At 60.6% G+C, this 57,671-nt stretch carries 42 protein-coding genes (2 of these 42 cut by a window edge); 18 read left to right on the top strand and 24 right to left on the bottom strand.

Annotation, left to right across the window (positions count from 1 at the left end; all coding sequences use genetic code 11):
• The 4 genes in view from H1B37_RS00190 to H1B37_RS00205 are tightly spaced (at most 55 nt apart) and all read right to left on the bottom strand, a layout consistent with a single transcriptional unit that may run on beyond the window.
• Positions 1–3,833, bottom strand: partial view of a type I polyketide synthase gene (locus H1B37_RS00190; RefSeq protein ID WP_182864591.1) — the 5' end (the start) only. 4,192 nt of this gene lie to the left of the window's left edge; only the first 3,833 of its 8,025 coding nucleotides appear in the window; its start codon is at positions 3,831–3,833; its stop codon lies off the left edge, out of view.
• Positions 3,834–3,888: 55 nt separating this feature from the next.
• A complete protein-coding gene (locus H1B37_RS00195; RefSeq protein WP_182864592.1) occupies positions 3,889–4,653 on the bottom strand; it encodes an SDR family oxidoreductase in 765 nt (254 codons plus the stop codon).
• A 48-nt stretch (positions 4,654–4,701) separates the two neighbouring features.
• The gene (locus tag H1B37_RS00200; protein WP_182864593.1) at positions 4,702–5,610 is read right to left on the bottom strand and encodes a 4'-phosphopantetheinyl transferase family protein; all 909 of its coding nucleotides are present in this window, start codon (positions 5,608–5,610) and stop codon (positions 4,702–4,704) included.
• The gene (locus tag H1B37_RS00205; protein WP_182864594.1) at positions 5,607–10,874 is read right to left on the bottom strand and encodes an aminotransferase class I/II-fold pyridoxal phosphate-dependent enzyme; all 5,268 of its coding nucleotides are present in this window, start codon (positions 10,872–10,874) and stop codon (positions 5,607–5,609) included. The genes H1B37_RS00200 and H1B37_RS00205 overlap by 4 nt, the downstream gene beginning before the upstream one ends.
• 254 nt (positions 10,875–11,128) lie before the next feature.
• Between H1B37_RS00205 and H1B37_RS00210 the strand changes: the two genes are divergently transcribed.
• Positions 11,129–13,351, top strand: coding sequence for an efflux RND transporter permease subunit (locus H1B37_RS00210; protein ID WP_182864595.1), 2,223 nt, complete (start codon positions 11,129–11,131; stop codon positions 13,349–13,351).
• A gap of 109 nt (positions 13,352–13,460) precedes the next feature.
• Here the strand turns inward: H1B37_RS00210 and H1B37_RS00215 are convergent, their stop codons facing one another.
• Together H1B37_RS00215 and H1B37_RS00220 are read right to left on the bottom strand one after the other, a co-directional pair.
• Entirely contained in the window at positions 13,461–14,528 is a 1,068-nt protein-coding gene (locus tag H1B37_RS00215) for a 3-deoxy-7-phosphoheptulonate synthase (RefSeq protein WP_182864596.1), read from the bottom strand.
• Positions 14,529–14,900: 372 nt separating this feature from the next.
• Positions 14,901–15,395: a hypothetical protein gene (locus tag H1B37_RS00220; protein ID WP_182864597.1), complete on the bottom strand. Its 495-nt coding sequence runs from the start codon at positions 15,393–15,395 to the stop codon at positions 14,901–14,903.
• Between the two features lie 294 nt (positions 15,396–15,689).
• Between H1B37_RS00220 and H1B37_RS00225 the strand changes: the two genes are divergently transcribed.
• The 4 genes from H1B37_RS00225 to H1B37_RS00240 all read left to right on the top strand — a co-directional run bounded on the left by H1B37_RS00225 (position 15,690) and on the right by H1B37_RS00240 (position 19,882).
• Positions 15,690–16,754 (top strand): potassium channel family protein, encoded by a 1,065-nt coding sequence (locus tag H1B37_RS00225; protein WP_182864598.1) that lies wholly within the window; start codon positions 15,690–15,692, stop codon positions 16,752–16,754.
• A gap of 157 nt (positions 16,755–16,911) precedes the next feature.
• The gene (locus tag H1B37_RS00230) at positions 16,912–18,174 is read left to right on the top strand and encodes a Gfo/Idh/MocA family protein (protein ID WP_182864599.1); all 1,263 of its coding nucleotides are present in this window, start codon (positions 16,912–16,914) and stop codon (positions 18,172–18,174) included.
• A 726-nt stretch (positions 18,175–18,900) separates the two neighbouring features.
• Positions 18,901–19,647 carry an Hsp70 family protein gene (locus H1B37_RS00235; RefSeq protein WP_286177240.1) on the top strand — a complete coding sequence of 249 codons (747 nt, stop codon included), beginning with the start codon at positions 18,901–18,903 and terminating at the stop codon, positions 19,645–19,647.
• Complete coding sequence (locus H1B37_RS00240; RefSeq protein WP_182864600.1) at positions 19,634–19,882, top strand: hypothetical protein; 249 nt, start codon at positions 19,634–19,636, stop codon at positions 19,880–19,882. Before H1B37_RS00235 ends, H1B37_RS00240 begins: the two co-directional genes overlap by 14 nt.
• A gap of 34 nt (positions 19,883–19,916) precedes the next feature.
• On the opposite strand, the gene H1B37_RS00245 is transcribed toward H1B37_RS00240, so the two are convergent.
• Positions 19,917–21,173, bottom strand: coding sequence for an RNase H family protein (locus H1B37_RS00245; protein WP_220497970.1), 1,257 nt, complete (start codon positions 21,171–21,173; stop codon positions 19,917–19,919).
• Between the two features lie 257 nt (positions 21,174–21,430).
• Between H1B37_RS00245 and H1B37_RS00250 the strand changes: the two genes are divergently transcribed.
• Complete coding sequence (locus H1B37_RS00250; protein WP_182864601.1) at positions 21,431–22,663, top strand: glycosyltransferase; 1,233 nt, start codon at positions 21,431–21,433, stop codon at positions 22,661–22,663.
• Entirely contained in the window at positions 22,660–23,532 is an 873-nt protein-coding gene (locus H1B37_RS00255) for an SDR family oxidoreductase (RefSeq protein ID WP_182864602.1), read from the top strand. Before H1B37_RS00250 ends, H1B37_RS00255 begins: the two co-directional genes overlap by 4 nt.
• Before the next feature lie 176 nt (positions 23,533–23,708).
• Here the strand turns inward: H1B37_RS00255 and H1B37_RS00260 are convergent, their stop codons facing one another.
• From H1B37_RS00260 to H1B37_RS00295, 8 genes are all read right to left on the bottom strand, one after another.
• Positions 23,709–24,413, bottom strand: a complete 705-nt coding sequence (locus H1B37_RS00260; protein WP_182864603.1) for a BON domain-containing protein — start codon at positions 24,411–24,413, stop codon at positions 23,709–23,711.
• Positions 24,414–24,461: 48 nt separating this feature from the next.
• A complete protein-coding gene (locus H1B37_RS00265) occupies positions 24,462–26,987 on the bottom strand; it encodes a glycosyltransferase (protein WP_182864604.1) in 2,526 nt (841 codons plus the stop codon).
• Positions 26,988–27,056: 69 nt separating this feature from the next.
• Positions 27,057–28,007 (bottom strand): metallophosphoesterase, encoded by a 951-nt coding sequence (locus tag H1B37_RS00270; RefSeq protein WP_182864605.1) that lies wholly within the window; start codon positions 28,005–28,007, stop codon positions 27,057–27,059.
• A gap of 147 nt (positions 28,008–28,154) precedes the next feature.
• Positions 28,155–29,261 carry a M56 family metallopeptidase gene (locus H1B37_RS00275; RefSeq protein ID WP_182864606.1) on the bottom strand — a complete coding sequence of 369 codons (1,107 nt, stop codon included), beginning with the start codon at positions 29,259–29,261 and terminating at the stop codon, positions 28,155–28,157.
• Positions 29,258–29,632: a BlaI/MecI/CopY family transcriptional regulator gene (locus H1B37_RS00280; protein WP_182864607.1), complete on the bottom strand. Its 375-nt coding sequence runs from the start codon at positions 29,630–29,632 to the stop codon at positions 29,258–29,260. The genes H1B37_RS00275 and H1B37_RS00280 overlap by 4 nt, the downstream gene beginning before the upstream one ends.
• 57 nt (positions 29,633–29,689) lie before the next feature.
• A complete protein-coding gene (locus tag H1B37_RS00285) occupies positions 29,690–30,619 on the bottom strand; it encodes a DUF1559 domain-containing protein (protein ID WP_182864608.1) in 930 nt (309 codons plus the stop codon).
• Positions 30,620–30,712: 93 nt separating this feature from the next.
• Complete coding sequence (locus H1B37_RS00290; protein ID WP_182864609.1) at positions 30,713–31,372, bottom strand: tRNA (adenine(22)-N(1))-methyltransferase; 660 nt, start codon at positions 31,370–31,372, stop codon at positions 30,713–30,715.
• 4 nt (positions 31,373–31,376) lie between these two features.
• Entirely contained in the window at positions 31,377–32,435 is a 1,059-nt protein-coding gene (locus tag H1B37_RS00295) for an alpha/beta hydrolase family protein (protein WP_182864610.1), read from the bottom strand.
• 274 nt (positions 32,436–32,709) lie between these two features.
• Between H1B37_RS00295 and H1B37_RS00300 the strand changes: the two genes are divergently transcribed.
• A complete protein-coding gene (locus H1B37_RS00300) occupies positions 32,710–33,093 on the top strand; it encodes a 3-keto-alpha-glucoside-1,2-lyase-like domain-containing protein (RefSeq protein WP_182864611.1) in 384 nt (127 codons plus the stop codon).
• Positions 33,094–33,131: 38 nt separating this feature from the next.
• Here the strand turns inward: H1B37_RS00300 and H1B37_RS00305 are convergent, their stop codons facing one another.
• The 4 genes from H1B37_RS00305 to H1B37_RS00320 form a co-directional block, all read right to left on the bottom strand.
• Complete coding sequence (locus H1B37_RS00305) at positions 33,132–34,382, bottom strand: Glu/Leu/Phe/Val family dehydrogenase (RefSeq protein ID WP_182864612.1); 1,251 nt, start codon at positions 34,380–34,382, stop codon at positions 33,132–33,134.
• 303 nt (positions 34,383–34,685) lie between these two features.
• Positions 34,686–36,608, bottom strand: a complete 1,923-nt coding sequence (locus H1B37_RS00310; protein WP_182864613.1) for a glucosamine-6-phosphate deaminase — start codon at positions 36,606–36,608, stop codon at positions 34,686–34,688.
• Positions 36,595–37,641, bottom strand: a complete 1,047-nt coding sequence (locus H1B37_RS00315) for an ROK family protein (protein ID WP_182864614.1) — start codon at positions 37,639–37,641, stop codon at positions 36,595–36,597. The genes H1B37_RS00310 and H1B37_RS00315 overlap by 14 nt, the downstream gene beginning before the upstream one ends.
• Before the next feature lie 59 nt (positions 37,642–37,700).
• On the bottom strand, positions 37,701–39,029 hold the full coding sequence (locus H1B37_RS00320; RefSeq protein ID WP_182864615.1) for an outer membrane protein assembly factor BamB family protein: 1,329 nt from the start codon (positions 39,027–39,029) through the stop codon (positions 37,701–37,703).
• Positions 39,030–39,287: 258 nt separating this feature from the next.
• Here H1B37_RS00320 and H1B37_RS00325 point away from each other — a divergent pair, with 258 nt between their 5' ends.
• The 3 genes from H1B37_RS00325 to H1B37_RS00335 all read left to right on the top strand — a co-directional run bounded on the left by H1B37_RS00325 (position 39,288) and on the right by H1B37_RS00335 (position 42,127).
• The gene (locus H1B37_RS00325; protein ID WP_182864616.1) at positions 39,288–39,785 is read left to right on the top strand and encodes a Crp/Fnr family transcriptional regulator; all 498 of its coding nucleotides are present in this window, start codon (positions 39,288–39,290) and stop codon (positions 39,783–39,785) included.
• A 185-nt stretch (positions 39,786–39,970) separates the two neighbouring features.
• Positions 39,971–40,585: a Uma2 family endonuclease gene (locus H1B37_RS00330; RefSeq protein WP_182864617.1), complete on the top strand. Its 615-nt coding sequence runs from the start codon at positions 39,971–39,973 to the stop codon at positions 40,583–40,585.
• Between the two features lie 69 nt (positions 40,586–40,654).
• Positions 40,655–42,127, top strand: a complete 1,473-nt coding sequence (locus H1B37_RS00335) for a sulfatase family protein (RefSeq protein ID WP_182864618.1) — start codon at positions 40,655–40,657, stop codon at positions 42,125–42,127.
• A 103-nt stretch (positions 42,128–42,230) separates the two neighbouring features.
• Here the strand turns inward: H1B37_RS00335 and H1B37_RS00340 are convergent, their stop codons facing one another.
• From H1B37_RS00340 to H1B37_RS00350, 3 genes are all read right to left on the bottom strand, one after another.
• Positions 42,231–43,697 (bottom strand): DUF1501 domain-containing protein, encoded by a 1,467-nt coding sequence (locus H1B37_RS00340; protein WP_182864619.1) that lies wholly within the window; start codon positions 43,695–43,697, stop codon positions 42,231–42,233.
• Entirely contained in the window at positions 43,697–45,289 is a 1,593-nt protein-coding gene (locus tag H1B37_RS00345) for a sialate O-acetylesterase (protein ID WP_182864620.1), read from the bottom strand. The genes H1B37_RS00340 and H1B37_RS00345 overlap by 1 nt, the downstream gene beginning before the upstream one ends.
• A 92-nt stretch (positions 45,290–45,381) precedes the next feature.
• Positions 45,382–48,621 carry a PSD1 and planctomycete cytochrome C domain-containing protein gene (locus H1B37_RS00350; protein WP_182864621.1) on the bottom strand — a complete coding sequence of 1,080 codons (3,240 nt, stop codon included), beginning with the start codon at positions 48,619–48,621 and terminating at the stop codon, positions 45,382–45,384.
• Positions 48,622–49,321: 700 nt separating this feature from the next.
• Between H1B37_RS00350 and H1B37_RS00355 the strand changes: the two genes are divergently transcribed.
• Both H1B37_RS00355 and H1B37_RS00360 read left to right on the top strand, forming a co-directional pair.
• Positions 49,322–50,752, top strand: a complete 1,431-nt coding sequence (locus tag H1B37_RS00355; protein WP_182864622.1) for a DUF1501 domain-containing protein — start codon at positions 49,322–49,324, stop codon at positions 50,750–50,752.
• Positions 50,749–52,626: a DUF1549 and DUF1553 domain-containing protein gene (locus tag H1B37_RS00360; RefSeq protein ID WP_286177246.1), complete on the top strand. Its 1,878-nt coding sequence runs from the start codon at positions 50,749–50,751 to the stop codon at positions 52,624–52,626. The genes H1B37_RS00355 and H1B37_RS00360 overlap by 4 nt, the downstream gene beginning before the upstream one ends.
• A 51-nt stretch (positions 52,627–52,677) precedes the next feature.
• Here the strand turns inward: H1B37_RS00360 and H1B37_RS00365 are convergent, their stop codons facing one another.
• Positions 52,678–53,325, bottom strand: a complete 648-nt coding sequence (locus tag H1B37_RS00365) for an MIP/aquaporin family protein (RefSeq protein ID WP_182864623.1) — start codon at positions 53,323–53,325, stop codon at positions 52,678–52,680.
• 280 nt (positions 53,326–53,605) lie between these two features.
• Between H1B37_RS00365 and H1B37_RS00370 the strand changes: the two genes are divergently transcribed.
• From H1B37_RS00370 to H1B37_RS00380, 3 genes are all read left to right on the top strand, one after another.
• Positions 53,606–54,028, top strand: a complete 423-nt coding sequence (locus H1B37_RS00370) for a TadE/TadG family type IV pilus assembly protein (protein ID WP_353620743.1) — start codon at positions 53,606–53,608, stop codon at positions 54,026–54,028.
• Between the two features lie 96 nt (positions 54,029–54,124).
• Positions 54,125–55,159 carry a vWA domain-containing protein gene (locus tag H1B37_RS00375; protein ID WP_182864624.1) on the top strand — a complete coding sequence of 345 codons (1,035 nt, stop codon included), beginning with the start codon at positions 54,125–54,127 and terminating at the stop codon, positions 55,157–55,159.
• A gap of 11 nt (positions 55,160–55,170) precedes the next feature.
• On the top strand, positions 55,171–55,686 hold the full coding sequence (locus H1B37_RS00380; protein WP_182864625.1) for a TadE/TadG family type IV pilus assembly protein: 516 nt from the start codon (positions 55,171–55,173) through the stop codon (positions 55,684–55,686).
• Between the two features lie 150 nt (positions 55,687–55,836).
• Here the strand turns inward: H1B37_RS00380 and H1B37_RS00385 are convergent, their stop codons facing one another.
• Positions 55,837–56,631 carry a GxxExxY protein gene (locus H1B37_RS00385; protein ID WP_182864626.1) on the bottom strand — a complete coding sequence of 265 codons (795 nt, stop codon included), beginning with the start codon at positions 56,629–56,631 and terminating at the stop codon, positions 55,837–55,839.
• A 176-nt stretch (positions 56,632–56,807) separates the two neighbouring features.
• Here H1B37_RS00385 and H1B37_RS00390 point away from each other — a divergent pair, with 176 nt between their 5' ends.
• Together H1B37_RS00390 and H1B37_RS00395 are read left to right on the top strand one after the other, a co-directional pair.
• Positions 56,808–57,425 carry an HD domain-containing protein gene (locus H1B37_RS00390; protein ID WP_182864627.1) on the top strand — a complete coding sequence of 206 codons (618 nt, stop codon included), beginning with the start codon at positions 56,808–56,810 and terminating at the stop codon, positions 57,423–57,425.
• 98 nt (positions 57,426–57,523) lie between these two features.
• Positions 57,524–57,671: the 5' portion of a class II aldolase/adducin family protein gene (locus H1B37_RS00395; protein WP_182864628.1), read on the top strand. 1,142 nt of this gene lie beyond the right edge of the window; only the first 148 of its 1,290 coding nucleotides appear in the window; it begins with the start codon at positions 57,524–57,526; its stop codon lies off the right edge, out of view.

Consider the following 57,671-nt stretch of genomic DNA (forward strand, 5'->3'; position numbering starts at 1 on the left):
GGGGCGATTCCTAAACGGTCGAGTTGTTGTCGAAACGCCGTTTGGATCGGTGCCATCAGCGGCGTGTGATAGGGGCGGGGCACGTTCAGGATTCTGGCGTAGACCCCGGCGTCGACCATCCGCGATTTCAGATTCTCGATCACGGCACGACTGCCGGCGATGACGGTTTGTCGGTCGCTGTTGCAGTTGGCGACAAAGGCGTCGCCCGGAGCATCGTTGCAGTAGTCTTGCGCGCCGCGGCGATCCAGGTCGACCGCCAGCATCGCGCCGTCGATCTCCTTGGACTCGGTGATCAATCGACAACGGTGATACGTCGCCACAGCCGCGGTGGCGAAGTCCCACGCGCCGGCTGCGACCAATGCCGGGAACTCGCCATAGCTGTGTGATGAAATCCGGTCCGGACGGATGCCCATCGCATCGACCACTTCCATCAAGATCGTATCGGCGACCAGCAAGGAGAGTTGCGTGCGCCAAACGTCGTGACCCAGCAGATCCGCCTGGTCGACGACCAGATTTCGGTAGCTCGGAAAATCCAGCGATTTCAGGATCGCATCGATTCGCTCCGCGGCCGCGGCGGCAACGGGATGTGTTTGGACCAGTTCGGTCAGCATGGACGGGTACTGTGACCCTTGGCCGGGAAACAAGAACGCGACCTTCGACCGTCCCGATCGCTCGACACAATAGACGCCTTGGTTCTGCAGCAGCGCGTTACGTTTGGGATGCGCGTGTGACGAAACAAATAGCTCCGCCTTTTTCCGAAGCTCGTCGTCGCTGCGGTAGACGATTGCGAGTCCGTGCCGTGCAGTGCCGCGCGATGCAGTGCCGCGAGAAGCCGGGGCCCGGTCAATTGATTCGCCCGCGGCAACTTCTTTCGCGGCATCGACAAGATCGGACAGCGAGTCGGCTTGGCAGATCCAGCTTCGATAGCTGAGATCGCGGTCGGTCGTGGGGCGAATCGTTTGGCCGCGGTCGGGTTGCACCGTCGGATTTGGGACCGGTTGCCCACGCTGGATGACGACATGGCATGCCATGCCCCTGGCACAGGAATGGAGCGTGGAGAAGACGTGGCCGGAGGGATCCAGAAGCGGCAGATCCCGGTTTGCATTGGGCAACTCACACCAGGATTGATTCGACAAGCAATCGATCGGTTGTTCCGGTGGCAGACCGACGGGCGATTGAAGGTGTGAAAGTGACAAGGACGATTTGACCAGCCCGATCATTCCCGCCGCGCTGCCGGCGTGCCCGAATTGTCCCGCCAGCGAACGCAGGTGCAACGGTTGCTCCCGCTTTGCCGCGTACGCCTGGGCGATCGCTTGGAATTCGTCTCGGTCTTCGCCGACAACTCCACCGGCCGACAACTCGACGGCCGAAATTTGATCGGCAGCCACGCCGGCTCCGGACAGGGCGCGGCCGATGGCGATTCGTTGTGCGGTCTGTGGATCGTCGTGGCGTGCGACGCCGATTTCGCGGATCACCGACAGGATTTCATCGCCATCGGCCTTCGCGTCACGAAGCTTTTTCAGCAGCACCACCGCGACGCCTTCGGCCGGTGACATGCCGTCGGAATTTTGATCCAGCGACCGGACATGACCCGACGGGCTCAGTCGGTCCGCCAGACGGAGACATTCAAACGCATGGGGGCCGAGGTCGCGTTGGGCTCCGGCGGCGATCACCATCTTGCAATCACCACGCAACAGGAATCCACGCGCGGCGTCGATCGCCATGATGGACGAGTTGTCGCTGCTGTCCAGCGCGAACGCACCGCCCATCAGGTCATAGGTCTTGGTGATCCGCGAGGCCAGTGAGCTGTTGCTGAAGCCGCCCGTTTCGTCCAACAAGGCCGGCATCCGTTCTAGCAGCACCTCGGCGAATCGCTCTGACGTCCGGGCGATCTGTTCTGCCGGGACGCCTTTGTCCTTTAAGACCGTTTCGATGACTTCGCGCAGCACCGGCAATCGCAACCCGACCAGGAGCTGGGAACTGGCTTCGCCGCCGACAAGATTGCCGACGATGACCGCGGTGTGCTCGCGATCCAGCTTGGATTCGTATCCGGATGCCTGGAACGCTTCGGCGACCGTGTCCAGAATCATGAACTGCAGCGGATCGGCGTTGGCAATTTGTTTCGGCGGGATGCGGTGCCGTCGCCAATCGTACTTGTAATCGCGGATGAACCCGCCGACCCAATGTTTGGCGTCGTCCCCGTGATCCAGCGTGACATCCCAGCGATCGTCCGGGACGGGGATTTTGGGGTCTCGGCCTGATGACAGCAGGTCCCAAAACTGGTCGATCGTCCGTGCTCCGGGGGCCAGCAAGGCGGTGCCGACCACGGCAATCGATCGGTCCTGCGGAGTTGTGTCGCGAAGCGATTGAGAACGGATGGAGGTGTCGGCGGTACATTCCTCCAGCACGACATGCACATTCAATCCGCCGATTCCGAACGCGTTGACGCCGGCCCGCCGTGGTCCGCCCGGCGGCGGATCCGGCCAAGGGATGGCGCTGGTCGGCAATTGAAACGGAGCGGCCGCCCAATCCACTTTGGGGCTGGGCCGGCGCAGATTGATCAGCGGCGGGATCATCCGGTGCTGCATCGCCAGAACCGTTTTGACCAGTCCGGCAAGTCCGGCGGCCTCCAGCGTGTGACCGATGTTGGCTTTCACGCTGCCGAGGGGGATTTTCTGATCCGGCGGTCGCCCGAAGGATTCGTTGAACGCCTCGGCCAAGCTGTTGATCTCCGTCGAATCACCGACCGGCGTCGATGTCGCGTGGGCCTCGACATACTGAACCGAACTGGGCGTCACGTCGGCCGAATAGGCGCGGCGGACGGCGGCGATTTGACCTTCGCGCCGCGGCGCCCACAGACTCTTTCCTTTGCCGTCGGAAGAGACGCCGATGCCGCGGATCACCGCCCGGATCGGGTCCTTGTCCGCCAAGGCACGCTGGAGTGTTTTGACCAGCACGACGACGTAGCCTTCGGCGGCGACCAGCCCGTCGGCGTCGGCATCGAAGGGGCGCGACCCGGTGGCGCTGACGGTTTGCGCCTGCGAAAACAAGATCAACGCGTCCAGCTTGCAATAGGACAGGCCGCCGATCACGGCTAAGTCGATGTCACCCATTTGCAGCGCGTGGGCGCCGGCGGCCAACGCGACCAGCGACGAACTGCACGCGGCGTTGATCGACAAACAAGGGCCGTCCAGTCCGAAGGCTTTGGAGATCAGCCGCGCCGCTTCGGAGCTTTCCAACAACGGGCCACCGCCGGCATGTCGCTGCGGAAGATCACGCCGCACCCGAGCGGTCATTTCATCGACCAAAGCGGCTTGATCGCGGGACGGCAGGCTGGAAACGTAGTCCGTTTGGCGAAGACCATCCATCGCCTGGGCGGCCATCACGCCGAGTGTCAAATCACCGATCAGGTTGGACCCGCGTTGGTGGCCGACGAACACGCCGCCCCGTGTCGATTCGGTGGCGTGCGGATCCAGTCCGGCGTCGCGCATCGCTTGGCCGGCGACCTGGCACAAATCCACATGCGAGTGGTCGGCGTTTTCGAGGTCCTGATCGGTCAGACGAAACGGCTCGATGGGCGTGGTGCGACCGCTGACGATCCCGCCGATTTTGGAATAGGTCTTTCCGAATTGTCCCGGTTGGGGATCGTAATAGCGCCGTTGGTCCAAACGTTCGGCGGGAAGTTCCGCGATCGCGCTGCGGCCTTCGATCATTAACGACCAGTATTCATCCAAGTCATTCGCGCCGGGCAAACGACAGCCCATGCCGATCACGGCCAAGGGAGTGTCGGCGGATCGGTCTTGCGCGGATCGATGGTTCGGGGCGGAAGTCATGGTTCGGTTCGGCAGCCATGGGCGCGGCAGTGCGTGTGCGGCTAGACGTGTGCGGCTAAACGTGTGCGGCGGCTCCCCCGTCAACGGTGATGGTTGTCGCCTGGATCAGATCACTGATCGGGCTGGACAAAAACGCGACGGCGTTGGCCACGTCGGACGGTTCCAATTGCCGTTGTCCCATCATTGTTTTGGCCGTTCGGGCGGCAAACATCTTTTCCGCACCCGGAATGCGACGCGTCGAATCGGTTTCGACCAGTCCCGATTTGACCACGTTGACGTTGATGCGACGATCCCCCAGTTCCAACGCCAAGTGTCGCGTGATGCTTTCCAAGGCGGCTTTCGAACCGCCGATCAATCCGTACATCGGCAGGGCCATGTGGGACCCGTGACTGGAGATCGCGATCACCTTGCCGCGGTCGCGCGCGTTTTCCAGCAGCGGCACGGCGGCTTTGACCAGATGGATCAGCGCGAGCACGTTGGTGTTCATCGCCGCGGCGAAGTTTTTCGGGGTGGACGCCAGCAGCGGGCGGAATCCCCCCGTCGCGGCGTTGCTGACCAGGATGTCCAGTTGTCCGATTTCTTGCTGGATGAATTCGAACATCGACTGCACGTCGTCTTCTTCGCTGACGTCGGCGCGGACGATCCAGCAGCGTCGTCCCAGCGACTGAATCTCCTTGGCGGTCGCCAACGCTTCATTCTGGGACGTGACATAGTTGACGACCACATCGCACCCTGCTTCGGCCAACGTGATCGCCACCGAGCGACCGATCCCCCGCGAGCTTCCGGTGACTAAGGCGACTTTTTCTTTCAGATCGATCATGATGTGGGAGTTGTGAAATGGGAGTGGCGAGTGGAGGAATTTGCCGACTCAAACTTTTCTCGTGAATTGAACGCCGTTGGATTGACCCTCCCTGGCAGGGAGGGTCGCGGAGGAGTGAGCGACGACGCGGGGAGGGTTGATCCGCGATTCGATGTGACCAAGGGACGAACGTTTGATCGGCAATTCACCGTTCGACTTCCCCTCGCTACGCTCGACCCTCCTGCCAGGAGGGTGATTTCCAAAAAAACGCTCGTCCTCACCAGGCGAGCTCGTTCGTGCGACCGCGATGATCGCGTCATTGCGCACGTCGAATCGCACGTCCGCCGTGCGTCGGGTTTCGTATTCGATGGTGCAACCCTGGGCGGTGACGCGGGCAATCTGGGCGTGACCGGGGCGAAACGGTTCGCCATCATTGCATGCTTTGAACGCCGCCTCCTTCGCCGCCCAGCCCGCGGCGATCGGCCAACCGTGATCTTCCAATCGGCGACGCTCCGCCGCCGAGAACCAGGCTTGCGCGAAACTGTTTGGCAAGTCGGTCCGATCGACCACATCGACGCCGATTCGAGAGCTAATGGGGTGACCGCGGTCATGCGGTTCCAGACATACTGCGGCAACCGTGATCAACGCAGTGTGCGCGAGCGAAAGATCGATCGGTTGTTGGATCTGATGTCGAAAGACGGCGGGACGGCAACCGCGACGTACCGAAGCACGCGACAGGATCTGCCACTCCAGCGGCGAGTCGTCCGCTGCGGACAACAGCTCACCGAGCATTTGTTTCGCGCACCACCGTCCGCTGATCCAATCGCGTCGTCGATTCGGCGCACGAAAGCAATCCAATTCGTTGATCTCGGGTGGTGTCAGCCACGATCGGAGCGCCATCGGCCACGGCGGAGTGGACTCGCGTCCGTCCAGTCGCAAGGTCGCCGTCGTCCAGGATTCGTTGCCGCGGATCATCATGCGCCGATTCCTATTGCATCGGCGATGTAATCGAAGACGTCTTGCAAGGTCGGGAAATCGTCCAGCGTCAGGTTTTCATCCGGCGTGATTTCAAAGTGCTGACCGAGTTCGCCGAACAGTTGTGCCTTCTTGATCGAATCGATCCCTAAGTCGGCTTCCATGTCGGCGTCCATCTCGACAAACTCCGGCGGGTACCCGGTCTGTTCGACGATGAAATTGACCAGGTAATCCTGCAAGTCCGACTTCGTCCAATCCTGTTGCCCGTTCGACGATGGGGACGATGTTACTTCCGCCTGCCCGGTCGTTGGCAGAGCCTGCGCGGTCGTTGACATAGCCTGCCCGGTTGCCGCAACCGTTGCATCGGTGCTTGCCCCGGACGGCTGAGATTTGATCGGCATCACCCGGTTCGTCCCGGAATCCGCGGCGCTCGATGAAATTGGATCCGATGGCATCGGGCTCTTGCCGGACAGGACGGATTGCCACCGGGCGATCGGCACGCTTTCGCTTTGAACGGCATGCAAGTCTTTGGCCAAGGCATCGATCGTCGTGCGAATCTGCTCTTCACTGTGCCTTGCGGTGATCATGAACCGCAACCGAGCGGCGTCGTTTTCTACCGCCGGATAAACAATCGGTTGGATGTCGATGCCGCGCTCCAGCAGTCGCCGTGACAGCAGCAGCGCGGTGTGCGAGTTGCCAACCATGATCGGAACGACCGGTGTGTCGCGTGCCGGACCGGTGTCCAGTCCGCGCTGTCGGGCCAAGTCCAGCAACAGCTGCGCATTGCGTTGCAGTTTGGCAACCCGCTCGGGTTGTTGCTGCAGCAAGCGCAGCGACGCCAGGGCGGCGCCGGCACTACCGGGTGACAGGGCGACGGTGTAGATAAATCCCGGCGTGCTGAATTTCAGGTATTCGATCAGCTCGCGGTTACCGGCAACGAATCCCCCGCCGCTGCCGAATGCTTTGCTAAGTGTTCCGACCCACAAGTCGATTTCACTCGGATGGAGATCAAAGAATTCGGGGCTGCCGCGTCCGGTGGTTCCCATCGTGCCGATGGCGTGGGCGTCATCGACTAACAGGAATGCGTCGTGTCGCCGTTTGATGTCCAGAAACGCCGGCAGGTCCGGATGATCGCCGTCCATGCTGTAGGCACCTTCGATCGCGATCAACGTACGATCGTACTTGTGCCGAATTTGCTGCAACTGGCGATCCAGAGCCGCGCTGTCGTTGTGCGGAAAACTCAGCCGCTGGGCCCCCGACAGCTCCGCGCCTTGGATGATGCAGTTGTGGGCCAGCGAGTCGTGAATGATCAGATCGCCGGGGCCGAACAGATGTCCGATGATCGATTCGTTGGCGGCGTAGCCCGACGAGAAAACCAACGTCGCTTCGACGCCCAAGAACCTCGCCAATTCGTCTTCGAGTTCGCGGTGCAGCGGTTTGCCCGCGATCAGACGGCTGGCCGAAACGCTGGTGCCGTAGCGATCGATCGCGTCTTTGGCGGCGGCCGAGACGATCGGGTCACCGGACATGCCCAGGTAGTTCGAACTACAGAACGTGACGACCTGTTTTCCGTCGACCCGCGTGGTGTCTTGGGTCACGCTTTCGTGTTCGGCGAAATACGGAATCGAAAGCCCCGCCAGGTCCAGTAAGTCTTTTGTGCGGCTGATCCGTTTGGCATCGGGGATCAGGTCCAGGTTTCGATTCGGTTGGTCCGCGGTCGTCGTGATCGATTCGCCGGTGCGGGGGGAGGGAGTGTTGTGATGGAGCGGTTGGTCGGGTTCCGGGACGTCGGGTAACCGCAGACAAGCGTCATGCGGCGGATCGGGTGCGTGTCGGACGGTGTCGGTCGGTTCGGTCGGAGCAGGCGATGATCCGTCGGATGACGCCAGGTAGTCGAAAATATGTTGCAACGTGGGGAAATCGTCCAACGTGAGCGTTTCGTCGGGGGTGATCGAGAAGTGTTCGCCGAGTTCGCCGAACATTTGCGCTTTCTTGATCGAATCGATTCCCAAATCCGCTTCCAAGTCGGCATCCATCTCGACGAATTCCGGCGGATAACCGGTTTGTTCGACGACAAAGCGGGTCAGGAATTCTTTCAGTTCGTCGTCGGACAAACCGGTCGTTGCGGCCGGGGGGGCGTTGCGATCCGTCGCCGTCGGAGTGATGTCCGGAGTGATCGTCGGGGCGTCCGGGTTGGGACGGACGTCGGCGGCCGGGCGTGACTGACGCATCGCTTTGTCACGCATCGCTTCCTTTCGGCGTCGCGTGGCGTCGACGACCACGATGCCGTCGACCACGCTGGAGTCGTAGGTGGCGTTGGTGGTCACGGGAGCGGTCACTTGGGCCTGTGGTTTGATGGGAGCATGCACTTTCGCATCTCGTTGGAGAAGAATGTGGTAGGCGGTTTGACGTTCGCAATTGTGAACGGCGGTGACGAGGCGTCCGCTGCGGTCGGCCGCTTGCAGCGGTTGGGGCCGGGGGGCGACATCGAACAACGGATTGGATTCGATCAACGGCAACGGGCGGGTCAGTCCGAACGTGGCGGTTGTTTTTAGGTGCTCGAGCTCGAGAGTCGACTTGATCAGCGCGGCGATCGCCGAGGCGGCTCCGAGGTGACCAGTTTGGGTCATCAAGCAATCGAGGGAAATGGGACGTTGCCGAGCGCGCTGGGCGTAGGCGTGGTAGATTCCCTCGAGTTCTTCGGCGGTCCGCTGTTGGCAGGCGACCGAGGTGGTTTCGATCCGCGCGACCTCGCCTGCGGCGAGCGGCTGGTCCTGGCGGGTGGTCCGCCCGAGTGCGTCGTTGACGGCGTTTTCCGACGCTTCGGACTGGCTGTCGGCGGCGGCGACTCCCACGCCTTGGATGATACCTAGAATTTTGCGTTTTTGTTGTTTTGCGTCGGCCAGCCGCATCAACAGCATCGCCCCACAGCCTTCCGCCGGGACCATCCCGCCGGCCGCGACGTCCAGCGGCGATCTCGGCGTCCCGGGGGTGAGCAGACCGGCCAACCCCATCCGTTCCAGAAAGGTCGCACTGAGGTCTTCCTGGCCGCCGACACAGACCATCATGTCGCAGGCACCGGTGACCAGTTGGTCGACGCAGCACATCAGGGCCGCCGACGAAGAACAGCTGCCGGCGTCCACCGCGACGCCTCCGCCCATCAGGTCGAACGACTTGGTGATCCGCGACGCCAAACTGCTGCTGGTGAAGCTGCCGGTTTCATCCAACAGCGCGGGCATCGCTCGGATCAGCGTTTCGGCGTACCGGCGGCTGACCTCGTCGCACTCGCGGGGATCGCACCCGAGCTGACCGAGCAACCCAACAAGACGCCGTTGAAATTCGGGCAATCGCAATCCCATCAACAACTCGGTGGCGAACTCGCCGCCGAACGGCGAACCGACCACCACCCCGACTCGGTCCGTCGACGCACGTTCCACTTCGGCTTCGCGGAACGCCTGATCGACCGCATCGAGGATCATGAACTGCAACGGGTTGGCGTTGGCAATCTGCTTGGGCGGAATCTTGTGCGTCCGCCAGTCGTATTGAAAACCACGGACGACGCCGGCCAGATTGTTGATGCAGTGCCAATGCCTCGGTCGCGAGCGGTCCAGATAGACGTCGGGATTGGTGCGATGTCGGGGGATCGGCCCCTTCGGATCGTCTCCGCTAATTAACAACTGCGCCAGCGCGCCGACGTTCAATGCGCCCGGCAACACCACGCCGCGTCCGACGACCGCGACGGCATCGCCGGTTGATCGGCCGGCGGCAGGAATGCTGTCGGCAAGGACGTGGCCGACCCTTGTCGGGCGCTCGCGCGTTGGCACCCCATCGGCACCGGCGCGGGCGGCTGTTGGTGCGGCGCCGTCCGGGAACTCTTCCAGCACCACGTGGACATTCAATCCGCCGATGCCGAACGCATTGACCGCTGAGCGGCGCGGCGATCCGTCGACCGGCGCGGGCCAGCGCTCGGCTTGCATGGGGACGTAGAACGGCAAGGAGTCCCAGTCGATCGACGTGTTCAACCGATGGACATTGACGGCCGGTGCGATGGTCTGGTGACGCATGCAGAGCACGGTTTTGACCAACCCCGCCAGCCCCGCGGTCTCCAGCGTGTGGCCGATATTCGCTTTGACGCTGCCGATCGGAACCCGACGGCCGCGGGGAATCCGCAATGCTTCGGCCAGCGCGGTGATTTCGGTGGCGTCACCGAGTTGAGTCGACGTGGCGTGCGCTTCGATGTATTGCAACTGCTCCGTCTTGAGATCTTCATCATAGGCTCGGCCGATGGCGGTGATCTGGCCTTCCTTGCGTGGCGCCCACAGACTCTTGCCCTTGCCGTCGGAGGAGACGCCGATGCCGCGGATCACCCCGTGAATCCGATCGCCGTCGCGAATCGCTTGCTCGAGCGTTTTCAGAATCACGACGACGAATCCTTCACCGACGACCAAGCCGTCGGCATCGTCGTCGAAGGGACGCGACATCACGCTGCTGAGCGATTGGGCCTGGGAGAACATCACCAGCGTTTCGAAGTGGCACACCGACGCGCCGGCGACCATCGCCACGTCGATGCGGCCCTGCTGCAATGCCAATACCGCTTGGTGCAGGGCGCTCAGCGACGACGCGCAGGCGGAATTGAACGTCATCGCCGGACCGCCCATGGCAAAGGTATCGGCCAGCATCGCGGAGGCCATGTGCGGCCCGAGGGCGGGACGGCCCTGGTGGTCTCGATGCGGCATTTCCGATCGCACCTGGGAGATGAGTTCGTTGATCACCCCTTGATGATCAACGTTCAACGCTCCAAAGCCTTGCACATCACCCAGCAGCTGCGCGGATTGTGCGATGCAGGTTCCGTAGGCGAGGTCACCGGCCAATCCGCTGCTGCGGGAGTGCCCCAGGTAGACGCCGCCGGATCGCCGTCTGGATGGATAAAGTTCGACTGCGGCATCATCCAACGCCTCCGCGGCCACATCACACAACGTGCGGTAGGCCACTTCGGGACATTCATGCACCGCGGCGGGAAGTGAATCGAAGTGTCGTCCGCGGGCGTCTTGATTGACCAGGCAACCGATGTCGCAATAGGAACGGTTGGGGATCCCCCGTCGCGGGTCGAAGTACAATGACCGGTCGAAGCGAGATTCCGGCAGCGGCGCGGCCGTCGCAACGCCATCGCGAACGAGCCTCCAATAGCCCTCCAGATCGTCGGCCCCGGGCAGCCGACAGGCCATGCCGACCAGCGCGATCTGCTTGTTTGGCGACGAGGTCTGCATGGGCTCTCGATTTGGCTGCGAGCGAATTAGACCTCCATAGTAATGGGGGGGCAGGTCGCGTCAATGAAAAACTCAGGAGGCGTGCCCGCTGGTCACATCTCGCTCCCAGACGAATCTGTGACGTTAGAATCACGGGCGCAAGTGTTGGTGTCCAGGCTTTAGCTGCCCTCGGTCGCTGCTTTGCAGCGAGGGGAATCGCCTCAAGGCTAGACTCCAGCGTGGAACCGTCTCGTCGAACCCCCTTTTACCCCGCAATGCGTTTGACCCTTTTTCATCGCAGTCTGATCGTGCTGGGGTGCATCCTGGTCGCCGCACCGTTGGTCGTCGTGACCGCCGGCCGCAGTTTGGAATCGATGTACAACTCGCCGGTCATGTGGATCCCGCCGCAGAGCGAGCAGCGACGTCGGTTTTTCGAGTTCGTCGACGACTTCCGCGCGGCCGATGTGATTTTGGTTTCCTGGCAGGGCTGTACGGTCGATGACGAGCGGTTGGATCGGTTCGCCGCGGCGCTCGCTCGTGCCGACGGCGGGCACTCCGGTGTTCACTCCGGCACGTTGTTTGACCGGGTGTTGTCGGGCCGATCGTCTCTTTTGGCGCTCCAGTCACCGCCGCTGGAACTGAGTCGCCGGCAAGCGATGCGGCGTCTCCGTGGATCGCTGATCGGCCCCGACGATGTCAGTTGCGCGATCGCGGTGCTGACGCCCAACGGGGCGGTCCGCCGTGACACCGCGATAGCGATGGTCCGATCCGTGTTGCAGGACGAATTGGAGCTGTCCGCCCAGCAGACCCGCGTCGGCGGAACCCCGGTGATCGGAAAAGCGATCGATGATGCCAGCGTGCATTCGATGCTTTGGCTGTCGCTTCCGTCGACCGCGGTGATCGTTTTGCTGTGCGGTCTGTTCCTGCGGTCGTGGCGGATGATCTTGCTGGTTTTGGGGGTGGGGTTCTTTGGAGAACAATTGGCGATCTCGCTGGTCGAGTTGACCGGCCACACCATGAACGCGGTGTTCGTGGTGATGTCGCCGCTGGTGTTCGTCTTGTCCGCGTCGACGGGCATTCATCTGTGCAATTATTACCGCGACGAAGTCGACGCGCGCGGGCGCTCGGGTGCGGCCGAGCGGATGTTGCGGATCGGATGGAAACCGTGCCTGTTGTCGGCGACGACGACGGCTGCCGGGCTGCTTTCGTTGTTGGTCAGCGAGATCACGGCGGTGCGGCAATTCGCGATGATCTCAGCAGGGTGTGTGTTGCTGACCACCTTGTTGATGTTGCTGACGCTTCCCGGGGTGCTGCAACGATGGCCGCCGGCGACGCGTGTCCGGTCCGGATGGACGGTAAGGTGGCTTTCCCGATTGGCGTCGGTCGTGGCCGGCCGCCGAACGCTGGTTGCCGTTGCCGGTCTGTCGGTCATGGCCGCCGCGGCGCTCGGGCTGGGCCGATTGAGGACGACGGTCCAAGTGTTCGATTTGCTGACCGACGACCATCCGGTCATCCAAGACCATCGCTGGTTGGAATCGCAGGTGTTGCCATTGGTTCCGGTAGAAACGGTCGCGCGATTTGACGCCGCGTCGCCGTTGACGCTGTTCGATCGACTGCGATTGGTCCGCCAACTCCATGCCTCCGCGGCCAGCGGGCCGCCGGCCCGCGGCGCGACGTCGGCGCTGACGTTTCTGCCATCGTTGCCGACCTCCAACAGCGTGCGCGCGTCGGTGCAGCGGACCGTGATCGCTGAACGGTTTTCACGGGATCGCGTTTCCTTGGCGGAGCTGGGGTACTTGCGTGAAACGCCCGAGGCGCAATCGTGGCGGATCACCACACGCGTGCCTGCCTTTGAACAGGTCGACGCTTCGGCCTACCTGTCCGACTTGGCCGCCGCCCACGCCGCAGTCCTCGATCGGGCCGCCGCCAGCCGGGACGACGTCTCGGTGACGGTGACGGGCGTGATGCCGGTCATCGAGAGCGCTCAACAGATGCTGCTGCAGGATCTGATCGGCAGCTTCTTCACCGCGATGTTGGTCATCGCTGCGGTCATCATCATCGCGCTTCGCAGTGTCCCTCTGGGGTTGCTTGCGATGATTCCCAACGTGTTCCCGATCTGCGTGTTGTTCGGGTTGATGGGATGGATGGACCGGCCGCTGGATATTGGCGTGATGATGACGGCCAGCGTGGCGTTGGGGATCGCGGTCGACGACACCGTCCATTTCCTGCTGTATTGGCGCCGAGAGTTGGCCGGCGACACCCGAGCGGCCGTTGCGGTCGCCAGGACGATCACGCATTGTGGAAACGCGATCACGCAAACCACCGTCGTTTGTGGATTGGGATTGCTGGTGTTTGCGTGGAGCGATTTTGAACCGACGCGTCGATTCGCCTGGATGATGTTCTTGCTGCTTTCGGCGGCGCTGGTTGCGGACTTGATGTTGTTGCCGGCGCTGCTGTGCGGGCGGCATCGAAAGGATAGCCGGCTCGATCAGCTCTAATGCGTGTTTGCACCGTCAGGCAGTCCGTAGCTACCTTCGCCAGAAGGTGGATCCCGGGCGTTTTCCACGCTCTGGCGAGCGTAGCTACGTTCGACACGCACCAGAAAAGCTAGGCGTTGCGCCGTGCGACGACGGCGTCGCTGAGGTCTTGCAGCAGCGTGACGCTTTCGTCCCAGCCGATGCAGGCATCGGTGATGCTCAATCCCGGCACCAGATCGCCGTCGGTCAGGCTCTGTTTGCCTTCCAGCAGGTTGCTTTCGATCATCACGCCCATGATCCGCAGATCGCCGTCACTGAGCTGGCTGCACACGTCACGACAGACGTAGCGTTGCCGTTTGGTGATCTTGCGACTGTTGGCATGGCTGCAATCGATCATGATCCGCGCCGGCAGACCGGCTTGGGTCAACAACGCGGAGGCCTCGTCGACGCTGGCGGCGTCGTAATTGGTGTGGATGCCGCCACGCATGATGATGTGACAGTCGCGGTTGCCGGCGGTCGCGAAAATGGCCGACGTGCCCTCTTTGGTCACCGACAGGAAGTGGTGCGGTTGTCGGGCGCTGCAAATCGCATCGACCGCGATCTGGACGTTGCCCGAGGTGCCGTTTTTGAACCCGACCGGGCAGGACAGGCCGCTTGCGAGTTCGCGGTGCCCCTGGCTTTCGGTCGTGCGGGCACCGATCGCTCCCCAGCCCACCAGGTCGGCCACGTACTGCGGGCTGATCAGGTCCAGGAATTCGGTTCCGGTCGGCAGCCCCATCGCATTGATGTCACGCAACAGCCCCCGCGCGGTCCGCAGCCCGCGATTGATCTCGAAACTGTCGTCCAGCCCCGGGTCGTTGATCAGCCCTTTCCAGCCGACCGTGGTGCGTGGTTTTTCAAAGTACACCCGCATCACGATCAGCAACTGTTCCTCGTGCTTTTGCTGTTCGACGGCCAGACGTCGCGCATATTCCAGTGCCGCGTCGGGATCGTGGATCGAGCAGGGGCCGATCACGACCACCAAGCGGTCGTCTTGTTCGGCCAGGATCCGCTGGATGCCGGTTCGGGCATTGAACACCGTTTCGGCGATGTTTTCGTCCGCCGGGATTTCCTGCATCAATTCTTGCGGCGGCATTAATTGCTTGATCGCGCCGATTCGTAAATCGTCAACGGCGAACGATTGGGTGTGTTGTGTCATCGAGCGGTTTGAGGGGGGGAATTCAGGGTTGTCGCTTACGAATCCAATTGTCGGTCACAACCATTGACCATAATTAAAAACATTGGGTTCGGTAGGGACAAATCGGCCGCCGGACCATTGGGCGATGCCCCGATCGAAGGGGCCCGATCGAAGGAGAACTCGACGAGGGATCGGAGTCGACCTGGCGGAAGAATTGCACCCCAAGCCGCCGGACCCGTCAACCCCCGGCGCAGGTGCCTTTGCGTCGGCTGATCTCCGTGCGGTCTCGGCCCAGCTGGACTGCTCGACCGCGACGTCGCTACGCTCGCCAGAGCGTGGTCCCCCCCGGGATCCACCTTCTGGCGAAGGTAGCGACGTTTGCACGACGATCCACTACCAGATGTTGCCCGCGCCGGGGTCGTACGACTCGGCGTCGATGTAGTCGGTTTCAATCTCGTCGGCTTGGAGCTTTCCAAAAAGTTTCAGGTCCGAATCGACTTGAACGATTCCGGCGTCGATCGCCAACGCGTCGGTGCTGATCGCGATCGCTTCGAAGTTGATGCTCAGCGTGGCGTCGGAGAACGTGAACACCTGTTCGAACGCGGCCACGCGGTCGGAGACCGCTTCGGTGTCGCTGGTCAACATTTCGATCGCGTTGGCCTGGTCGGTCAATTGTTGCCGCAGGGTTTCGATTTGGGATTGCTGTTGCGCGACGAGCTCGGTCAGTGCGGCAACTTTCTGCTCCAGCGTGGGCGCGGGTGGTAGCTTGGACTCCACCGTCGGAACCTTCGTTCCCACCGATTCCAGCCGACGGATCGGTTCCGCAGCCGGAGCGGTCATGGCAGCAAACGCGAGCAGTAGGAGTGTGAGAAGGGGGCGTCGTTTCATCGGATCGGATAGGTTGTGGTGGAGAGGGATGTGGAGAGGGATCACGCGGCGGGCATTCGCTGCCATGGATCCGAGCGGACGTTGGTCGCTGACGTTACCGGCAAATCCGGCGTTTTCTGTAAACCGGCCCGCCGCAGGTTGGGGGCAAGTTGACGGGGGGGAGTGCTGGCCGCCTCTAGTGCAGCTTAGTGCGTCTCTGGGAGACGTTGTTGGCGGCAAACCTTGACGGGGACGACTCAGGCGACAAGGCTCACCCAACCACTTCGTCCTTTGACGCGAATCGGCCGGCGTTTCATGAATGGGTCCACCTCGATCAACAAGATGCGACTGGGCATGGCTGTCCTGGCCGGCACCTGCATGATCGCGGTGACCGGCTATGTGATCGCCGGGTGGTCGCTATTGGACGCGGTGTACATGGTGGCGATCACCATCTTTGGCGTCGGTTACGGCGAAGTCCGTCCGGTCGTTGATCCGGGTTTGAAACTGTTTACGCTGGCGGTCGTGGTGGCCGGCTGCAGTAGCGGCATCTATGTCTTGGGCGGGTTCGTCCAAATGATTGCCGAGGGCGAGATCCAACGTGCTTTGGGAGCGAGACGAATGAGCCGTGGTATCGAACAGACGCAGGATCATGCCATCATCTGTGGATACGGACGTGTCGGACGCAGTCTGGTCGCCGAGCTGCGTGAGGCCGGGATCGATCTGGTCGTCGTCGACCGTGACAGCGAGCGGCTGGCCGAAGCGGAACGGGCCGGCATCCTGGTCGTCTCCGGTGATGCATCGGAGGAAGACATTTTGCGACGCGCGGGGATCAGCCGTGCCAGCGTGCTCGCCTCGGTGCTGCCCGGTGACGCGGAAAACGTGTTCGTCACGTTGACCGCGCGCGAGCTGAACGAAACGATCCAGATCATCGCGCGTGGGGAATCCGAAGCGACCGAACGCAAGTTGATCCGCAGCGGTGCCGATCGGGTCGTCCTGCCGACGATGATCGGGGCTTCGAAAATCGCACAGCTGATCGCCTGCCCGACGGTCGAGACGCTCGTCAGCGACGCCAAAGCGTTTTCGCGGATGAACCAGGACCTGGAAGCCTTCGGGTTGGGGATGATGGAAATCCCGATCGGGACCCGGTCGGCGTTGGTCGGCTGCACCATCAAAGACATCGAGCTGACCGGCGATGGCGGGAACGTCGTCGTCGCCATCAATCGTGCCGAAGGCGAAGTGATCCGCAATCCGAAAATGGAAGACGTCGTCGGCGCCGGCGACCGGTTGATCGTGCTGTCGCACAAAGAAGATCTTCCCGCCGTCACCCGTCGCGCCGCTCAGAAAACCGAGCAGATGTCCTATCGCGGCACCAAATACTGAAGTTGGGCTGAGCCCGCTGGGATAGGCTTCCAGCCTGTCTGATCGACCAAGGGTGATCCGCAGGCGGATCGTACTTTTGCAAGCCGGACGCGTTCCCCGCGTATTTGCTGGCGGGGCAGTTACAATCCTGGCTGTCTCATTCCCAGGAGTAACCGTCATGGATCGTCGTCAGTTTGCAATCACCGCGGCCAGCCTCTGCGCCGCCGGTGCATCCAACCCATCCGCATCCGCCCAATCCGCATCCGCCCAATCCGCATCCACCCAGTCAACACCCGAATCGTTTCCGGTCGCGGTCATCGGGCACACCGGTCGCGGCGATTACGGGCACGGCTTGGACACCGTTTGGAAACGCATTGCTGAAACCCCGATTCTTGCGGTGGCCGATGCGAATGCGAGCGGGCGAGCGAAAACGTTGAATAAACTCGGCCTGGCTGATGACGCCGGTTACGCCGGCTATCGAGAGATGTTGGCCAAGGTGTCACCGTCGATCGTTGCCGTCTGTCCACGCCATGTCGACCAGCACCGCGACATGATCCTGGCGTCGATCGAAGCGGGGGCGAAAGGCATCTACGTGGAAAAGCCCTTTGTCCGAACGCCACGGGAAGCCGACGAAGTGTTGGCCGCGTGTGCCAAGCACGGCGCGAAAGTGGCCGTGGCGCATCGCAATCGATACCACCCGGTACTGGACGTGATCGCCGACTTGATCCGGCAGGAACAGATCGGGCGCGTGCTGGAGATCCGCGGCAGGGGCAAAGGGGACCGTCGTGGCGGCGGCGAAGACCTGTGGGTGCTCGGATCGCACGTGTTGAACATGATCACCGCGCTGGCCGGAAAGCCGCAATCGTGCTCCGCGGTCTTGATGCACGACGGTCGTCCGGTGACCAAACAGGACGTCCGGCAGGGCGCCGAGGGACTGGGACCGCTGGCGGGCGACGAACTGCACGCCCGCTTCCTGTTCGATCGCGGGCTGACCGTCTATTTCGATTCGGTCGCCAATGACGGGACGGCCAACCAGGGGTTCGGGTTACAGATCATCGGCAGCAAGGGGACGATCGCCATCTACGCCGATCGCACTCCGCTGGCCTACCTGGCCTCCGGAAATCCCTTCGAGCGTCGCGATCCGCCGCCGCGCTGGTTGCCCATCACCAGTGGCGGCGTCGATGTCCCCGAGCCGAATCCGGAACTGATCCGTCGAGTCCAACACCACGACGTCGCCGCGGCGGATTTGATTCAGGCGATCCGAGACGATCGGGAGCCCCTGTGCAATGCCGCCGAAGCCGCCTTGACCGTCGAAATGATCTGCGGCGTTTTTGAATCACACCGCCAAAACGGAGCGGCCGTGACGTTTCCGCTGGAACAGCGGGATCATCCGTTGTTGCACCTGCCAGGTCGCGGGGTGGGCAAGGGGGATGGTGGGTGACGGTGGGGCCGCTCGCTGACACTTCCCGCTGGCATCGGTTGTGAATGCCAGCCCGTTGCGTGAGCGAGGGGCGGGCGCTGGACGCGAAACACGTTAGGCCACTAGAGCGGCCGTGTTCCGGTTCGTTATTCTGTACCGATGGCAAACAAAAGAGCAAGCGGAAGCGGCCATCGCGGCGGCGACAGCGACCGGTCAGCACGGCTGCACAAGTGGAGCAGTTTGAAAAACGGGCGGTGCGGATGAAGCCGTTGGTCGCCGCCGGCGAGTCGGCCGAGGACGCGGCCGTTTTTGATGACGCCGCCCTCAAGACACTGGCAAAGGAATTGGCCGCCGAAGCAACCGCGGTGCGGAAATCGCGTCATAACGACCCACGGGTTCGCGCCACGCGTTGGAAATGGTGCATCTTGGAGGCCATGCGATTGTGCCGCCGCAAGGCTTGGTTGGGACAGGTCACCGAGCAGCTCGATCAAGCCGAGTCCTGTTGGCCGAGTTGGTTGCCCAAAACGTGGTTGAGTGACCTGCGCGCGGCGGTTTTGCTGCGGCAAGGTGACGTCGAGCAATTTCAACAACAGCGAGCCGACGCGCGGGCGGGGCTGGGTGAGGCGAGCGGGGCCGACGCCGACCTGGCCGACGCCGTCATGATGCTCGGCGCGGCCCAGCGAATGCGAGTGTCCAGCGCCGGAGATCAGTGCGATCATCCTCCGCCGCCTCAAGGATCATGCGGCGATGACGCTCGGGGTTCCGGTCGAACGCGCGGTGATCACCGTTCCCGCGTTTTTCGACGAAAACCAGCGTCAAGCGACACGCCATGCCGGGGAACTGGCGGGGCTCCGGGTGGAACGGATCATCAATGAACCGACCGCGGCGACGCTGGCCTATCATGTCCATGAAGATCGCACGATCAACGTCGTGGTCTACGATTTCGGGGGCGGCACCTTCGACGTTTCCATCGCCCGAATGGAATCCGGCGTGATCGAAGTGATCAGCATTCGAGGCGACACCACTCTCGGCGGCGACGATCTAGATCGCGCGTTGATGAATCACGTCGCCGACCTCTTCCAATCGGAACACGACATCGACTTGCGCGAGGACACGTCAACGCGGTGGCGATTGCTGCACGCGTGTGAGTCTGCCAAGCGTGTGTTGTCGACCGAGGAAACGGTCACCCTGTCCGAAGAATTCATTGCCGAAAAAGACGGCCATCCACTGCACCTGTCCTTGGCCGTTTCACGTGCCGAGTACGAAGCATTGATCGATGACTCGGAGGCAAAGCCCACTTGGCGACCACGCCAGCGTGTCGATGCCCCCCAAGGCGTCGCAGACCCGAACGCGACGTCGCGAGATGGGGCGTCAAAAGAATTGGCCTTGATTGCCAAGGCGATCCGAGTGGCAGATTCGGCCGGTGAAGACGATGCCGCGATTGATGCCGTGGTGCAAGAGATCGAGGATGTGATCTTTTATGTCGAACAGTGACTTTCGTTGCCCCGCTTGCAGGGCCAAGCAACCCTTGCAACCGGTTTGTCGTCGCTGTGAAGCCGATTTGCAACTGCTGGTTCGCGCCATCGAACATTCCGCAGCGCTGGCGGCCCGGTATGAACAAGCCCGTTTTCGATCCGACCCTCACGCAATGGACTCGGCGGCTCGGCTAATCGCTTTGCTCGATCCCAAGCAATTGGCGGCGCTGCGTTGCGATGCCGACCAAGCGTAAAAACACTGTATGCGGGGATCACGGTGTGCGGGGATCACGGTGTGCGGGGGCTTTCGCCGGCCGCAACCTTTGCCTCTTCGACGTGATAGAAACGCTTGCAGTTGGTGCAGAACAGGTACCAGGCGAAATGGTACGCCGCGTTCGCCTTATGCTTTTTCGGGATCCGTTTCTCAAGCGGGTGTCCGCAGGCCCGGCAGGGATCGCCCGACTGCTTGGGCTTGCCGACCGAGGTCGCCGTGGCGCCCGGCCGCAAGGTACCGTTCGGCGTCGCAGTGGCGTTGGAGGGGGCAGTGGCGTTCGGTTTGGGCGCGGCGTTCGGTTTGGGCGCGGCGGCTCGGGCGGTGGCCGCGACGGCCTTGCTTTTCCGTTGGTTGACTTGGGATCGAAACCCATCGTCGACCGCCAGTGAGGTCGCTTGTCGTGCTTCGCCGGCCAACTGATCACAGCGGTGGTTGTCTTGGATCCCCGAATGACCCTTGATCCAGATCACTTCGATGTCGTGCTTGAGGTATTGATCGAGAAACCGTTCCCACAGATCGACCGCACGCGAACGTTTTCCTTTCCATTTCGTCGACGCCCGGCGGAACAGCAACCCGGTGTTGACGGTGTCGACCAGGTAGCGTGAATCGCTGTGCAGGCGAACGCGACAGGGACGCTTGAGCGCTTCGAGCCCGACGACGGCGGCCATCAATTCCATCCGTTCGACGGTCGTTTGCTGAAATCCGCCGCTGAGTTCTTTGTGATGGTCGCCGAACCGCAGCACGACGCCATAGCCTCCCTTGCCGCCCTCCCTTTCCGCACCGCCGTCGGTAAAGATCGACACACGGCCGGTCGGATCGCTGTCGTTGTTTGGGGGCAGGTAGATGAGTTCCAGTTCGGGAGACCGTGCGAAGGAGTACAACAATTCGCGACGGATCTCGGTCGCATCCATTCCGCGGCCGACTTCAAAAGGCAAAAACGCCAACGAATGAAGTCCACGCCGCAGCGTTTCGTCCAGAATGGCCTTGGAGAGCGTCTTGAAATCTCGGGTCCGCAGTTCGCTGTTGGGATGGACTCGCGAGGGGGCCAGGAACACGGCCGTGGAACGCTCGGTCGTCGGCGGCAGGACCAAGACTTCGCCGGGACGAATGTCGCCGGAATCGAACAACTGCTCGTAGGCCGGCACCACATCCGCGAATGCCGCCCAGCAGCGACGCATCGCCTCGGTCGGTTCCCCGGCGATGCAGTGGATGTCCACGACCAACGCGTCCGTCGGCAGTTGCGTCAATGCAGTGCTAGAAAATCGGAGCATCAGCGAGCGGGCGACGTCGGCAACAAAGTGATCGAACAAGAGAAGAGACCCGTATTGTTCGGCACCGGCGAGGCGATGTCCAGGCGGATCGGTTTTGCAAGGCTGCGGATGTGACAGAAAGTTCCGCGATCGAGGTGCCCCAATCCGTGAGCCCCTATCCATGAGCCCCGTTCTGCATGGTTCGCTCGCCGCCGCGGTTCTGGTTATGTTGTAGCGTCCAAAGCCGTGGGAAATGAATCACGACCTCCGAAGCGACCATGCATGTTCTGTTCGTTCATCAAAACTTTCCCGCCCAGTTCGGGCAGATCGCGAACCATTTGGTCCACCGGCACGGTGGGCAATGTACGTTTGCCTCATGCCACGGCGGCGAAATCGATGGCGTCGGCCGCGTGCTGTACCAACCGCAAAGCGGAGCGCGGGCGGAAACGAATTTCTGTAGCCGAACGTTCGAAAACCAGGTTTGGCATTCGACCGCCCTGTTCGACGCATTGCGGCAGCGTCCAGATGTCCAACCCGACTTGATTGTCGGGCACAGCGGAATGGTGTCCACGCTGTACCTGCGTGAGCTGTATGACGTGCCGATCATCAATTACTTCGAATTCTTCTATCGCACGCACAACAGTGACATCGACTTTCGATCCGATCTTCCGCCCTGCGACGCCCCCACGCTGCTGCGGGCACGGACGCGAAACGCGATGCTGTTGCTGGACCTGGAAAACTGTGACGCCGGTTATGCGCCCACCGCGTTTCAACAGTCTCAGTTGCCGGCGGAGTTCCGACCCAAGGTGCGTACGATCTTTGACGGGATCGATACAGATTTCTGGAAACCTGTGGGAAATCCGTCGCGGCGGATCGGCGGGGTCGAGATTCCGCCGGGCCATCGCGTGTTGACCTACGTCAGTCGCGGCATGGAGTCGATGCGCGGGTTCGATATCTTCATGCAAATCGCCGATCGAGTGTGCCAAACGCGATCGGATGTGACCGTGCTGGTCGTCGGCGAGGACCGCATCGTCTACGGTGGCGATGCCCGATTCACCGGCGGCAAGACATTCAAGCAATGGTTTCTCGACCGCCATCGGATCGACCTGTCGCGCATTCATTTTCTCGGGCGTGTCCGTCCGTCGGAGCTTGTGCAGGTGTTTTCTCTCTCGGATGTCCATCTGTATTTGACGGTGCCGTTTACATTGAGCTGGTCGTTGTTCAACGCCATGAGTTGTGGCACGCTGGCGATCGGCAGCGCGACGGCACCGGTCCAAGAGTTGATCGAGGACGGAAGGAACGGCCTGTTGGTCGATTTTTTTGCGATCGACCGCTGGGTGGAACGTGTGCTGGAAGTGCTGGAGGATCCGTCCGCATTCGATCCGCTGCGCAGGTCGGCTCGGCAGACCATTCTGGATGCCTACACGTTACCCAAGTGCTTGGACAAGATGCTGGATCTCTATCGCGAGGTCGGCGTGGGCGTCGACGCGAACCCGGGGACGCGGCCATGATTCTCTTGCTCGGTGGCGGCGGCTACGTGGCTTCGGTATTTGCCAAGGGCTTGTCGCGGCGGGACATGGCCTTTCGCGCCGTTTCGCGTCGACAGTGCGACTTCACTCGCCGCGATCAATTGGTCGAATTGATCGATGACACCCGGCCGTCGTTTTTGATCAACGCCGCCGGCTACACGGGCAAGCCCAACGTGGAAGCCTGTGAACAGCACAAGGCGGAATGCCTGCTGGGAAACGCCGTCCTTCCAGGAATCGTCCGCGAGGCTTGTCAGATGCGCGGGCTGCCCTGGGGACATGTTTCGTCGGGGTGCATCTACAACGGCGTGCGGCCTGACGGATCCGGGTTTCGCGAAATCGATCGGCCGAACTTTTGCTTTCGTCGGCCACCATGCAGTTTCTATTCGGGCAGCAAGGCGCTCGGCGAAGAATGCCTGGCCGGTGCGGAGAACGTGTTCGTGTGGCGGTTGCGAATCCCGTTCAGCCATCGCGACGGGCCACGCAACTACCTGTCAAAAATGATGCGGTACGATCGCTTGCTGGACGTGACCAACTCGTTGGCCGACATCGATGAATTCGTTGATGCGTGTTTGCATTGTTGGATCCACCGCGTCCCGTTTGGGACCTACAACGTCGTCAATTCCGGCAGCGTCACGACCCGCGACGTCGTCGATCTGATCCGGCAGCGGCGACTCAGCGACCGTCGGTTTCGTTTCTTTCGTGACGAAGCCGAGTTTATGCAGGCGACAACGGGTGTGCCACGGTCCAGTTGCGTGCTGGACAACTCGAAACTGCGGGCGACCGGTTTTCCGATCCGGCAGGTTCACGAGGCGATCGCCACGGCGCTGGACCGCTGGCGTCCGGCCACCTAACTGGATGACGCCACTTCGACGTAGCTACGCTCGCCAGAGCGTGGAATACCTCAGGATCCACCTTCTGGCGACGGTAGCTACGATTGACCGTTAAAGGTGCGCTGTCCGGCCAGACCAACGAGGGTGTGCCATCGGTGACCAAGCGGTGTGCACATCGTCACTCGCTGGCCTTGCAATCAGTACCCCCACTCTTCCGCAGGTCCGGTTCCCCAGGGCGTGATGGTGACGCAGTTTTGCACGGTTCGGACACCACCGGCGGACCACGCCATCCGTTCAACTTCGGCAAGTTCGCTCAGGGAGTGGACATCGCCGGTGATGGTCACGGTCGAATCCTCGACTTCCACGGTCAGGGCTCGGGCGTTCAGCATGGCGCTGCGGCGCAAGGCCGATTCGATGGTTTCTTGGATGTCAGTGGTCGCCCCCGGCGGGGCAACACAAACATCATTGGTGATTCGTTGCACGCCACGGAGGTGACGCAGGACCCGATCGACGGCAGCTTTTTGGTAACGATGCTCGACCGAACCGGACACTTTGATCCAGCCGTCTTCGACGGATAATTGCAGCTCCGAATCGGGCACTTCACTGTCCCATTGCAGGGCGTGTACCGCCGCGGCGGCGATCTCCTCGTCGTCACGCACGTGCGTGTCCGATGGACGCACTTGGATTTCATTGGCAACCGCCCGCACGCCGTGAACCCGTTTGGCGACTTCTTCGGCGGTATGTTTCAGCGAATACACCGGGACGTGACCGGCCAGCGTCACCACACCGTCCTTTGCGGTCACACCGATCTGTGCGGCTTCGACACTCGGTTCCCATTCCAGTTCGTCCAACACGTCGCGTTGCAGATGCGCGTCCGTTTTCACTTCGATGGTCTTTTTCATGATCCCCGTCACCTCCTTTGGCCCGGGAACACACCGTTTCCACGGACCTCATTGGTACCTTCGGACTGTGCTTTCGCCACGCCCCGCTGGGGCAACCGTTTCGCTTGATGAACGCGGGGACGCAGCCCGGCCGACAGGGTGCAAGTCGTGTGCCAGTCGAGCGGGCGCCGCCGTGACCTGCACGAGCCGCGCCGGCCCGCGCTCGCCAATCAGTTGGATCCGCGTCCCCGCGGGTAACCGATCTCGGAGCTGCCCGATCAGAACCTGTTTCTCTAAAACGACCAAGGCACGCTCCTGCTCGGCGATGAATTCTCCGAGACCTTCGGCGTTTCGGTCATCAAAGTGCCGAACGTCGTTGCGTTGAAGATAAAACGGGACTTCGGAAAACTCATGCGAAAGCGTGGCAATCGCGGAGCAGGCAATCGATGGAAGTTTGGCATGCACCGGAGAGGTTGCGGCGAAGACCGTTTGCTGACGACTGTAGGCAGGTACGATTTGATGCATCACCATCACCGCCAACAACAGGGCGAGCGCCGAAGACGATCCCCAGGCATACCTGAATTGATGTCGATCGGCGATCATCAGTAAGCTTCCCACTAGCAGCGACGTCCAGACCACGATCCAGGCGTAATCCGCGATGGAAATATTGGGTCGCGAAAGTGCCATGAATGCAGAGAATCCGATGCCGGCAAAACAGGTCGCGGCGGTTGCGGTTCGTGCCGACCAAAAACGTGCAAACCATTCGCGTGGACTGGTTGCCGCGTGTCGGGTGGCATAAACAAGATAGTGACCGATCATCACCGATAGGGCAGGAGCCATCGGCAACAAGTACGTGGGCAACTTGCACTTGGCGACCGAAAAAAAGACAAAACACCATCCGCTCCAAAGCATCAGAAAGCCCAACACCGGCGGACGGTTCTGTGACGCCGACCGCGCCCGTGACGAAAGAAAACTGATGTAGGGAATCGTCAGAAACGTCCACGGGTGGCCGGCCAACAAGAGCACGGGAACAAAATACCAAACCGGTCGTGAATGGAATTCGCCCGCAAACCGCGCCAGGTTGTGACGGTAAAAGAACTCGTTCATGAACGAGGCGTCTTGCATCGAAACGGCGATCAACCAGGGGGCGGTGATGGTGACGACAACGGCGAACAGCAAGCAGTAATGCCGAATCCGCGGCGCGAAATACGATTCCGTCAGCCAGCTGAAAGCGATCAAGGGAGGTAGCAAGAGTACCAACGCCAGCGGCCCCTTCGTCAGAAACGCCAAACCACAAAAGATGGATGCGGCCAACCACCAGCCCGGATGCACTGTCCGCTTGCCCGCGGCCGGCTTGATCGCTTCATAGACGCTGAACAACGAGAGCGTGGTCAACAGCGTCAACACACCGTCGATCAAAAGATACCGGCTGGTGAAGACGAATCCGACGGACAGCATCAGGACGCCGGAGGCGTACAGACCGATTCGGCTGCCCAAATTGCGATTGCCAAACCACATCGTCGCCATCAACGTCCCCAGCGCCGCCAACACCGGAACCAACCGCGCCGACCATTCACTGATTCCGAACACCCGATAGCTGATCGCACACAACCAGTACAGCAGCGGCGGCTTGTCATAGTAGGGCTGGAAGTTGAGCTGTGGCAGAATCCAATTCCCGCTGACAAGCATCTCTCGCGGTATTTCGGCGTAACGCGTCTCATCGCGATCGATCAACGGGTAGCCGAGATTTGAGAATAAGAACAGTGCCGCAACGAACAGCAGCAATGCGTGCAGGATTGAAAACCGACCGGCCCCCACTGCGCGGGTCGCCGTGACCGGGAATTGAGCCGTGTTCCACCAATAGCGGGTCAGTTCGCCAAGCACCGTCGGAATCTGGGCCGCCGAAACCGTGCTGGCGCCTCCCGCACGCGGTCGGTGGGACACGCCCACTTCAACCACCGAATGCCCCCGCCTTTTTGCCTCCGTCAATAGTTCGGAGTTCACCAGGAAACCTGCGGTGGAAATCGTTAGACGTTGCACCACCTCGCGGCGAAACAGCTTGAGCGCACAATCCACGTCGCGGACTTCGGTGCCCAGCAAACATCGGACGAGGGTGTTGTAGACGCGGGAGTAAAAACATCGTAACCAGCTATCTTTGCGGTCGATCCGGTACCCGCAAACGATGTCGTATCGCGCGGACAAAAAGATCAAACGATCCAATTCGGTCAGATCGAATTGGCAGTCCGCATCGCTGAACGCCACCAAATCGCTCGTTGCCGCCGCGAGACCATTTCGCAGTGCGGCCCCATAGCCCAGGTTGCCGTCATGCCGGATCAGCCGAATCGCAGGATTCGCCGCCGCGGCCTGATCGACCAACGCCGCAGTGCCGTCGGTGCTGCCGTCGTCGACCACGATGATTTCGTATCGATCCGTCAGTCCGGCCAGTGCCGCTTCCGCTTCGGCAATCGACTGGCCGATTACCTCCGCTTCATTCCAGGCCGGCAAGACCAGCGTGAGACTGGGTGGCCGATTCGGCGCGGCCGCGATGATCGACGGGTTGTCGGACGGGTGACTCGATTGGGTGAAGGGTTGCATCCTTGCGGTCCTTAAGTACGAAGGAGTTAGTAGTTGGGTTTGTATGATTGCCGGTTTTTCGACACAAGATCAGATGTCAGCGCGAAATGTGAACAGGCGGCCTTCGGTGGAATAGAACGTGATCCAAAGTTGGTTCCCCCGAACGAGAAGCCAGCAGAACCCGGCGGTTGCCTTGGCGAAAACCGTCTGTTCGGTCCAGCTCGTGCTGCGCAGCTTGCTTCCGCTGCCGCTGACGACCTGCAGCCAACCCTGCCCCGAATCATTCAATTGCAAATCGTGATCGTGTCCTGACAAGTAAAGGTCCACGGCATGCTCGCGCAGCAATGCCGGCAGGGTCTCGGTGAGGGCCGAATCGGGACGGTGTTTTCCTCCGGTGATCACCGGATGATGCCCGAGGACGATCTTGAACGTTGCGTCGCTTTGATCGAGTTGGTCGTCCAGCCAGACTAATTCTTCTTTGCCCAGGTCGTCACGGTTGGCAATCAAATGAGTGTCGATCACGAACAGATCGATCGCGGTCTGCCCGGCCCGGTGGCGGATCGAATAGTGATTCTCCGGCATCGTCCAACGGTCGCTCCGCTCGGTGTACTGCGTCTGTGCTTGGGGGTTTCCACGATGGTCATGGTTTCCCAGGCAGATGTAGAACGGGAAAGGAAATGAACGTTCGTCAAACAGGGTTTCGAAATCCGTCTGGAATCGCGGGTCATCGATCGAATCGACGCCGCGTTCATAAAAATTATCCCCAAGCAACACGGCGGCGTCGGGCGCGACCATGCCCGAAAGCCGTCTCATTGCGGCCACGACCTCGGTTCGTTGCGGCGATTCATCTCCGGTGTCTCCCACCACCAACAAGCTGAATTCGGATTCCGGATCGATCACCGGCGGTGCCTCGCCGATCTCAACCGCTTTTTCGCCCAGCGTGACGATGATCCACTGATTGTGCGCCGCGACTCGAAAGCCGACGTAGGCCATCATCGTCAGCACAAGCGCCGCGACGATTCGTTTGGCAAACCCCTTCATTTAGCTCCCTCAGCAATCGGCAAGTTTGGAAGACGACAAACTGGCCGCAAATCCACGTTTCAGATGGGGCGGCGGAGGTTCGTCCACTATGGGTTTAGTATTTAGGCGTGGCAGAAAGGTTTCGATCGCTGTTGTTGTGTGGCGAGATCAATCGTCGACGTCGCGTTGCAATTCGTTCAGGTCGTGCCGCGCGTCGAATCGTTCATAGTCACGCACCGAGACCCCGAAATCGTGCAAAACTTCCGCACTCCACGTCGGCCAGGGCGAAAGGCGTGCGCGCGACGAGGCGAGCAGATTGACGGGCAACCAGAGTTGAGACGCGAGCAGTACGACCAACAACAGGGATCCGATCGCCAGCGACCCGCGAAGTCGGGCGTGGGATGAGCTGCGGTCGCACGTCGATTCGGACTGTGCAAGCAGGCGTTCGGTGCGGCGAATGATGGCGCTTTTGCGACGTCCGAACGCGAGTGTGCACGTGGGAGCGGTGGTGTTCTGTTCGGCGATTCTTGCCAGTGTTTTCAGGTAGTCGGCGATCGTGCCGCCGTTGCCGGCGGCGACTTCATCACAATGAAATTCTCGCGTCAATTCGGCGTTTCGGGCGGCCCACCACACTGCCGGATGAAACCATAGCAGCGCGTTGCAGCTGCCTTGTAAAAAATGCTGCAGCGGGTGGTTGGTTCTCAGGTGTTCCAGTTCGTGCAGTATCACGTGACGCAACACGCCTTCATCTTCGCGCAACAAGCAGCTCGGCAACACGATCGTCGGACGCTGCAGCTGCCAGCAGAACGGTCCATGCATTTCAAAGGAAACCAGCCATCGCAGGTTCTTGGGCAATGCGTCTTGCGTTTCGAGTGGCAGACCCGCAATTTCTTCGTCGGTCATCTCGCGACAACGCTGCGAAAAGAATTGGGACAGGACGATCATGCGAACGAGACGCTGGAGCAGGACGTAAGCAAAGCCGACGATCCAGACGGCCGCGGCGATCTTGAGCGTCCAAGCCTGCGCCGCCAGCACGGTTCGTGCGGCAGCGTTGCTCAGGTCGTTGCTCAAGCCGTCGCTGTGCATCAACCGCAGGTGGGGAAACAAGAATCCGGCAGCAACCAAACCCAGGATCGACAGAAACCCGATCGTCCACAGCCGACAGACGGCTGCCGCCTGGTCAACAGATCGCCCCAGCAGCACCACGGCGGTCACGACGATCAGCACCTGCAGCGGTACGCTGGCAACGGCTTCGAATAACTGTGACGCATTCATCGGCGGCGTTCCGCTTTGGCGGCCGCTTTTTTGACCGCCGCGATGTCTTCGGCGGAAACCTGGTCACTGTTGAGCAGGCTGAGCACCAACGATTGAACCGACCCGCCGAACAGACGGTCGGTCAATTCGTGAATCATCCCGTGCCGCACCTGTTCACGCGTCACCGCGGCGGAATACGTGTAGGCACGTCCTACTTTTTCGCCGCGACAGACGATGCCTTTTTCTTCCAGGATTTTCATCGTGGTCATGACGGTCGTGTAGGCCAAGTCACGATCGATGGCCTCGACGACGTCATTGACGGTGACGCTTTCGCGGTCCCAGACGACGTCCATGACCTCGGCCTCGCACTTGGTGATCTGAGTTCGGGACAAGGGACAGGTTCCTGTAACGGCGGGATGATGATGGATGCGGGAAACAGATACATTCGATCATCGGCGCAATTTGGCCGATTCGTGGTACAGACGCAGGTCGATCTGTTCGGTCAGGAAACTGACATGACCGTCGCCCCACAAAAAATTCGCCCCGCCGGGATGACGGCTGGAAAAATCGCATTCATCGGCGACCGGGCTGTTGATGCCTTCGAGCGCCGACCCGACCAGCCGCGCCGCGGCGTCTTCGCCGGACAAGTCCACGCCCAGCCAGGTCGAGGGAACCTGGGCCATGGTTCGTTCGCCGACCACCAGCGTGACGCTCAATCCGCGCCTGAAGTCACGAAATCGCGTCTGTCGGTTCTCAAGGAATGCTCCGTCGCCGACCGGCGCGGGGATTGCATCGTCCGGCTCCAACGTGCCAAACACGCCGACATAATTTGCCGTCGGCAATTCGACCAATTCAGCGGGGGCAATTGCAACGGCATGGTCCCCCAGGGAATGTGATTCGTCGTCGTCCCCGTCATCGGCGAACAGCACGAACTGCCGTTCGGCAATGTCCGACGGGCACAGCAGGAGCGCCAGCGAGGTGTGACGGACCGCTTCGTGGCGTGGATCCAAAACCGATTGGTCGGTTTCAATACGGTCGGCAAGGGCCGGCTGACCCAGCAGCGGCAGAATCGGGACGGCCCATCCGTACGCGGTTTCCGATCGCGGATCAAACGCCCAACCGGCCGGTAGATGTCGTTGCGAGTGATGATGGCTGTGCAGTGCCAGCCCGATTTCGCGAAAATGCTCGACGCACTGAACTCGCCGCGCGGATTCACGAACGCTGCCGACCGCAGGCAGCACCAACCCGGCCAACGTGCCGATCACGGCCACCGTCACCAGCAATTCGAGCACCGTCAGTGCCCGCCGCCGCCCGTTGTGCTGGTGTGATCGGCACACACGTAGACGAGGGCGTTGGTCCGCGGGAAGGATTGGCTGCATCGGCGACATCCGTGACCGAGTGAGAATCGAGAAAAACAGATTCTACGAACGGATTAGTTTTTAGGCAATGCCGACTTTCCCACGCATCGTCAATCAATCTCCCTTGCGACGCAACAGTTTTGATAGCACATCCAACCGATGTTGCGACGATTCGGTCCGTCGATTCAATCGCCGAAGGTACTCGTATTCATCGACCAGGATGCGTTCGAATTCGGGTTCCCAACGCCGGACCAATAGCGGGCCGAATAACAACGCCGCATCGCGATCGACCGATTTGTAGGCCGGGTCGGGGCAGTTGCCGTTGCGCTGAAACCGCAGGATCACATAGCGGAGGCGTCCGATCACCAGCTGCTCGTCGACTAGATGAAACCCACTCCGCAACGCCCAATCCCGAACGGCTTCGGGACGGCGATTGGATTGCAAAACCAGATCCGCCGGAACCCGGTCGGGATGCGACTGGAGGATTCGCGTGATCAGTTCCCCGCCCATGCCGCAGATGCTTAAGCTGTCCGCTTCATCCGGATTCAAACCGGCCAGCCCGTCGGCCAGGCGAACGTCGGCGTTCAATCCGGTCAGCGTCGAGCGTGAATTGTCGAAAGGACGTTGATTCACTTCGATCGCGATGCCTCGCTGGATGCGACCGGCCGTCAGCAACGCCTTGAGCAGGTGCCCGTGGTCGGATCCGATGTCGGCGTGCACGGTGCTGCGAATCTGTACCGCCACCGCTTTCAGGCGGTCATCCAGTTTCGGCATCGCGTCACTTTCCGCTCTGCTGATCAGCGGGCGTCACGCGGATCGAATTGGACCGCTCGGGATTCCAATCGACGGGGCGGCCCTGCTGTTGCGCGGCCAGCCAATTCAGTGCGGCCTGGTGAACGATTTCGTGGCCGCCGTCAAAGATCGTCAGCCGCGTCGTTCCAGCGGTTCGCCGAAAAATCGGTCCATGGTCGCCGTACAGCGAATCCGGCATCGCCTCGTTGGACGGCTGCAACGACTCAGGAACCGAGCGTGTCTGATACATCGCATCGATCGCGTCAACGATGATCCTGGCCTCCGCGGGAACAGCGGCATTGAAGGCATGCATCGAGTGCGTGAATGGGACACTGCCTTCGCGTCCATCGTTGATGCCATGATTCAGGTCCAGCGGAGGCAGACGATCCGCTTTGGCGATCCAATTCAACGGCGACCGATGCCAGGCGGCGTCACGAAGGTCTGGCGAGTCGCCCGGTGCGCCACCAAGCACCGCTTCGATCATCGTGGCGTAGCGATCAAACGGTGTTCCCTTGCATTGGCCGTGCCACGCCGCGATATCGGAGATTCCACACCAAGCGGACACCCCCGCCCACAACTTTGGCTCACGTGCCGCCATCAACATCGATGCATGTCCGCCACCGGAAACACCGACACAGTAAATTCGACTCGCATCGATCGAAGTCTCGGACTTGGCGAATTCGACAGCGCTGCGAATATCGGCGACGACAAGGTCCGACCCCATCGCCGGCGGCGTTTTGTTGATGCCGCGAAAATTCGGATGGAGGAAGGCCCAGCCGGCTTGCTGGCACCAGTTCGCATACTGGGCTTCACCGCCGGCTTGGCGATAGTCGCTGGACCAGGTGTGCAATGCGACCAGCAAAGGGACTGGCCGTTCGGACCGGGGAGTCCAAATCAACGTCGGCTGCATCGAATCGTCGCCGTCGGATCGATAGGTCGCTTCGCGGACGCCCTCGGGGTATCCGGGAACCTGCGCGGCGGCGTGCAAACCAAACGGAACCATCGCGACGGCGATCAGGATGGCAGCATATTTAAAATTCAACATTAAGACAGTGGGGCTCCGGGCCGTGTAAACTGCAGGTCACGCCATGGTGTCGGCTTGCGATTGCCGCCAGAATCACTTTTAAGTTCAACGTTTGGATATGCTACACCGTTCAGCCCGATTCATGTCCCTGGCATTGATTTTTCTGGGATCGATTTCGTTTGCAAACGATCCGATCGACGTCTGGCCCAGGCCGGGTGGGTGAAGACCGCGCAAAGACGCAAGGCCGCAAAGAAGTCAGGTTGGGTCGGGCGAAAATCAGCGTCCCAACGTCGTGATGATCATCGTCGATGATTTGAACGACTTGCCGCTCTCTCCGGACGGAAAGCCGCGGATCAAGACGCCGAACACGCAACGCATCCGGATCAGCTCTCACGTCCGCGTGCAAGGCAACCGCGTGGTGGGAACGCTCGCGAACGTGCCGCCGGCGCAATCCAATTTAGAAGGCAATGCGGTTCCATTTGATTCCGGGAATTGGAATCGCTATCGCATCCGCGTGGTCGATGGGCGTTGCCGCGTTTGGATCAATCACCGATTGCACAGTGACGTGGTCAAGACATCCGATAAGGACGTCGGGGTGATCGGTTTTGATTTCCCCGGAGTTGACGAGCCCACGCTCAGCGTGAGAGCGTCTCGCGTGCGAAGGCTGACGTTCAATTAACGCTCGCTGTGTGCGGGGGACAAGCAAATGTCGGGCAGCTAACGTGGCAAGTCTCTCGCTTCGGCGTAGGGGCGTCGTGAGAGTGCGGCTTCGCCGACGCGTTGGATGGCCAGGATGAAGGCGGCGGTCCGCAGGTCGACGTCGCGTTGCTTGGCCACCGCGGCCACGGATTCACAGGCCTTCCGCATGTGGCTGGACAGCTCGTGTCGGATCCGCCCCAGTTCCCACTGGAACTGTTGGATGTTCTGTGCCCATTCGAAATAGCTGACCGTCACGCCGCCGGCGTTGGCCAGGATGTCGGGGACGACCAGGATGCCGCGGCGGCGAAAGGTCTCGTCGGCTTCCGGCATGGTCGGTGAATTGGCCGCTTCGATGATGATGCTCGCTCGGACGTCTTCGGCGTTGTCTTTGGTCAGCACGTCGCCGAGTGCGGCGGGGACCAGCACGTCCGCGTCCCACGTCAATACGTCGTCGCTGTTGAATGCGTCACCGCCGGGAAACCCGGCGACGCTGCCACGCTGGGCGGTCCACGCAGCCAACTGGTCAACATCCAGTCCTTCTTTGTTACAAACGCCGCCGGCGTGGTCCCCGACCGCGACAATCTTGGCGCCCACTTCGGCCATCGTCCGTGCTGCATGACTGCCGACGTTTCCGAAACCCTGCAACGCGACGGTCACCTCCGAGATCGATTTGTTTTGCCGGCGGAGCATCTCCTCCAGCACGATCGTCACGCCGCGGCCGGTCGCCTCCTCGCGGCCTTCGGATCCGAACAGGTGCAACGGCTTGCCCGTGACCACTCCGGGCGAGAAGCCTTGGTACTTGGAGTATTCGTCCATGATCCAGCCCATGATTTTGGCGTTCGTGTTGACGTCCGGGGCGGGGATGTCGATCGTCGGACCGATGACCTCCTTGATTTGGCCGACGAAGGTCCGCGTGATCTCATTCAGCTCACGTTCGCTCAAGTCGCTCGGGTCACAATTGATACCGCCTTTCGCTCCCCCGTAAGGAACGCCCACCACCGCGGTTTTCCAGGTCATCAGATTCGCCAACGCCGTCGCTTCGTCTTCATCGACCGACGGATGGTAACGCAGTCCGCCCTTCATCGGCCCGCGGACCCGGCTGTGTTGGACACGGTAGCCGGTGTGCTTGATCAGCTTGCCTTCGTCACTCTCGGTGACCAAACCGACTTTGACGATCCGCAGCGGGCAGAGCAGGATGTCACGCACCCGGTCGGAAAGGCCCAAGACATTGGCGGCATGGCGAAAATAGGCGCGGCTTTCTTCTAACATCGAAACGGTCCCGAGGAGTGATACGCGGTGGTTGCCCTTTTAGTCTATTCACTTTGGGCGAGCGAGAATGACCTTTCGACACCGCATGGGCTGGCGATTCACACAACCGTTCGTGACTGTTTGCGTGACGTTGTGGTGGCGGAGCGGTTGGGGAGGAAAGGCAGAATGATTCGGGGCAGAATGATGCCAGTGGAGGATCGCCGCCAGCGGTGATATCTGAAGGGCTGGCAAAACGATGGGGCAAAATGATGGAGATCGACGCACCATCGTTCTCCCAACTCCCAACTCCCAACTCCCAACTCCCTACCCCGCATCAAACCCTTTCCAGCGGACAAAGCCTTCGATGGCTTGGTACTGGGCCAGCCCCAATTGATCGTAGATCTGTGCGGTTTGAGCGTTCCGTGCTTCGGCGCGTTGCCAGAACTCGCGCGCGTCCGAACCTGGGAACAGGGCACGGTCTTTTTGCGATTCGTGTTTGAAGATCGCGTCGCGTTTGCGGTCGACTTCTTGGGGGCTGAGCGGCACGGCCATTTCGATTTCGTGCGGCGCCCATTCCTGCCAGGCACCGCGATAGAGCCAGACGGCGGTCGAGGCGAACCAGTCGTCGTGGCGACATTCTTCGCAGGCGGCAAAGATGACGTCTAGGCAAGTGCGGTGGGTTCCGTGCGGGTCACTCAGGTCACCGGCGGCGTAGATTTGGTGCGGCTGCACTTGTCGCAGCAGGTCGACCGTGATTTGAGTGTCTCGCTCGCCGATCGGCTTTTTACGCACCGTTCCGGTTTCGTAGAACGGCAGGTCCAGGTAGTGCAGGTGTTCGTCGCGCACGCCGCAGACGCGTGCCCCCGCGGTCGCTTCGCCACGTCGGATCAGCCCTTTTAGTCGTTGGACTTCGTTGATGTCGATGCTGCCGGAGGCTTTGTCGCGGATGGCACGAATCATCATCTCGGTCAGACGCTGGATGTCGTCGTTAAGCACCTCGAATTCACGGCAGAAATCGGCGGCGAATTCCGCGAACCGCAACGCGTCTCCGTCGAAGACGGCCAGATTACCGGAGGTTTGGTAGGCGACGTGGATTTCATGCCCCTGGCCGGCCAACCGTGTCAGCGTGCCACCCATCGAGATCACGTCGTCGTCGGGGTGTGGCGAAAACAGGATGATGCGTTTGGGGAACACCGTCTCGGGCGTGTCCGGTTTGCCGGCCGGCCAGCCCGTGATCGTGTTTTGCAAATGGCGAAACACGCTCAGATTGATTTCGTAGGCCGTTCCGTATTCGGCCAACAGACCTTGCAAACCGTTGGCGTTGTAATCGGCGTCGGTCAACATCAGCACGGGCTTTTGGACCGATTGCGAAAGCGCGATCACGGCTCGGCGGACCATCACGTCGTCCCAGAAAACTTCGCCGACCAACCAGGGCGATCGGATTTCGGTCAAATTCGCCGCGGCGGCTGAATCGAGAAAGAATTCGACGTCGTCATGTTGCTGCAGAAACGTCGCCGGAACCGCCGGCGCGATTTCGCCTTCGACCGATCGGGCGACGATCGACGCTTTGCCTTCGCCGAAGGCCAGCAAGATGATCCGTCGCGCATCCAAGATCGTCCCGACACCCATCGTGATCGCTCGCCGCGGCACGTTTTCGACGCCGAAGAAATTGCTGGCCGCATCGATCCGCGTCATGGCATCGAGTGTGATCGGCCGCGTGCGCGAATCGGTGCCCGAACCGGGTTCGTTGAAACCGATATGCCCGGTGCGTCCGATACCCAGGATCAGCATGTCGATGCCGCCCAGTTCGGCGATCTCGTTCTCGAACTTCAGGCAATACTCCGACAGCTCGTCCTGGGGCGTCGTGCCGTCGGGGATGTGGATTTGATCTCGCGGCAGGTCGATGTGATCGAACAGGTGTTCGTTCATGAATCGCACGTGGCTTTGCAGCGATTCCGGCCCCATCGGCAGGAATTCATCGAGCACAAAGACGGCCACGTTGGCAAACGAGAGGCCTTGTTCGCGGTGCATTCGGACCATCGCGGAGTAGACGTTCACGACGCTCGATCCGGTCGCCAGTCCGAGCACACAGGTGCGTCCCTCGGCGGCGCGGCTGCGAACGAGCGTGGCGATCTCGAGCGCCGCGGCTTCGCTGGCATTGCTCGCTTCGGGAAAGACTCGATAGGGGATCGATGACGTGGTCGCCGCGTGCGAATACGCCTTCAGTTTGCGTCTATCTCTTCTCATGCTGTCGTTCATTGCTGCAGTTTGGATGATCGTGCCCTGCCAGTTGTCTTGCATGCTGTGCCGCGCCGAGCATTCCGGCGTCATTGCCCAACGTGGCGAAATCGATTTCCAGGGTCGATCCGGTTTGGACGAGTGACAAACGGGCCATTTCGTCATGGATCGTTTTCAGGAATCGCTTGCCGGTTTGTGTCCGGTTGCCGCCGAAATTGACCGCGCCGCCGAGCAGCACGACCGAGGGGTCGGCGATCTGGGCCAGCATGGCGATCGCCTGGCCGAGGTGCACGCCGGTCCGGCGAACGGTTTCAATCGCGATCGCATCGCCCGATTCGGCCGCATCGGAGATGGCTTCCGGCGTCAGGTCGGCGGTATCGCGAAGCGCCGACGGTTGGTCGGATTGTTCGAGTTGTTCGACGGCGGTTTGGACGATCCCCGCGGCGCCGGCGTAGGCTTCCAAGTGTCCGTCACGCCCGCATCCGCAGCGCCGCGCGTCGGGACCATGATCGATGGTGACGTGTCCGATTTCGCCGCCACAGCCGTGGCTGCCGTTGATCGGTCGTCCGGCGACGATGATGCCGCCACCGATCCCCGTCCCCAGCGTTAAAAACGACAGGGAATCCGTGCGGTGCCGGCCGAAGCTGGATTCACCGAGCGCCGCGGCGTTGGCATCGTTGATCACCGCCACGGGCTTTTCAAAGACGCGGGCCAGTTCCTGATGGAATCCGATGCCGTGCCAGGAATGCAGGTTGGCCGTTTCCATCAACGTGGCCGTCGCTTCGTCGATCACCCCGGCCATGGCCAGTCCGACCGACTGCAAATCGTCAAACGTCGCATCATTCTGACGCAACGCTTCGATCACAAACTCTCGCGCCTGGCGAAAAACGTCCCTGGGTTCTTCACAATGGGCGGTAGAGATTTGGTCGCGGGCAACCACTTCGTCGCCGTACAACAATCCCAGCTTGACCGAAGTGCCGCCGAGGTCGATTCCCATGACGAATGACGGGGGAGCGTCGGTACGGTTTTCGTCTGAATTCATCTTCGGTTGCAATCGGCTAGGCGAACATTCATCGGGCATGGAGATCACCGGGCTTGCCATCAATCGGCGATACAAAACAGGTGGTTCTCCCCGCGGATGAACAACTCATCGCCGGACGGCGCCGGAGTCGCGTCGACCGTTTCGCCGAGCGAATTGGACGCCACGATCTGTAATTTCGGGTCGTCCTTGATCACGACGGTCGTGCCGCTGCGGCCGGTCAAGTAGACGTGTCCGCCGGCGGCCATCGGTGACGCGTACGTTCGACTGATTCCGGGCAACCGGACGGCTTGGTAATACGGTTTTCCCGTCGCCGCATCCAGGCAACTCAGGTTGGCCGATTTGCCTTTATGGAAATACAGTCGCCCACCGCTCAGCAATGGGGACGCGATATCCGGTGTGTCGCGGTGAATCGTCCACACCACGCGGTCGGTGCCTTCGATGTCGCCTCGGCCGTCGGGGCGGAACGCACCGAGGAACGAACCCTGGTAACCGCTTCCGACGAACACCAATCCGTCGCCGGCGACCGCCGAGGCGACCGGGCGCGTCGTTTGACCGCCACAGCGCCAAAGTTCTTCACCAGTTTTCAGATCATAACTACGGGCAAAGTTTTGGCCATTCATGACGATTTGTTTTTTGCCGGCCACATCGATCACCAGCGGCGTGGCCCAGCAGGACGGTTCGTCACGCCCGGTCTTCCAAATCGTCTCGCCGGTCGATTTGTCGAGCGCGTAGATCGCCGATTCGCCTTCGTGATCCCAAGGAACGATGATCATGTCCCCGTGCAGCGTCGGTGAACTGCCTTCGCCGAACCCGCTCCGCGTCTGCATCTTGCCGAAATCATCGCGTTTCCATTTCAGTTCCCCGTCCATCGTGTAGCAATACAGCCCGCGGGAACCGAAGTGCGCATAGACGTGCGCGCCATCGGTGCAGGGAGATGCCGACGCAAATCCATTGGTCGCATGGGTTTCCTGGTGGGGAATCGCAGTCACGGCCGTCTGTTCCCAAAGTTGCCGACCGGTTTGGCGGTCAAAGCAGAGGACTTGAAAGTCCAATTTAGGCAACCCCGGTGCCGAGCCGCGTTGAAATTGGTTGCGATTCTGGGGGGCTCGGGCCGGCGGCGGCGTCCCCGCACCAACCGTGACGGCGGTGACCACGAACACGCGGTCGTCCCAGATCACCGGTGATCCCGAACCGCGCCCGGGAATCGGCACCTTCCATTTCACGTTCTCCGTGGCCGACCAGCGCGTCGGCGGATTTCCGCTGGTGGCGGCTCCGTTGCCGGTCGGACCGCGCCAGTGAGCCCAGTGGTCGGCGCAGGCGAGATTCCCGGGCGTGGTCAATGCCAACGCAACCACCAGCGAGAGGGCGGGCGAAAGTTTGCAAAGCATGCGACGTTGTTTGTGAATGGGGGGAAAGGGAACGTGGAAAGCACGACGCACCGAGGGAGGATGAATCCCGCGACCGGTTGCGTCGACGGACGGGCACATTGTAGCTCGTCCGTCCCGATAGCGTCTCTCGGCCCAAACGCCGTGCACAAAATCTTTGACAGCACCTTGCCGATGCGGCATCCTGGGGGACCCGTCGCGACGTTCGGGGCAGCTCATTGGAATCTTCCTACCTCTACCTCGGCGGACAGGGGGCTTGGCATGTTAATCGATCAGACGGAACTCATCCAAAGCACCCCGGTTTGCGGGGGGCTTCGCCGAGAGACACTGCAGCTGATCCTCAGCCAATCGGAGGAGTTGGACATTCCCGAGGACGCATTTTTCTTTCGCGAAGGCGACGCGGGGGACTGCCTGTACGTGATCAAATCCGGGACGGCGGTGGTCCAGCGGACCTGGCAGGACAAGACGATCGTGCTGGCGCGGATCGGGCCCGGCGACTGTTTCGGCGAAATGTCGTTGATCGATTTGCAACGCCGGTTCGCCGCCGTCAAAGCGGAAACCGATTGCAGCGTGATCCGCGTTCCCTACACCGCACTGATGAAACTGTGTCAGGTCGATATGGAACAATATGCGATGGTGATGATGAACCTGGGGCGTGAGGTCAGCCGCCGGTTGCGGATTGCCGGCGAGCGGTTGTTTCGCTACCAACAAGAACTCGGCCAGCAGTGGTTCGACGAGGAATTGGCGTTTGATGCCTAGCTGGACAGCGGCACTCGATCGCAGCTGCGCTCGATGCGAGCGTGGAAAACGCCGGAGATCCTCCTTCTGGGGAAGGTAGCTGCGTTCGCACGGCGATTCACGATCCTTACTTCTTGAATACTGAGACGCTATCCAGCTACGATGATATCTCAGCAAACATTCGGCGAGTAAATAGAGCAGCAAACGTGAGTCTTGCCACACCTCAGAGTGAACAGCGAGTTCTGTTACGATCCGTTTCGTGGCAGACCTACGAAGCGTTGGCCGACAATGCGGATCGCGCCGGTCGGCTGATGACTTACGACCAAGGGTTGCTTGAAATCATCTCGCCGTCGATCGCTCACGAATCCGACAAGTCGCTGCTCAGGCGTTTGGTTGAAATGTACAGTCTGGTCCGGGGGATCGATCTCGCGTCGTCGGCATCGACGACCTTCAAGCGTCCCGATCTAAAACGGGGGTTCGAGGCGGACGAGTCTTACTACATTCAAAATGAGAGGCTCGTGCGTGGTAAGCGCGAGATCGACTTGGCGATCGACCCGCCGCCAGATCTAGTCATCGAGATCGAGATGACACGGTCGGCAATCAACAAGCTTGCCCGATTGGCCCGCATCGGCGTCCCCGAAGTCTGGCGACACGATGGCCAAACACTTTGGCTTGGGCGACTCTCTCATGACGACTATCAATCGATCGCAGAAAGCGAAGTCTTGGCCGGATTTCCAGTCGACGAAGCGGTCGCCACACTCAAAGCGGTCGGCTCAGCAAGTGAGACCCAATTGATTCAACGATTCGTTGACAGGCTGTAGTGGCAGTTGCCAAGACTTTCGACAATACCGTTCGGTACCCGTTTGCGAACCTCCTCCAGGAGAGAACTGTTGAACTGCCGCGTTGCTTTTGCATTCGTCACCCTGGCGGCCCTGTCGGTTTACTCCCGACCGCTGGTCGCCGACGACCTGCCCGAACGGCCCAACTTCATCGTCGTCTTTTGTGACAATCTGGGCTACGGCGACATCCAGCCGTTTGGGTCCACGTTGCATCGCACGCCACATTTGAATCGGATGGCGACGCAGGGCCGAAAGTTCACACACTTTTGTGTCACCGCCGGTGTCTGCACGCCCTCGCGCGCCAGCCTGATCACCGGATGTTATTCCCAACGTGTCGGCATGCATCAGAACCCACGCGACGGACACGTGCTGCGTCCGATCTCACCTTACGGATTGAACCCCGATGAAATCACCATCGCCGAATCACTGAAAGACCAAGGCTATGCGACCGCGATCATCGGTAAGTGGCACCTGGGTGACCAGAATAAATTCCTGCCGACACGACAAGGGTTCGACAACTTTTTCGGCGTTCCGTACAGCGACGACATGACGCAAGCAGTCGGTCGGCGTCTGGGCGACCGGCTAGACGGAAACGACTGGCCGCCGCTGCCGTTGATGGAAAACGAAGTTGTTGTCGAAGCCCCTTGCGATCGAAACGGATTGACCAAACGCTACACCGAGCGAGCGATGCAGTGGATTGACGAACATCGCGATGAACCGTTCTTTCTGTATTTCCCCCAAGCGATGCCCGGCAGCACCCGGACACCGTTTTCCAGCGACGCCTTTCGCGGCAAAAGCAAGAATGGGCCTTGGGGCGATTCGATCGAAGAACTTGACTGGTCGATCGGACAACTGATGAATCAATTGATGAAACTGGGCTTGGCCAGCAAGACGCTGGTGATCTGGACCAGCGACAACGGGGCGCCGATCAATCGTGATTTTGGTGACCTGTCGCGCGGTTCGAATCGGCCGCTGCACGGACGCGGCTACACCACCAGCGAAGGCGCGTTTCGAGTTCCCACGCTGATGTGGCAACCGGGGCACGTGCGGGCGGGGACGGTCTGCGATGAACTGGTCACGACAATGGATCTGTTGCCGACGTTGACCAAGCTGGCCGGCGGTGACGTTCCGCACGATCGGACGATCGACGGGCACGATATCACGCCGCTGATCTACAGCCGCCCCGATGCGACGTCACCCTATGACGCGTTTTACTATTATCATCGAGACCAATTGCAAGCGGTTCGCTCTGGCCCCTGGAAGTTGTTCCTGCCCATCGATCCCTCTGCCGGGCATCCGCATCTTTCCAAGTCTGACCCGCCGCAGACGTTGTTGTTTCACCTGTATGACGACGTGTCCTGTCAACGAAATGTCGCCGCCCAGCATCCCGAGGTGGTCGAGCGATTGATGAAGATCGCCGACCAGGCCCGCGAAGAGCTGGGCGACAAGGGGCGGCGAGGCAAGGGACAACGGGCGATCGGCAAAATCGAGGGCCAGCCCAAGCCACAAACAATGGTACGTTAGCCAGCGTGAACTGTCGGTCGAACGTAGCTACCTTCGCCAGAAGGTGGATTCCGGTGTTTTCACGCTCTGGCGTGCGTCGCTACGTCAACGTGGCGGTGGCCCTCTAAACCAAAATCTCCTTGATCACATGCCCGTAGTCCTGCTCCAGCCGTTGATGTCCGGGGACATTCAAGCGGTGGGAGTGCAGGCCCAGTTGATGCAGCAGTGTTGCGTGCACGTCGGTCACATAGTGCGGGTGTTCCACCGCGTGGAATCCGATTTCGTCGGTGGCGCCGTGAACGATGCCGCCCTTGATGCCCCCGCCGGCCATCAAGACGCTGAAACCGTAGGGGTGGTGATCGCGGCCGTCGGAATTCTGTGACCCCGGCGTGCGTCCGAATTCGGTCGCAAACACGACCAGCGTTTCGTCCAGCATGCCGCGTTGTTTTAGATCCTGGATCAACCCCGCGACGGGCCGGTCCACCTGCATCGCCAGCTTGGAATGATTGGCCTTTAGTTTCGAATGTTGGTCCCAAGCCCCTGCGGCGCCGTCGCCGTGCATGATCTGGATGAATCGCACGCCTTGCTCGGCAAAGCGACGCGCGGCCAATAACTGTTCCCCGAACGGGCGTGTCTCCTTTTGGTCAAACCCATACAGTTTCTTGGTCGCTTCGGTTTCGGTGTCGAATCGAATCACGTCCGGCACTGCCGTTTGCATGCGGTAGGCCAGTTCGTAGGATTTGATCCGCGCCTCTAATTCGGGGTCATGTGGGTATTGCTCGGCTGTCAGATGGTTCAGGCGACGGACCAGATCGAACCCCAGTCGTTGTTGGGCGCCTGAAACGTCACCTTCGGGGCTGGCGTAATCGAGCGGGTTTTTGGGATCGACTTTCAGAGCGACGCTGTCGTAGGCTGGTCCCAAGTAGTGCCCGTCGCGTTTGTCAAAGAAACGCGGCCCCATGCCGATAAACTGCGGCAGGTTCTCGTTTAGCGTCCCCAGCCCATAGTTGACCCAAGCACCGATTGTCGGCACCCGTGGGTCCAACATGTGGCGTCCGGAGTGGAATTGAACTTGGGCGCCGTGATTGTCATCGGTCGTCCACATCGATCGGATCACGGCCAAGTCATCGGCACAGGCCCCCAGGTGTGGAAACCAGTCGCTAAATTCGATCCCGCTTTGACCATGTTTCCGGTAGCCGACTTGCAGTGGATAGATCTTGTTGCGTTGTTGGCCGTTGGCATCGTTGACGACGACCACGCGAACGCGTTTCAATTTTTCGGGGTCTTGAACATCCGCGAACGGAGTTTCGTTAATCGTCTTGCCCGCGTACTTCGTCAACGCCGGTTTGGGATCAAAGCTCTCCATGTGGCTGACGCCGCCGCGCATGAACAACCAGATCACGCTTTTGGCTTTGGGGGCGAAGTGCGGCAATCCATTGGGCGGCGACCACGGAGTGCCACTGGTCGTGTCGCCCGCGGAATCACCCGGTGCGGCGGCGAAGCCGTCACGGCGGAGCATTGCGCCAAGTGCCAGGCTGCCAAAGCCCAATCCGCCGGACAGCATCGCGCGACGATTGACGGTGCGATTCATCACTTCCTCCTCGAAAGGGCTTGCGGATTCGCCTCGACATCATCCCAGTTGTCAGTGCGAAACACCGACGCGGGCAATCCTTCGCTGTTGACCAGATTGGCGCCCTCGGGATTAGACGCCCATGCGTATCGCACCGCGACCGGATCGGGCACGTCGCTGCTGCTGACCAGGACACTGTGTTTGCCGACGACCTTGGCTTCGGCCCAGTGCCATTGACGATCCTTGCCGGCGATCTCGAACCGTTGCAGCGGTTCGCCGTCACGTGACTTCAGCCCCTGGCCGGCCTGATCAAAGGTCACACGGATCGCGTCGCCGTCCACCTTGCTACTGCGATACAGCGGTCCCGAATAGACGAGGTCGCGTCCGTAGTCCTTGGCCAGTGCCCAGCGGGCCAAACGCTCGCCGGGATCCTTTTTGTTTTTGGGGTGAATGTCGTTGGCGGCGCCGACATCGTTGATGGTCGCCATCCCAGTTTTTGGGGTGGTGTCCAGGATCAATCGCATGCGGTCTTGAAGCAAGGCCCAGGGATCCGGGGTTCCCGGTTGTGTGGACGGGGCGCGAAAGTTCGCCAGTTGGACGAAGTAAAACGAAAAGTCATCGTTCCAACGTTCTCGCCAATCGCGAATCATCAACGGCAGCGTCCGGTCGTACGGCACGTGTCCCGGTTTGGCGTTCGCTTCGCCTTGGTACCAGATCGCCCCGCGCATCGCATAACCGACGAAGGGGTGGATCATGGCGTTGTAGAGCACGCCGGGTTTGCCTTCGGTGTTCAGGGGGCGTTTGGGCGAGGCGGGTTTTCGCGGCGCACGGCCACGTTTGTCGGCGGGTTTCTTTCGCCAATCGGCCATCGCCGATTCCCACTGGTCCAACCGTGCCCGGTAAGCCACTTTTGCCTTTTCGGGGTCGTACGCTTTGTCCGCTTTGATCGCCGCATCAACCAATTTCTTGGTTCCCGGCAATGTGGCCAGTGCTTCGCGGCTGGTGAAGGTTTCGACGGGTTTTCCGCCCCAAGCCGACTTGATCACACCGACCGGAACGCCGAGTTCTTGATGCAGTTTCCGGGCGAAAAAGAATGCGACGGCGGAGTAACTCGGGAGTGTCTCGGGTGAACAGACGCTCCACTGTCCGGCGATGTCATCCTGCGGATCGACCGCCGTGGTCGGCGCGGCGTTGAACATTCGGATCGCGGGCAGGTCCGATTCGGCGAGCGCGGCGTCATAGCTGGCCGCCCCACGCATCGTGAACGCCATGTTGGATTGACCCGATGCAAACCAGACTTCACCGATCAACACGTCGTCGATCGTGATCGTGTCGCCGCCGCTGCGGATGGTCAACGTCGACCCGGAATTGTTGGCCGATCCGGTTTGGATCCCGGCCCGCCATTTCCCGTCGGCATCCGCTTTGGTCGTCGCCGACGTTCCGTTCAATTCGAGTGTGACGTCCGCGCCGGGCGTTGCCGTGCCCCAGATCGGTGCCGATCGTTCGCGTTGCAGCACCATGTGATCACCGAAAAAGCGGGGGACCGACAGTTCGGCAATGGCGGTGACCTGGGTTGCCAGGCCGAGCGTGAGAACAAGCAAACAGCGATGCATGGTTGACTAATTGGGAAAAAGGGGGATGGTCGTGGAGTTGCGGTTCTGCCAACAAGTCACTCTATCGCAAGCAGGATTGGCAAGCCGCGGTTTTAACGGATGGTGACGAAGTCGTTGTGGTTGATAATGGCTTGGGTCAAACGGGCGCGGATGGCGGAATCTCGAGCCGCCGCGTCTTGGGTCTGAAGCTCGGGCAGTTCGGCCATGGCGTCCCAGAAGGCGCGACATTCGGACCGCTCCGCCTCGGTCGGTTCACGACAGAGCAGTTGAAAGAACAGTTCGTTAATGAAGTTCGTCGGCGAATCGTCTTCAAGTCCGGTCGTGATTTGTGATGTGATCTCCGACGCCATCTCGATCGCCAGTTTGCTGTTGGAAAGTGCCAGGGCCTGTTGCGGAACGATGCTTTCGTTCCGCCGGTAACACTGCAAGATGTCCGCATCGTCGAACATCGACAGGAACTTGTCTTGTTGGTCGCGAGAATGTTTTAAATAGACACTGCGGCGCGTCGCGGCCGGGCCCGGATCGACCGAGGGGCCAGCCATTTTCGGATCCAGCTTTCCACCCAGCGAGAGCAGGCTGTCGCGGACGAGTTGCGATTCCATTCGCTTCGAATTGGCACGCCAGTAATATCGATTCGTCGGGTCGCTGGTTCGCGTTTGCTCGTCCGAGTTGGCTGTCGAGGACGACAATCGGTACGCATCGGAGGTCACGATGATGCGATGCAGGTGCTTGAAACTCCAGCCGGATGCGATGAACTCGGCGGCCAGGAAATCCAGCAAGTCCGCGTGCAGCGGTTTCTCGGCCCGCAACCCGAAGTCGAACACCGACTCGACCAGCGGGGTTCCGAAGTGCCGCATCCAAACCTGGTTGACGGCGACGCGGGCAGTCAATGGGTTTTGATCGGATGCGACCCATTTCGCTAGCGCGAGGCGTCGCCCGGTACTGGTCGACGGGTAAACGGCCGGGTAGTCGGGCTCCTTGTGTTCGGGGGTTTCGAGCGCCTTTTTCGATCCGCGCAGGGACGCGTAGCGGGGCAGCTGATCCGGCGACGCTTTCTCTAGTTCTGAAAGACGTTTCTCGGCGGCGGACTTTTGATCGTTGGCCGCTTTCACCTTCTTTTCATCGGCGGCGTCGGCGACCGCCCGGTACTGCGCATCGGCGATTTTCGCCCGCAGTTGTTTTCTCGCCGCGATGCCGGCCAGCTTGCGGACTTCCTCTGGCGATTCGGTACGGACGTAGCGGACGTTGTCGGCTTCGATGGTCGCCCGGACCGATTGCAAGGCGGCAGTTGCCCAGGCCAACTTCTTCTCGGCGGCGACGACCGCATGCTCCGGATCAACCGCCGGTTCTGCTTGATTGCCTGCGGCGGTCAGTTCAACCTCCGGCGGCAACGACTTGATTGTGATTTCGTCAAAGGCAACCGTCGCATCGAAACCGCTCAAGCTGAAGAAGCCCTCGCGCCGGTCGGGAAACCGGTAGGCGACCACGAACTGGTCGTCCAGCCAGACGTTGACCAATGTTTCTCGAACGGCGAACCGCAGGTGGTACCGCTGTGCGACTTTGATCGGCAACGCCTTTCGGCCCTGAGCGGGATACGTGTTGTTGCCGCCGCGTGTGAACGCAACCTGGACTTTGGGTCCGGGGGCGTGAGCGCTGGTGTAGACGTAGTTGGCATCCTTTGCGTCTTCGGATTGGTCGAAGCGGAACGTCACCGATTTGTACGTCGATCCGCCCGTCGTGGTGTAGACACAGTCGACTTGGAAATCGCGTGGCAGCGTTTCGGTCAAACGCGCCATTTGTGGCTCGCGGGTGGATCGGGTTTGATGCAGCGCGCCGTCACGATACTGCCATCCGTCGCCGATCAATTGCCAACGTTCGTCCGCAGGGCCGTCGAAGGTCTCGGTCAGTTCGAATGAAGTCGCCTTGGCGGAACGGTCTGTCGGCTCACTCGAGGGTGATTCGGCCAGACGCATTTTTGCTGTGACCAATTCCTGTTCGGCTTTTGCGACGGCTGATTCGGCGCCGCGAATCGCTTGCTGCTGCACGTATGAACGCGTGCCGGGGGCGAATGCGGACGGCGGCAACGGCACCGGCCCAACCGGATCCGCAAAGTCGGACAGGATCTCGGGCACACCGGGGCTGACCGGATTGTCTTTGTCGGGGTTGGACGGGTCGCCTCGCAAGTGCACGAAAGTCGGCCGGTCGACCGAATCGTCAAACACCCGTGGCAGTCCGTCTTGCTCGAAATCCGTCACGCCGGGGATCGGATCCAATCGAACTTGATGCGGTTCAAAGATCGCTCGAAAACGGTAGTAATCCAGCTGCGAAATCGGGTCGTACTTGTGGTCGTGGCACTTGGCACAATTGAGCGTCAGTCCCAGAAACGCTTTGCCGGTGTGTTCGATCGTGCTGTCTAGCCAAGTGGTGCGATTGAACAGGTAGTAGTTGCGTGCCAAATACCCCGTCCCGGCGATCGCATCGGGGTCGGTGGGTGCCAATTCATCACCTGCCAACATCTCCAGAATCATCCGGTCGTAGCCCTTGTCGTCGTTGAGCGATCGGATGATCCAATCGCGCCAGCGCCAGAGATGTTTTTGGCTGTAGCGAAGTTGTTTTCCCAAGCCGTACCAATCGCTGTACCGCCAAACGTCCATCCAGTGCCGCGCCCAACGTTCGCCATGTTCGGATCGGGCCAAGAGGTCGTCGACGATTTGTTCCCAGGGACGCTCGTCTCGCAATTGGTCTGCTGTCGGCGGCAATCCGATCAAGTCCAGGTACAGGCGTCGAATGATGATCGACCGGTCGGCCGGGCCAACGGGCTGGACGTCGGCGGCAATGCGTTTGGCCGCCAAGATCGCGTCGACGGGATGATCCGGCTGGCCGGGCACCGCAGGCGGCCTGGGCTTGGTGATCGGCTGAAACGCCCAGTGTTGATTGGGTGCCGGTGGCAGCGTTTCGTCGGGCGCCTTGGCTCCTTGGTCGATCCAACGCCGCAGCAACTCGATTTGGTCCGGTTGCAGTGGGGCGCCGTCTTCGGGCGGCGGCATCCGTTCGCCCGCATCCGCGGTGATGCGGGTCAACAATTCGCTGGCGTCCGGATCACCGGGAACGACCACATCGCCCTGGAGCATCAGCTGACGGGTTTCCAGCCGCAGGTCGGCTTCTTGTTTCAGCACGCCATGACAGGAGTAGCACTTCTCTGCCAACAGCGGTTTGATCTGTGTCAGATAGTCGACTTTGTCGGCGATCGCTGGTGATACGGTCAATGCCGTGACAAATGCCAGTGTGATCGACAGCCGCGAAACGAAATGAAGGTGGGGATTGGGACGCACGGGGACACGCATCGGTAGGAGGTGGGACCCATTAGTGTAGCCGAACCGGCACGAGCGTGTGTGTGGTTGGTGTCTAGCCTTTCGGCGATTCCTCGCTCGTTGCTCGGGACATGAAATGTATTGCTGATTCATTACGATGGGTTCCCACTCCCAAATGGCTCCCCTCGCCCCAAAACAGATCGCGTGGAAAATGGTGATGAAAGAGGGCGTTGACCGCGATCTGTTTTGGGGAGAGGGGCTGGGGGTGAGGGGCTCGTTATCGATTCGCTGCACATCGATTCGCTGCACATCGATTGCCCCACCAAATCCCTTCGATTCTGTGATGCAATTGTTGCCGGCTCGCTTCACTTCGGCGTGGAATCTCAGCGTCAGATCTCCCACGCTCCAATGCTTCGTCGACGCCTGGGAAGCCCCCTCACCCCCGGCCCCTCTCCCCCAGAAAACCTGACTCGCTGAAGCTCGCCAGGTTTTCTGGGGGCGAGGGGAGCCAGAATCATCAAGATCGTCTTGCGAAGAGACGAGCCTACGATCCTTGGTCTGGCAACATTGTCTTGCTCGCAAGGGTTTCTTGCTCGCAAGGGTGCAAGGGTATTGGGCAGCAATAAATTTCACGTCCCCCGCAGCGAGAACAGCAGGCCAACGCCTGGACACCAAAGACACAGATTAGCAACCGCCCGTGGCATCGGCTAAGATACCCCCCATGAACCAATCTCCATCCAATCGATCGCTTCGCCGTGACTTCTTGCGATCCGCCGGCGGCGGTGCCGGGATGATCGCGCTGGCATCATTGCTCGCCGGGGACTCGTTTGCCGGGGACGCGGTTGCGTCGGGGCAAGCCGGCACGATTCGCCAGCCTCATTTTCAACCGCGTGCCAAGCGGATGATCTGGCTGTTCATGCACGGCGGCCCCAGCCAAGTCGATTTGTTTGACCCCAAGCCCGATCTGATCAAGTACGCCGGAAAACCGCTGCCGGAAAGTTTCGGATCGGTGATGACGCGTCGAAAGGTCGCAAACAATCCGCTGCTGGGACCGGTCCGCAAGTTCCGCCCCCGGGGCCGATCGGGATTGCCGATCTCCGACTTCCTGCCGCATCTTTCCACCGTCGCCGATGACCTGTGCGTGATCCGCTCGCTGCACGGTGACAGCGTGAACCATCCGCAGTCGGTGTACCAAATGAACACCGGCAGCATTTTGATGGGGCACCCCAGTTTTGGCAGTTGGCTGGCCTATGGACTGGGCAGCGAAAACGCCGACATGCCGGCCTTTGTCGTGTTGCCTGATCCCGGCGGTGGACTCAAGGGAGGCCCGTCGGCCTGGGGCAACGGCTACCTGCCGGCCACGTATCAAGGGACGACGATGCGGCCGGGGAAAACGCCGATCCTGAACCTGGCCCCGCCCCGCGGAATCTCGGACGTTCGGCAACGCGAGACGTTGGATTTCGTCCAGCGACTGAACCAAAACCACCTGGTCGGTCGTGAAGACGATGACGACTTGGCGGCCAGGATCGACGCCTATGAACTGGCGTTTCGCATGCAGTCGGCGGCGCCCGAAGCGGTGGATTTTTCGCAGGAGTCTGCCGCGACGCTTTCGATGTACGGGATCGATGACAAGACCACACGCGATTTCGGCGAGCGTTGTCTGTTGGCCCGGCGGATGATCGAACGCGGGGTCCGTATGGTTCAAGTCTATTCGGGAGACACCAACGGCTGGGACGCCCACCAAGACGTCGACAAGAACCACAGCGAATACTGTGCAAAGACCGACAAGCCGGTCACGGCGCTACTGAAAGACCTGAAGCGATCAGGGTTGCTCGAAGAGACGTTGGTGGTTTGGTGCGGGGAGTTCGGGCGGATGCCGATGAGCGAACAGGGCAAGGGCCGCGATCACAACCCGTGGGGTTACTGCGGCTGGATCGCCGGGGCCGGGATCAGCGGCGGGCGGGCGTACGGATCGACCGACGAAGTCGGATTACGAGCCGCCGAAGATCGTGTGCACGTCAACGAGTTCCACGCGACGTTGCTGCATCTGATGGGGCTCGACCACCGGGACCTGACCTACTTTCACAACGGGCTGGACGAACGTTTGACCGGGCCCAGCGAAGTCGACGTCGTCGAGGGGCTGCTGACATGATGTGTTTTTGGGCGAGATGGCGGTGGACCGCTTGGCTGTTGGTGTTCGGCGGGCTCTCCGCCACCCTGCCCCAAGCCGTCGCGGACCAACCCGATGACAATGCGATTCCCGAAGTCGAAGAGGAAGAGATTTCGGACTTCGATCGCAACCATTGGGCGTTCCAACCGATCGTGCGCCCCGCGTTGCCTGCGGTCAAACAGACCGATTGGCCACAGACGGCGATCGATCGATTCATTCTGGCTCGCTTGGAAAAGGAATCGCTTGAGCCGGCGCCGATGGCCGATCGCGCCACCTTGATCCGCCGACTTTGCTGGGACCTGACCGGTTTACCGCCGACGGTGGACCAGGTGCAACGTTTCGTCTCCGACCAGCGGCCCGGTGCTTACACGCGGCTTGTCGATTCGCTGCTGGCGTCTCCGGAATACGGAAAGCATTGGGGCCAGTTCTGGTTGGATCTGGCACGCTACGCGGACACCGATGGATTCGAACACGACAAGATTCGTGAACAGGCATGGAAGTATCGCGACTGGGTGATCGATGCGAGCAATCGCGACTTGCCCTACGACACATTTCTCCGTTGGCAGCTTGCCGGGGATCTGGAATCGACCGGCGGTGATGACCCCACGACGGCTACGGCGTTTTGTTTGTCGGGGCCCGACATGCCCGACATCAATTCGATGGACCAGCGCCGCCATGTGTTGCTGAACGAAATCACCTCGACCGTTGGGGCGGTGATCTTGGGGCTGCAATTCGGCTGTGCCCAATGCCATGACCACAAGTATGATGCGATCAGCCAGGCTGACTTTTATCGCTTGCGTGCGTTCTTCGATTCGTCGATCCGATTGCGTCAAAACCAGTCGGTCAGTGTTTTGGCCAGCTATGACGATTCGCCGCGAACGCACTTGATGATCCGTGGCGATTGGCGTCGCAAAGGTGCGGAATTGGAACCGGCGTTTCCGCGCGTTGTGAACGAGCCCGACGCGACGCCTTCGTCGGATGCCGCACCACGCGGTGAACTGGCCGGTTGGATCACCGATCGATCCAATCCGCTGACGGCGCGTGTGTTCGTCAATCGGATCTGGCAACAACACTTCGGCACGGGGCTGGTCGCAACACCCAGCGACTTCGGCGTGATGGGGGACAGCCCGACGCATCCGCAGTTGCTGGATTATTTGGCCGATGAATTGATGCGCCGCGGCTGGAGTATCAAACGGCTTCATCGGACAATCGTGCTGTCCAGTGTGTATCGGGTTTCCGGCGCACGTCCGACGCAAGGCCCGGGACGCGAATCGTGGGATCGAGCGTTGGCGGCCGATCCGCAAAACCGATGGCTCAGCCGGTTTCCCCGCCGCCGTTTGGACGCCGAGGCGATCCGGGACGGATTGCTGGCGGTCAGCGGCTCGCTGAATCACGAAATGGGTGGCCCGGGGGTGCGGCCGACATTGCCCGCGGAGATGATCAAAACGCTCAAATCGGGGCAGTGGAAAGTGACGCCCTCGATGGATGACCATCACCGCCGCAGCATCTACATCTTCGCCCGACGTAATTTGCGTTATCCATTTTTCGCGACCTTCGATCGCCCCACGGCCGACCAACCGTGCGCGCGGAGGAACCAATCCACCACCGCCATCCAATCACTGACGCTGCTCAATTCTGATCTAGTGATGAAGGCGTCGGAGCGACTGGCGAGCGTGGTGGCTGCTGATGATGCCGACGTTCACTCACAAATCGAATCGCTCTATCTGCGACTGTATTCGCGGCACCCCGTCGCGGAAGAAGTGCAGGCGGCGACAGACTTCTTGGCCGGTGGTGCATCGCTGAGCGACCTTTGCCGGGCCATGTTGAACTCGAACGAGTTTCTGTATGTGGATTGATTCGGGGCAGAATGATGGACGCGTGGATTTGTCTGTAACGGCTGATTCCGTTCACGACTCACCCGAGCGCAGGTAGGCCGAGATCGGCACGGCCAGGACGGCGCCGATCACCGGGGCCGTCAGGTAGATCCACAAGTGTTCCAATTGGTTTGCGACGAGCGCCGGGGCGATCGAACGGGCGGGGTTCATCGACGCGCCGCTGATCGGTCCCCCGCACAGCACTTCGAAAGAAATCACGCCGCCGATCGCCAGTCCCGCCGTGATGCCTTTTTCTTTTGCCCCCACGCTGACGTTCAGCACGACGAACAACAAAATCAGCGTCAGCATGATTTCAAAGACGAATGATTGCCACCACGGTCCCGCCGGTAGCGTCGGTCCCAAGCTTTCTTGGTCCGGAAACAGCACACGGAGCATCGCACTGGCCAGGACCGCCCCGATGCACTGGCTGGCGATGTAGGGGATCACGTGTTTGCCTTCGAAGCGTCGGCCCACCCAGAACGCGATGGTCACGGCGGGATTGATGTGGGCTCCGGAAACGTCCCCGATCGAATGGATCATCGCCGAAACCACCAAGCCCCAGGCCAGGGCGATGCCGACCAGCGTGACGCCGCCGTCGGTGACGTTGTTGACCACGACCGAACCGGTTCCGACAAATATCAACACAAAGGTGCCGATGACTTCGGCGACATATTTTTTCATCTTCCTGGACGCTGGCCTGCTAGGAGAAAATTCGGCAAGTGATTTGGCAGCGGGTTCGGCAGATGATACCAGTCTGCCGCGGGGCTTGCGCGAGTCGTCGATCTCCCCGTCGATAGGGTGAAACACCGTTCAATCGCTGCGATCCGAATAAGTCGTTCGAATGTGTGTGCCAGATCCGTCAATTTGGGGGTGGCCTCAGAGTGTCGGCGACTGCGACTGACCTAGCTTTTGATCGAAATCGGATTCTCCCCCGTTCTCGGTATCGTATTTGATCACTGACGTGCACCGTTCCGTTCGAGCACACCGATCTGCCGCCGGACGCCCCCGCAAAGGGGCGGCGATGATCGAGTTTGCCGTTTGTTTGCCGGTGTTTCTGCTGATCACGTTTGCCACGCTAGAGACTTGCCGGATGATTTATCTGCGACAGTCGCTCAAGCTGGCGGCCTATGAATGCGCCCGGATCGGAATCCTTCCCGAGATCACGCCGGCGTCGATCCAAGACCAGTGCGACGTCATTCTGTTGGGGCGAGGCATTCAAAACTACACGCTTTCCTATACGCCCGGCGATCTGTCGACCCTTCAATTCGGCAGTCATTTTGTCACCACCGTCGAGGCCCCAGCGGCGGAAAACGCGTTGGTCGGATCCTGGCTTTATGGCGGTCAAACCGTATCCGAATCGGTCACCATCATGGCGGAGTATTAGGCGATGAAACCGGCACGAGATCTTGGTTGCGAGACACCTTTCCCAAGACGATGGATTGGCAGCCGTCATGGTGCCCGTGTTCGCCGCGGCGCCACGATGGCGGTGCTGGCAGTCTTGATGCCCGTGATGATCGGAATCGCCGCCTTTGCGATCAACGTCGTGCACATGGAAATGGCTCGCACTGAATTGCAAATCGCGTTGGACGTCGCGGCACGCGCCGGTGGTCGGACCTTCGCGGTCACCGAAGACCAGCAGCAAGCGACTGCCGCAGTGGAAAGCATGCTCGCGCTGAATCCCTACGCCAATCAGGTCCTCGCGCTCGGCGAAACGAATCTTGAGTTCGGTGAATCGATGCGGTATTCGGATGCCGATCGTTACAGTTTCAATCCGGGGATGCATCCCAACGCGATTCGAATCGAAACCAACGGAACCAACGAGGTGCCGCTGCTGTTTCCGTCCATGGGCGTTCCGCTTCAACTGCGGCCGATCAAGGCTGCGATTTGCACCAAGGTCGAACTGGACATCGCCTTGGTTCTCGACCGCTCGGGGTCAATGGCTCGAGATTCGCAGGGTTATCGGCCAGACGACTGGATAGCTGGCGATGCGGTCCCAGCTGAGTCGCGTTGGAGCGATGCGGTGGCCGCGGTCGACGAATTCTTAACCGTGATGGAACACTCGATCCACGACGAACGCGTCACGTTGACCACCTATTCGGCGGAGTCGACGACGGACGTGGATTTGACGAACAACTACGACGCGATTCGTACTGCGTTGGACGATCATTCCCAACACTTTGCCGGCGGAAACACGGGGATCGGCAACGGGATCATCGGGGGCGTCGACGCACTCAACCACGGTTCTTACGCGCGCCCCTGGGCGACACGCGTGCTGATTGTGATGAGTGACGGGCTGCAAACGACGGGGGTGGATGAGCTGGAAGCTGCCGAACAAGCGGCCGCCGACAATGTCATGGTCTATGCGATCACCTTCTCCGACGAAGCCGATCAGTCTTCGATGCAAGACGTCGCCGCCGCCGGTGCGGGGAAACACTACCACGCCGACGATCAACAGCAACTCATTCAGGCCTTCCGTGAGATCGCTCGCGGATTGCCGACACTGCTCACGTTCTAAGGTCTCCGTCCATGATCCGACCACGCCAATCCAAATTGCCTGGACGACGCCGACGCGGAGCCGCCTTGGTCGAAATGGCGATCGTGCTGCCGTTGATCATGCTGTTCTTCACCGGGTTGCTCGAAATCGGTCGCGTGCTGATGCTCCAGCACACCGCCGACGCCGCGGCCTATGAAGCCGCCCGATCGGCGATGGTCCCCGGTGCGACAGCGGCCGAGGCCAGACAGGTCGCTCAGCAGCTGGTCGATGCCGCGGGGTTGGCGTCTGTCGTCATCGAAGTCACCCCGGAAACCATCACCGAGCTGACCCCGTTGATCACGGTCAAAGTCGACATCCCGGTCAACGAGAACTCCTGGATCGCGCCGCGAAATGTCGCGGTTCTGGCGGTGTCCAGCGAAGTCACCTTAATGTGCGAACGTCCGCCCGTCACGCGACTGGCCGCCGTCGACGACCTGAACGCCAAGAAGCAATCGATGCAGTCTCCGTCACCGAGCGACTCGCAAACAACCACCGCTGATTCCATGTGATCGCCCCGCCCGCGACGTCGTTCGATGGAAAAGTCGCTCAACGCGACGCATCTTCGACGGAGATGTCATCGGAAGTAAGCCCACGGATGGCAGCGCGAACCCACGGATGGCAGTGGAGTAGTTGTGTACGTCGATTGCGGAGAGTCAGCCCTACTGGCGTCTCAATCCCACAATGTCCACCAGCGACTTTCCAAAATTGGCTGCAATTCCCCACCGAGAGCCCAACGCCTTCATGTACGACCGACAGCGATTCATGTTGAAGCTGTTGTCTTCGAACAGCGCAGTTTGACACAAGACGACTTCGTCTTCGATCAAGAAACAACGCAATGAAGACTTCCGCAGTTGGGTGTCCGTGTACCGTGCTTCGGCAGTCGGATTCACGGTTACTTTCATTCCCTGGTGCCTGAGCCCAAACAGCAACAGCTTTTCAAAGACCTCTTCGCCATAGCCGGTTCCGTGCTCTCGATAAACATCTCGTAAAACGTTGCGTACTGATCGACCGATGTCCCGAGTTGCGCCAGAAACACTTCCTTTCCAGTATTTCCAATCTTCAATGAGTCGTGGCGGCGTTGGAGTGTATGCCACGCGTTCGACAATGACGCGGTCAAGTCCCATGTTGACCAACAGCCCCAGCGAATCCCTTCGGCATTTTAAATAGTCAAATAGCTGGACGAACTCTGCGGGCGATGGATGACGTGGAACAGCTTTTAGTTCGATCGTGATCTTGCCCCAAACAACGAAATCTGGGATCAACCGGTAGACCTGTTCACCGTATAAAAACAGTGGGTGAATCGGTTTGCTAACAAATGGGACGTCATTGTTTCTAAAGCAGACGACCAATGCCTGGTGATAATCTTCTTCGTCACGCCCTACTCCGACATTATTCTGAACATCAAAAAAGCAATGACGAATCGCGTGCGTGCGGTCTTCGTAAAGAATTGCCATGAATAGCCACCCCCAGATGAGAGCAGCGAGGGTACTCCCCGCAGGTAGCTGCGCGAACCCTCGAATCTAACATTCCACTGTTATCCGTGGGTTCGCGCTGCTATCCGTGGGTTCAACACTCTTCCACGCATTCGGCTACTTCGAATTGTGCTAGCAATGACAAAGGAAAACCTTGTATGACACCCGAGCTGATTGCCTGTGTCGAAACGATTGTCCGTGGGCGGATGGAGGGTCAGGGGGCGGGGCATGGGTTTGATCATGTCGGGCGCGTGCTTCGTTCGTCGCGGCAGATCCAGGCGGAAGTCGGGGGTGACCGGTCGATCGTCGATCTCGCCGCGCTGTTGCATGACATCGGCGACGCGAAGTTCCATGACGGAGTCGAAAGGAGTGCGGAGTTCAGCTGCCAAATCCTCGGTGAACTCGGCGTCGATGCGCGGGTCATCGACCATGTCGCACACATCGTCGACAACCTGTCCTTTCGCAAAGGCGACGCTGCGGCGCCGTTGTCGATCGAAGGCCAGATCGTTCAGGATGCGGATCGCTTGGACGCCTTGGGAGCGATCGGGATCGTCCGGACGATCGAATACGGCGCCGCGTTCGGTCAGCCCTTTCACGTCTCGGGCAACCACGACGGAGCGGAGAAGACCGGCCTGCGGCACTTTGACGACAAATTGTTTAAACTGCACGCCCTACTCAATACCGAACCGGCTCGCCGCATCGCCCGACAGCGTGAGGCGTTCATGAGACAATTCGTCGATCAGTTTTTGCAGGAATGGGGCGAGGGTGACAATTGATTCGCCGTCTGAATCCCCCACCGATGGCAAAGCGTCCCGGCGGATGTCATAGTGGTGATCGCAGTTTTCGGCCACGAACCCTTCGCCCATGAGTTTTCATGAATGATTCCCGAAACGTGATCCACCCGCGTGACGAGATCATGCAGACGATGGATCGGATCTATCGGTATCGGATGACGACCACGTCCGGCGGCAACCTTTCGATCCGCGACGCGTCGGGCGACATTTGGATTTCACCGGCACGCG

It is taken from the genome of Stieleria mannarensis (assembly GCF_014154935.1).
Lineage (GTDB): Bacteria > Planctomycetota > Planctomycetia > Pirellulales > Pirellulaceae > Stieleria > Stieleria mannarensis.

What these genes read in the sequence shown, in the direction of transcription:
- H1B37_RS00195 (WP_182864592.1), bottom strand. Translation starts at nt 4,653, where the DNA reads ATGATCGATCTGAAAGAAAAAGTCGCCTTAGTCACCGGAAGCTCGCGG.
- H1B37_RS00200 (WP_182864593.1), bottom strand. Translation starts at nt 5,610, where the DNA reads ATGATGATCCGCGGCAACGAATCCTGGACGACGGCGACCTTGCGACTG.
- H1B37_RS00205 (WP_182864594.1), bottom strand. Translation starts at nt 10,874, where the DNA reads ATGCAGACCTCGTCGCCAAACAAGCAGATCGCGCTGGTCGGCATGGCC.
- H1B37_RS00210 (WP_182864595.1), top strand. Translation starts at nt 11,129, where the DNA reads ATGCGTTTGACCCTTTTTCATCGCAGTCTGATCGTGCTGGGGTGCATC.
- H1B37_RS00215 (WP_182864596.1), bottom strand. Translation starts at nt 14,528, where the DNA reads ATGACACAACACACCCAATCGTTCGCCGTTGACGATTTACGAATCGGC.
- H1B37_RS00220 (WP_182864597.1), bottom strand. Translation starts at nt 15,395, where the DNA reads ATGAAACGACGCCCCCTTCTCACACTCCTACTGCTCGCGTTTGCTGCC.
- H1B37_RS00225 (WP_182864598.1), top strand. Translation starts at nt 15,690, where the DNA reads ATGAATGGGTCCACCTCGATCAACAAGATGCGACTGGGCATGGCTGTC.
- H1B37_RS00230 (WP_182864599.1), top strand. Translation starts at nt 16,912, where the DNA reads ATGGATCGTCGTCAGTTTGCAATCACCGCGGCCAGCCTCTGCGCCGCC.
- H1B37_RS00235 (WP_286177240.1), top strand. Translation starts at nt 18,901, where the DNA reads ATGACGCTCGGGGTTCCGGTCGAACGCGCGGTGATCACCGTTCCCGCG.
- H1B37_RS00240 (WP_182864600.1), top strand. Translation starts at nt 19,634, where the DNA reads ATGTCGAACAGTGACTTTCGTTGCCCCGCTTGCAGGGCCAAGCAACCC.
- H1B37_RS00245 (WP_220497970.1), bottom strand. Translation starts at nt 21,173, where the DNA reads ATGCTCCGATTTTCTAGCACTGCATTGACGCAACTGCCGACGGACGCG.
- H1B37_RS00250 (WP_182864601.1), top strand. Translation starts at nt 21,431, where the DNA reads ATGCATGTTCTGTTCGTTCATCAAAACTTTCCCGCCCAGTTCGGGCAG.
- H1B37_RS00255 (WP_182864602.1), top strand. Translation starts at nt 22,660, where the DNA reads ATGATTCTCTTGCTCGGTGGCGGCGGCTACGTGGCTTCGGTATTTGCC.
- H1B37_RS00260 (WP_182864603.1), bottom strand. Translation starts at nt 24,413, where the DNA reads ATGAAAAAGACCATCGAAGTGAAAACGGACGCGCATCTGCAACGCGAC.
- H1B37_RS00265 (WP_182864604.1), bottom strand. Translation starts at nt 26,987, where the DNA reads ATGCAACCCTTCACCCAATCGAGTCACCCGTCCGACAACCCGTCGATC.
- H1B37_RS00270 (WP_182864605.1), bottom strand. Translation starts at nt 28,007, where the DNA reads ATGAAGGGGTTTGCCAAACGAATCGTCGCGGCGCTTGTGCTGACGATG.
- H1B37_RS00275 (WP_182864606.1), bottom strand. Translation starts at nt 29,261, where the DNA reads ATGAATGCGTCACAGTTATTCGAAGCCGTTGCCAGCGTACCGCTGCAG.
- H1B37_RS00285 (WP_182864608.1), bottom strand. Translation starts at nt 30,619, where the DNA reads ATGCAGCCAATCCTTCCCGCGGACCAACGCCCTCGTCTACGTGTGTGC.
- H1B37_RS00290 (WP_182864609.1), bottom strand. Translation starts at nt 31,372, where the DNA reads ATGCCGAAACTGGATGACCGCCTGAAAGCGGTGGCGGTACAGATTCGC.
- H1B37_RS00295 (WP_182864610.1), bottom strand. Translation starts at nt 32,435, where the DNA reads ATGTTGAATTTTAAATATGCTGCCATCCTGATCGCCGTCGCGATGGTT.
- H1B37_RS00300 (WP_182864611.1), top strand. Translation starts at nt 32,710, where the DNA reads ATGATCATCGTCGATGATTTGAACGACTTGCCGCTCTCTCCGGACGGA.
- H1B37_RS00305 (WP_182864612.1), bottom strand. Translation starts at nt 34,382, where the DNA reads ATGTTAGAAGAAAGCCGCGCCTATTTTCGCCATGCCGCCAATGTCTTG.
- H1B37_RS00310 (WP_182864613.1), bottom strand. Translation starts at nt 36,608, where the DNA reads ATGAGAAGAGATAGACGCAAACTGAAGGCGTATTCGCACGCGGCGACC.
- H1B37_RS00315 (WP_182864614.1), bottom strand. Translation starts at nt 37,641, where the DNA reads ATGAATTCAGACGAAAACCGTACCGACGCTCCCCCGTCATTCGTCATG.
- H1B37_RS00320 (WP_182864615.1), bottom strand. Translation starts at nt 39,029, where the DNA reads ATGCTTTGCAAACTTTCGCCCGCCCTCTCGCTGGTGGTTGCGTTGGCA.
- H1B37_RS00325 (WP_182864616.1), top strand. Translation starts at nt 39,288, where the DNA reads ATGTTAATCGATCAGACGGAACTCATCCAAAGCACCCCGGTTTGCGGG.
- H1B37_RS00340 (WP_182864619.1), bottom strand. Translation starts at nt 43,697, where the DNA reads ATGAATCGCACCGTCAATCGTCGCGCGATGCTGTCCGGCGGATTGGGC.
- H1B37_RS00345 (WP_182864620.1), bottom strand. Translation starts at nt 45,289, where the DNA reads ATGCATCGCTGTTTGCTTGTTCTCACGCTCGGCCTGGCAACCCAGGTC.
- H1B37_RS00355 (WP_182864622.1), top strand. Translation starts at nt 49,322, where the DNA reads ATGAACCAATCTCCATCCAATCGATCGCTTCGCCGTGACTTCTTGCGA.
- H1B37_RS00360 (WP_286177246.1), top strand. Translation starts at nt 50,749, where the DNA reads ATGATGTGTTTTTGGGCGAGATGGCGGTGGACCGCTTGGCTGTTGGTG.
- H1B37_RS00365 (WP_182864623.1), bottom strand. Translation starts at nt 53,325, where the DNA reads ATGAAAAAATATGTCGCCGAAGTCATCGGCACCTTTGTGTTGATATTT.
- H1B37_RS00375 (WP_182864624.1), top strand. Translation starts at nt 54,125, where the DNA reads ATGGCGGTGCTGGCAGTCTTGATGCCCGTGATGATCGGAATCGCCGCC.
- H1B37_RS00380 (WP_182864625.1), top strand. Translation starts at nt 55,171, where the DNA reads ATGATCCGACCACGCCAATCCAAATTGCCTGGACGACGCCGACGCGGA.
- H1B37_RS00385 (WP_182864626.1), bottom strand. Translation starts at nt 56,631, where the DNA reads ATGGCAATTCTTTACGAAGACCGCACGCACGCGATTCGTCATTGCTTT.
- H1B37_RS00390 (WP_182864627.1), top strand. Translation starts at nt 56,808, where the DNA reads ATGACACCCGAGCTGATTGCCTGTGTCGAAACGATTGTCCGTGGGCGG.